General features: G+C 71.9%; 45 protein-coding genes and 5 pseudogenes (2 of these 50 running past the window's edge). 23 read left to right on the top strand and 27 right to left on the bottom strand.

Features of this window, described 5'->3' with window-relative positions; all coding sequences use genetic code 11:
- On the bottom strand, positions 1–398 hold the beginning of the coding sequence (locus tag JNO44_RS33925; RefSeq protein WP_205367749.1) for an alpha/beta fold hydrolase. Its footprint begins 484 nt before the window's first position; 398 of the gene's 882 nt are visible here — the first part of the coding sequence; the start codon lies at positions 396–398; its stop codon lies beyond the left edge, outside the window.
- A 62-nt stretch (positions 399–460) separates the two neighbouring features.
- Positions 461–1,540: an alpha/beta hydrolase gene (locus JNO44_RS33920; protein WP_205367748.1), complete on the bottom strand. Its 1,080-nt coding sequence runs from the start codon at positions 1,538–1,540 to the stop codon at positions 461–463.
- Between the two features lie 103 nt (positions 1,541–1,643).
- On the opposite strand from JNO44_RS33920, the gene JNO44_RS33915 reads away from it, so the two are divergent.
- Entirely contained in the window at positions 1,644–2,408 is a 765-nt protein-coding gene (locus tag JNO44_RS33915; RefSeq protein ID WP_205367747.1) for a TetR/AcrR family transcriptional regulator, read from the top strand.
- A 117-nt stretch (positions 2,409–2,525) separates the two neighbouring features.
- On the opposite strand, the gene JNO44_RS33910 is transcribed toward JNO44_RS33915, so the two are convergent.
- From JNO44_RS33910 to JNO44_RS33900, 3 genes and pseudogenes are all read right to left on the bottom strand, one after another.
- A complete protein-coding gene (locus tag JNO44_RS33910) occupies positions 2,526–4,268 on the bottom strand; it encodes an IclR family transcriptional regulator domain-containing protein (protein ID WP_205367745.1) in 1,743 nt (580 codons plus the stop codon).
- 5 nt (positions 4,269–4,273) lie between these two features.
- Positions 4,274–4,873 carry an RNA polymerase sigma factor gene (locus JNO44_RS33905; RefSeq protein ID WP_205367744.1) on the bottom strand — a complete coding sequence of 200 codons (600 nt, stop codon included), beginning with the start codon at positions 4,871–4,873 and terminating at the stop codon, positions 4,274–4,276.
- 500 nt (positions 4,874–5,373) lie between these two features.
- Positions 5,374–5,723, bottom strand: a pseudogene (locus tag JNO44_RS33900) (alkene reductase); the annotation flags it as partial.
- A gap of 7 nt (positions 5,724–5,730) precedes the next feature.
- On the opposite strand from JNO44_RS33900, the gene JNO44_RS33895 reads away from it, so the two are divergent.
- Entirely contained in the window at positions 5,731–6,030 is a 300-nt protein-coding gene (locus tag JNO44_RS33895) for a MarR family winged helix-turn-helix transcriptional regulator (protein WP_205367743.1), read from the top strand.
- A gap of 61 nt (positions 6,031–6,091) precedes the next feature.
- On the opposite strand, the gene JNO44_RS33890 is transcribed toward JNO44_RS33895, so the two are convergent.
- From JNO44_RS33890 to JNO44_RS33855, 8 genes are all read right to left on the bottom strand, one after another.
- Positions 6,092–7,261 carry an anhydro-N-acetylmuramic acid kinase gene (locus JNO44_RS33890; protein ID WP_205371013.1) on the bottom strand — a complete coding sequence of 390 codons (1,170 nt, stop codon included), beginning with the start codon at positions 7,259–7,261 and terminating at the stop codon, positions 6,092–6,094.
- A gap of 177 nt (positions 7,262–7,438) precedes the next feature.
- On the bottom strand, positions 7,439–7,714 hold the full coding sequence (locus JNO44_RS33885) for a hypothetical protein (protein ID WP_205367742.1): 276 nt from the start codon (positions 7,712–7,714) through the stop codon (positions 7,439–7,441).
- A gap of 93 nt (positions 7,715–7,807) precedes the next feature.
- A complete protein-coding gene (locus JNO44_RS33880) occupies positions 7,808–8,287 on the bottom strand; it encodes a hypothetical protein (RefSeq protein WP_240168048.1) in 480 nt (159 codons plus the stop codon).
- A gap of 335 nt (positions 8,288–8,622) precedes the next feature.
- The gene (locus JNO44_RS33875) at positions 8,623–9,696 is read right to left on the bottom strand and encodes an LCP family protein (RefSeq protein ID WP_205367741.1); all 1,074 of its coding nucleotides are present in this window, start codon (positions 9,694–9,696) and stop codon (positions 8,623–8,625) included.
- Between the two features lie 17 nt (positions 9,697–9,713).
- Positions 9,714–11,810 carry a bifunctional polysaccharide deacetylase/glycosyltransferase family 2 protein gene (locus tag JNO44_RS33870; protein ID WP_205367740.1) on the bottom strand — a complete coding sequence of 699 codons (2,097 nt, stop codon included), beginning with the start codon at positions 11,808–11,810 and terminating at the stop codon, positions 9,714–9,716.
- Positions 11,811–12,769: 959 nt separating this feature from the next.
- Positions 12,770–14,113 (bottom strand): MFS transporter, encoded by a 1,344-nt coding sequence (locus JNO44_RS33865; protein WP_240167778.1) that lies wholly within the window; start codon positions 14,111–14,113, stop codon positions 12,770–12,772.
- The gene (locus tag JNO44_RS33860; protein ID WP_205367739.1) at positions 14,110–16,131 is read right to left on the bottom strand and encodes a PEP/pyruvate-binding domain-containing protein; all 2,022 of its coding nucleotides are present in this window, start codon (positions 16,129–16,131) and stop codon (positions 14,110–14,112) included. Before JNO44_RS33860 ends, JNO44_RS33865 begins: the two co-directional genes overlap by 4 nt.
- Positions 16,128–17,513: an ATP-grasp domain-containing protein gene (locus JNO44_RS33855; RefSeq protein WP_205367738.1), complete on the bottom strand. Its 1,386-nt coding sequence runs from the start codon at positions 17,511–17,513 to the stop codon at positions 16,128–16,130. The genes JNO44_RS33860 and JNO44_RS33855 overlap by 4 nt, the downstream gene beginning before the upstream one ends.
- A 338-nt stretch (positions 17,514–17,851) precedes the next feature.
- On the opposite strand from JNO44_RS33855, the gene JNO44_RS33850 reads away from it, so the two are divergent.
- Positions 17,852–19,135: a helix-turn-helix transcriptional regulator gene (locus tag JNO44_RS33850; protein ID WP_205367736.1), complete on the top strand. Its 1,284-nt coding sequence runs from the start codon at positions 17,852–17,854 to the stop codon at positions 19,133–19,135.
- 165 nt (positions 19,136–19,300) lie between these two features.
- Here JNO44_RS33850 and JNO44_RS33845 read toward each other — a convergent pair whose 3' ends face one another.
- The 3 genes and pseudogenes from JNO44_RS33845 to JNO44_RS43915 form a co-directional block, all read right to left on the bottom strand.
- Positions 19,301–21,259 carry a collagenase gene (locus tag JNO44_RS33845; RefSeq protein WP_205367734.1) on the bottom strand — a complete coding sequence of 653 codons (1,959 nt, stop codon included), beginning with the start codon at positions 21,257–21,259 and terminating at the stop codon, positions 19,301–19,303.
- A gap of 219 nt (positions 21,260–21,478) precedes the next feature.
- A complete protein-coding gene (locus tag JNO44_RS33840; protein WP_205367732.1) occupies positions 21,479–22,438 on the bottom strand; it encodes a LysR family transcriptional regulator in 960 nt (319 codons plus the stop codon).
- A gap of 203 nt (positions 22,439–22,641) precedes the next feature.
- Positions 22,642–22,809: pseudogene (locus tag JNO44_RS43915) on the bottom strand (FluC/FEX family fluoride channel); the annotation flags it as partial.
- A gap of 168 nt (positions 22,810–22,977) precedes the next feature.
- Between JNO44_RS43915 and JNO44_RS33835 the strand changes: the two are divergent.
- From JNO44_RS33835 to JNO44_RS33810, 6 genes are all read left to right on the top strand, one after another.
- Positions 22,978–23,292 (top strand): putative quinol monooxygenase, encoded by a 315-nt coding sequence (locus JNO44_RS33835; protein ID WP_205367730.1) that lies wholly within the window; start codon positions 22,978–22,980, stop codon positions 23,290–23,292.
- 364 nt (positions 23,293–23,656) lie between these two features.
- Positions 23,657–25,468, top strand: coding sequence for a TIGR03767 family metallophosphoesterase (locus JNO44_RS33830; protein WP_205367729.1), 1,812 nt, complete (start codon positions 23,657–23,659; stop codon positions 25,466–25,468).
- Positions 25,469–25,757: 289 nt separating this feature from the next.
- Entirely contained in the window at positions 25,758–26,099 is a 342-nt protein-coding gene (locus JNO44_RS33825) for a hypothetical protein (protein ID WP_205367728.1), read from the top strand.
- Between the two features lie 195 nt (positions 26,100–26,294).
- Positions 26,295–27,245 (top strand): hypothetical protein, encoded by a 951-nt coding sequence (locus tag JNO44_RS33820; RefSeq protein WP_229921791.1) that lies wholly within the window; start codon positions 26,295–26,297, stop codon positions 27,243–27,245.
- Between the two features lie 19 nt (positions 27,246–27,264).
- Positions 27,265–27,924 carry a hypothetical protein gene (locus JNO44_RS33815; protein WP_205367727.1) on the top strand — a complete coding sequence of 220 codons (660 nt, stop codon included), beginning with the start codon at positions 27,265–27,267 and terminating at the stop codon, positions 27,922–27,924.
- A complete protein-coding gene (locus tag JNO44_RS33810) occupies positions 27,905–28,747 on the top strand; it encodes an inositol monophosphatase family protein (protein WP_205367726.1) in 843 nt (280 codons plus the stop codon). The genes JNO44_RS33815 and JNO44_RS33810 overlap by 20 nt, the downstream gene beginning before the upstream one ends.
- A 14-nt stretch (positions 28,748–28,761) precedes the next feature.
- Here the strand turns inward: JNO44_RS33810 and JNO44_RS33805 are convergent, their stop codons facing one another.
- Positions 28,762–29,949: an ArsB/NhaD family transporter gene (locus tag JNO44_RS33805; RefSeq protein ID WP_235095672.1), complete on the bottom strand. Its 1,188-nt coding sequence runs from the start codon at positions 29,947–29,949 to the stop codon at positions 28,762–28,764.
- A gap of 193 nt (positions 29,950–30,142) precedes the next feature.
- Between JNO44_RS33805 and JNO44_RS33800 the strand changes: the two genes are divergently transcribed.
- The 3 genes from JNO44_RS33800 to JNO44_RS33790 all read left to right on the top strand — a co-directional run bounded on the left by JNO44_RS33800 (position 30,143) and on the right by JNO44_RS33790 (position 38,639).
- Positions 30,143–35,959 (top strand): WD40 domain-containing protein, encoded by a 5,817-nt coding sequence (locus tag JNO44_RS33800; protein WP_205367725.1) that lies wholly within the window; start codon positions 30,143–30,145, stop codon positions 35,957–35,959.
- Positions 35,960–36,347: 388 nt separating this feature from the next.
- Complete coding sequence (locus JNO44_RS33795; RefSeq protein ID WP_205367724.1) at positions 36,348–37,712, top strand: rhodanese-like domain-containing protein; 1,365 nt, start codon at positions 36,348–36,350, stop codon at positions 37,710–37,712.
- A 156-nt stretch (positions 37,713–37,868) separates the two neighbouring features.
- Positions 37,869–38,639, top strand: coding sequence for a sulfite exporter TauE/SafE family protein (locus tag JNO44_RS33790; protein WP_205367722.1), 771 nt, complete (start codon positions 37,869–37,871; stop codon positions 38,637–38,639).
- A 78-nt stretch (positions 38,640–38,717) separates the two neighbouring features.
- On the opposite strand, the gene JNO44_RS33785 is transcribed toward JNO44_RS33790, so the two are convergent.
- Positions 38,718–38,996 (bottom strand): metal-sensitive transcriptional regulator, encoded by a 279-nt coding sequence (locus tag JNO44_RS33785; RefSeq protein ID WP_189861589.1) that lies wholly within the window; start codon positions 38,994–38,996, stop codon positions 38,718–38,720.
- A gap of 85 nt (positions 38,997–39,081) precedes the next feature.
- Between JNO44_RS33785 and JNO44_RS33780 the strand changes: the two genes are divergently transcribed.
- The gene (locus tag JNO44_RS33780) at positions 39,082–39,681 is read left to right on the top strand and encodes a rhodanese-like domain-containing protein (RefSeq protein WP_205367720.1); all 600 of its coding nucleotides are present in this window, start codon (positions 39,082–39,084) and stop codon (positions 39,679–39,681) included.
- Positions 39,682–39,729: 48 nt separating this feature from the next.
- Here JNO44_RS33780 and JNO44_RS44605 read toward each other — a convergent pair.
- The 5 genes and pseudogenes from JNO44_RS44605 to JNO44_RS33755 form a co-directional block, all read right to left on the bottom strand.
- Positions 39,730–39,993, bottom strand: a pseudogene (locus JNO44_RS44605) (agmatine deiminase family protein); the annotation flags it as partial.
- A 156-nt stretch (positions 39,994–40,149) separates the two neighbouring features.
- Positions 40,150–40,587, bottom strand: a pseudogene (locus tag JNO44_RS33770) (ATP-binding cassette domain-containing protein); the annotation flags it as partial.
- Positions 40,588–40,710: 123 nt separating this feature from the next.
- Positions 40,711–40,884 (bottom strand): oligopeptide/dipeptide ABC transporter ATP-binding protein, encoded by a 174-nt coding sequence (locus tag JNO44_RS33765; RefSeq protein ID WP_205367718.1) that lies wholly within the window; start codon positions 40,882–40,884, stop codon positions 40,711–40,713.
- A 435-nt stretch (positions 40,885–41,319) separates the two neighbouring features.
- Positions 41,320–41,562, bottom strand: coding sequence for a hypothetical protein (locus tag JNO44_RS33760; protein WP_205367716.1), 243 nt, complete (start codon positions 41,560–41,562; stop codon positions 41,320–41,322).
- A gap of 98 nt (positions 41,563–41,660) precedes the next feature.
- Positions 41,661–42,125 (bottom strand): protein kinase family protein, encoded by a 465-nt coding sequence (locus JNO44_RS33755; protein ID WP_205367714.1) that lies wholly within the window; start codon positions 42,123–42,125, stop codon positions 41,661–41,663.
- Between the two features lie 195 nt (positions 42,126–42,320).
- Here JNO44_RS33755 and JNO44_RS33750 point away from each other — a divergent pair, with 195 nt between their 5' ends.
- The 4 genes from JNO44_RS33750 to JNO44_RS33735 all read left to right on the top strand — a co-directional run bounded on the left by JNO44_RS33750 (position 42,321) and on the right by JNO44_RS33735 (position 46,221).
- The gene (locus tag JNO44_RS33750; RefSeq protein WP_205371010.1) at positions 42,321–42,878 is read left to right on the top strand and encodes a TetR/AcrR family transcriptional regulator; all 558 of its coding nucleotides are present in this window, start codon (positions 42,321–42,323) and stop codon (positions 42,876–42,878) included.
- Positions 42,879–42,941: 63 nt separating this feature from the next.
- Complete coding sequence (locus tag JNO44_RS33745; RefSeq protein ID WP_205367711.1) at positions 42,942–43,523, top strand: TetR/AcrR family transcriptional regulator; 582 nt, start codon at positions 42,942–42,944, stop codon at positions 43,521–43,523.
- 308 nt (positions 43,524–43,831) lie between these two features.
- Entirely contained in the window at positions 43,832–44,926 is a 1,095-nt protein-coding gene (locus tag JNO44_RS33740; protein ID WP_205367709.1) for an agmatine deiminase family protein, read from the top strand.
- Between the two features lie 158 nt (positions 44,927–45,084).
- A complete protein-coding gene (locus tag JNO44_RS33735) occupies positions 45,085–46,221 on the top strand; it encodes an agmatine deiminase family protein (protein ID WP_205367707.1) in 1,137 nt (378 codons plus the stop codon).
- Positions 46,222–46,358: 137 nt separating this feature from the next.
- Here JNO44_RS33735 and JNO44_RS33730 read toward each other — a convergent pair whose 3' ends face one another.
- On the bottom strand, positions 46,359–47,351 hold the full coding sequence (locus tag JNO44_RS33730) for a phospholipase D-like domain-containing protein (RefSeq protein ID WP_240167777.1): 993 nt from the start codon (positions 47,349–47,351) through the stop codon (positions 46,359–46,361).
- 330 nt (positions 47,352–47,681) lie between these two features.
- On the opposite strand from JNO44_RS33730, the gene JNO44_RS33725 reads away from it, so the two are divergent.
- Positions 47,682–48,461, top strand: a complete 780-nt coding sequence (locus tag JNO44_RS33725) for a class I SAM-dependent methyltransferase (protein ID WP_205367705.1) — start codon at positions 47,682–47,684, stop codon at positions 48,459–48,461.
- Positions 48,462–48,617: 156 nt separating this feature from the next.
- Here JNO44_RS33725 and JNO44_RS33720 read toward each other — a convergent pair whose 3' ends face one another.
- Entirely contained in the window at positions 48,618–50,585 is a 1,968-nt protein-coding gene (locus JNO44_RS33720) for an ABC transporter ATP-binding protein (protein WP_240167776.1), read from the bottom strand.
- A 557-nt stretch (positions 50,586–51,142) separates the two neighbouring features.
- Entirely contained in the window at positions 51,143–51,727 is a 585-nt protein-coding gene (locus JNO44_RS33715) for a TetR/AcrR family transcriptional regulator (protein ID WP_205367703.1), read from the bottom strand.
- 172 nt (positions 51,728–51,899) lie between these two features.
- Here JNO44_RS33715 and JNO44_RS43905 point away from each other — a divergent pair.
- Positions 51,900–52,040, top strand: a pseudogene (locus tag JNO44_RS43905) (tautomerase family protein); the annotation flags it as partial.
- A 113-nt stretch (positions 52,041–52,153) separates the two neighbouring features.
- Complete coding sequence (locus JNO44_RS33710; protein ID WP_205367701.1) at positions 52,154–53,362, top strand: FAD-dependent oxidoreductase; 1,209 nt, start codon at positions 52,154–52,156, stop codon at positions 53,360–53,362.
- Positions 53,363–53,406: 44 nt separating this feature from the next.
- On the opposite strand, the gene JNO44_RS33705 is transcribed toward JNO44_RS33710, so the two are convergent.
- Positions 53,407–54,456 (bottom strand): HD domain-containing protein, encoded by a 1,050-nt coding sequence (locus tag JNO44_RS33705; protein ID WP_240167775.1) that lies wholly within the window; start codon positions 54,454–54,456, stop codon positions 53,407–53,409.
- A gap of 334 nt (positions 54,457–54,790) precedes the next feature.
- On the opposite strand from JNO44_RS33705, the gene JNO44_RS33700 reads away from it, so the two are divergent.
- The 3 genes from JNO44_RS33700 to JNO44_RS33690 form a co-directional block, all read left to right on the top strand.
- Positions 54,791–55,552, top strand: coding sequence for an ABC transporter ATP-binding protein (locus JNO44_RS33700; protein ID WP_235095686.1), 762 nt, complete (start codon positions 54,791–54,793; stop codon positions 55,550–55,552).
- 11 nt (positions 55,553–55,563) lie between these two features.
- Entirely contained in the window at positions 55,564–56,940 is a 1,377-nt protein-coding gene (locus tag JNO44_RS33695) for an FtsX-like permease family protein (protein ID WP_240167774.1), read from the top strand.
- Between the two features lie 146 nt (positions 56,941–57,086).
- Positions 57,087–57,671, top strand: the beginning of a protein-coding gene (locus tag JNO44_RS33690; protein ID WP_205367698.1) for a sensor histidine kinase. It continues 639 nt past the right edge of the window; 585 of the gene's 1,224 nt are visible here — the first part of the coding sequence; its start codon is at positions 57,087–57,089; the stop codon falls past the right edge of the window.

Genomic DNA, 57,671 nt, shown 5'->3' with positions numbered 1-57,671 from the left:
ATGGCCATCGTCTGGGCGATCATCCCGCCCATCGAGGACCCGACCACATGGGCGCGTTCGATACCGAGCGCGGTGAGCAGGCCCAGGCCGTCGTCGGCCATGTCCTGGAGCGTGTAGGGAACCATCGCCAGGGCGGAACGCAGGTCTCCCGAGCTCACGGCCGCGATGAACCGACCCATGTCGACGGGGTGATCGTCGAACGTGGTGGACAGCCCGCAGTCGCGGTTGTCGTACCGGATCACATAGCGGCCACGCTCTGCCAGCGCACGGCAGAGGTCCTCGTGCCAGGCGATCATCTGGGCGCCGAAACCCATCACGAGCAGAACGGGGGCATCACAGGGATCGCCGAAGGTCTCACAGGCGAGGGACACTCCGGGCGACACATCAACGATCGGCATACGGGGAGCCTGCCAGGACCGGCTACCGTCGCGCATCCGTATTCCCGGTGTCGCCCGCGGAGTCAGCGACGGGCCGGCTCGTGGACGATCGCCGGGCGGACCTTGGTGAGCATCAGGGCCAGGAACCGGTCGGGGTGGCGGAACCCGGCGAAGTGGCTGGCGTCGTCGATGAGTGCGAAGTCCTTCACGGGCGCGACCACGTCGTCGAAGAACCGCCGCGCCGGCCGCGGCGGGGTGAGGACGTCGCTCGCGCCCTGGAAGACGAAGAAGGGGAGGGGGAAGGAGGTGCCCTCACGCCATTCGTCGATGGTGACGGCCTCCGGTGCGAGGCGCTCGGAGAAGGTCATCCCCTTCAGGTAGGCGCGCAGTCCACCGAGGGTGTGCTGCGGTGAGAACCACAGGGAGCGGATCACCACGGTCTTCATGGTGTCGTAGGACAGCGGATCGGAGGTGATGACGAGCTTGTTGTAGGCCGACCACTGCTCCACGGTCCAGGCGGACTTGTCGGGGCCCATCGCGGTGACGGCGGCCAGTTCCTTGCGCTTGCCCGCCTTCTCCAGGCGTTCCAGCAGCGCGTGGTAGGCGGAGGTCTCGCGTCCGCCGGCGTTGATGTTCTGGTCGGTGCCGACGTAGGCGGAGTACAGCTCGGGGTGGCTGCGGGCCAGGCGGAGTCCGAGCACGGTGCCGAAGGAGTTGGCGACCAGCAGCACCTTGTCGACGCCGAGCCGGGTGCGGACGTGGTGGGTGAGCTCAAGGGCGTCACGGTGGAGTCGGGCGAGGGTGAACTCGCCCTGACCGTCGGGCCCGTTGTGGGCGAAGGTCCGGTCCGCCCCGCGCATGTCCCATCGGACGATGGTGAAGTGCCGCTCCCAGGCGCGGGTGCGGGGGACGTAGATGTGGTTGGAGGCGCCGGGGCCGCCGTGCAGCTCCAGGATCACGGGGTTGCGGCGGTCGTCGCCACGGACCGAGACCCACTGGTCGATTCCGCCGATCCGGACGAATCCCGACTCGTCGATACCGTGCGGGGCGGTGATGCGCAGCAGGTTGGCATACGAGGTGCGCTTGAGCTGTCGATAGCCCAGCAGGCCGGCGGCGGGGCCCGCGAGGGCGGCGGCGGAGGCGGTGACGATGGTGCCGAGCATGTGTTATCCCCCTAAACTGTTTATGGCGTAAGCGCCGATGTTTAAGGTATACACAGTTGTGGGGGTGGGCGTCAACCGCTCCGTCGGAACAGGGAGGACCGTCATGACCAAGGCCGCCAGGCCCAGATCCGCCGGCGACGACAAGAGGCAGCGCGACCTGCAGGCCGGCGTCGCGCTGCTGTGGGGTGAACAGGACCGGCCCGCCCGCGGTCCCAAGCCCAGCCTCACTCCGCAGCGGATCGCCGGGTCCGCCGTCGCCCTCGCCGACGCGGAGGGACTGGAAGCGGTCTCGATGAGCAAGGTCGCCGCCGCCTTCGACGTCTCGGCGATGGCCCTGTACCGCTACATCCCCGGCAAGACCGAACTCGTCGAGCTCATGGTCGAGTCCGTCCTCGCCGACGTCCCCGACCTCACGACCGCGGGCCCCGACTGGCGCCCCCGGCTCATCGCATGGGCACAGCGCTCATGGCAGGTGTACCAGGCCCACCCCTGGCTCATCGCCGCCACCGCGATGCGCCGCCAGGTCATGGGGCCCAACCAACTCGGCTGGCTGGACGCCGCCCTCGCGGCCATGGAACCCACCGGATTGACCGCCCCCCAGCGCCACCAGGTCTTCCTCCTCCTCGCCGGGCACGTGCGCAGCCTCGCCCAGCAGCTCGTCGACTTCGACGAGGACCACAGCCGCGAGTGGACCCGCCTGACCAACGAACTCCTCACCCGCCAGGCGGACCGCTTCCCGGCGCTGACCCGGGCCGTCGCCGACGGCGCCTTCGCGCCCGACGACATCGACCCGCTCGCATTCGGTCTCGAACGCATCCTGGACGGCGTCCAGACGCTCATCGACCGGACCGGGCCCGCCTCGACCTGAGGGGGCGTCCGGCCCGCGGGCGCTGTGACGGGAAAGGCGGCCGCTGCCGGAGCGCGGGCCGACGATCCGCAGCGCACTCCGCTCCCCGCGGACACGATCCGGGAGCGGAGGCGCTGGTCACCGGTGGCTGACGTGGAGCCGTGGCAGGGCGTGGCCGGTGCCGGCGGCCACTGCGGGTGGCGTGCCTCCTGTGGTGGTCGAGGGGGGTGGCCGTCGGATGGTGGTGGTGTCGTCGGTCAGCATCAAGGCCATGAGCAGGCCCGCGGAGCGTTCGCTGAGCGCCTGGGCCGCGGGTAGCAGCCGGTGGCGCTGTTCGGCGGGCAGGGACAGCGCCACACAGGTGGCGCGTCCGGGGATGCCGAGGGGGAAGGCGGCGCAGACCTCGCGGTCGGAGTACTCCAACAAGTCGAACTGGGCGGCGTGCGGGCCGTGGCCGTCCAACGCTTCGAAGAGTGCACGGGGGTTGGTGATGGTGCGGCTGGTGAGCTTGATCGGCCGGTGGCGGGCGAGGTGGTTCATGCGGTCGTCGAAGTCGAGTTGGGCGAGCAGGCTCTTGCCGACGGCGCTGGCGTGGGCGGTGTCGCGGAAGGCGACCCACTCCGTCACCGGGGGAGCCTGCGGCCCGTGCGCGGTGTGGAGGACGTTGACGTCTCCGTCGGCGTAGTCGCTGACGTAGACGGCGGCGCCGAGCCGGTCCCGCAGGCCCGTGAGAGTCTGCTGAAGCAGTTGCCCGCGGCGCTCGGGGTGTCGGGTCATCTCCATCAGGGGGCCGGGCACATGGACTCCGGCGACCGTGCTGATCAGTTGTTGGCCGCGCAGCCAGTGCAGCAACCAGGCCACAGGGCCCAGCGCAAGTCCACTTCGGCGCGCGAGGTCTCGGGTGGTGATGCCGTCCGCCGCATCGACGAGGTAGAGGATGTCCAGGGCCCGGGCGGCGGCCTTCCACTGCTGCGGGGTGTCCGCGTAGGCCACCGTCCTGCGGGCCATTTCGGTGAGGACGGCAGGCCGCAGCGCGTTGGCGGACCACCATGGATCGCGCCCACCGGCCTCGTCGGCTCCGGTGTTGGGGACGGGGCCCGGTTGGCGGGGCGGCAGCGGTAGCAGCAGTCCCTCGCCCCGGGGCGCGGCGTCGGCGGGGCCGGCACAGTCGCGGCGCGCATGCTGCGGCGGTGGGGACGAAGGGGGTTCGGCTTCCAGCCGTGGCGGGGGCTGGTGCCTGCGTCCGGAGCGGGGCAGGTTGCCCAGTCGGGGTGCCGGCACCGGAACGAGCCGGCCGGCGGCCATCGCCGCGTTCCCACCGGGTCCCGCCTCCAACGGCGGCGCGCAGTCGCCGGCCCGTGCGATGTCGTGCGGGGCGTCCGGCGCCGAGGATTTCCCCATGCCGTCGCGGACTTCGTCGATGAACTGCGGGTCCTCGATGCGCGGGGCTTCCGCGGCGCCGTCCGCGCGGCCCGTCATGCTCTTCAGCAGTGCGCGGGCATCGCCGTGTCCGTGCCGTGCGGCTTCGGCCACCAGGAACCGTACGCCTGCCCCCCCTCCTTTCCCCGTACGACCGGCCAGGGCGGCCAGGCGGAACAGGGCTCCCGGATGTCCGGCTTCGGCGGCCACTCCCAGCCATTGGGCCGCCGAGGCCAGCTCATGACGTGCCAGCGCCTTGGAGCCCAGCCGATAAAGGGAGTTGGCGTAGGCCCGGTCCTCGGTCGTCATCGGGTAGTGGGAAGTCAGGGGACCGAAGTCTCCGCACGGTCGATCCCAGAAGTCGGGCGGACCGGCGAGTTGGGCCAGCAGCGTTGCGAGCCCGGCCGGGACCACCGGCTCCGGGCGACCTGCCCCGCCGCCGTGGCCGTCGTACCTGCTCACATCCCTCACCTGTCCCTCACCCCGTGCTGCTTCTGCTTGCGGTGCCCAGCCCGAATATGCCCGGCGAGCTTGCCCCTTAGCTGCGAAACGGCCTTATTCCGCATTCTGTGGAGCTGATGCGCGGAAATGCCGAGCGCGCGTGCGATTTGCGCGTCGGAGAGCCCCCGGCTCTGCAGGTCCACCACCTTCTGCTGCATGCTTTCGGGCATGTCTTCGATTGCCGGCTTCACCAGGTCCTGGAGCACCCGGTCCGCACCCACCACCGGCTGCTCCGGCACCGAGTCCAAACCGTCGTTGGCCAGCAACACCAGCTTCTTCCGCAGCAGTTCCGTACGGAAGCGGTCGAACGCCAAGTTGCGGGCCGCCCGTTGCAGATACGCCTGCACGTTCGTCTTGGGTGCCAGACCCCCACGCGTGGCCTTCGACCCCACCCGCAAGAACGCTTCCTGCGCGATGTCCTGACACGCGGCCAAGGACAGCCACTCGAACTCCCGCCGCAGCGCATACGGCTGTCTGTCCATGAAGTCCGGGTAGTACTCCAGCAGCCGCTGGGCCACCTCCCCCTCCACGATCACCGCCTCTTTGGGCGGGCCGTCGCCTACCACGGACCCCGCTCCTCGCCCGCCGTGCCACCACCTGGGACGCTGTCGGTGGTGATCACGACATGCAGAGCCACCGCAGTCGGCGGCACCGTGACATCCACCCGCACCCTCGAGGGACCGGCGACGCACCGGTGTTCCTCATGCCCCCGTCGACCCGCGGCACCGTGGGATCGACGGGGCCCTCCTCCGTCGGGGACGCGCTCCCGGCGCAGGCGCAGTAGGACGCCCAGTGCGTGTACCGCGCTCACGGCGGCCGGGAGGTATCCGGTCCATTCCAGGGGCGGTGTCATGTAGTGGTTCTCCCTCGATCGGGCAGGGACGCGGTGTACGCCCTCGCCCCTTCCGACGAAGCGCGAGGTCCACTTCTCCCCCGACCGCACCGCCAATCAGCCGAACGGGTGACGGGTCCCGCCGGGCCGCGACCGGAATGCCTGAACGAGCAGGGGCCGGCGGGCGGAAGCCACGCCGGCCCGGTCGCCGTGCCGGTGTCGCCGAGCTGTCGCTCAGGCGGTGAGGGCGGGGTAGTCGGTGTAGCCGCGGTGGTCGCCGCCGTAGAACGTGGTCGTGTCGGGGGTGTTGAACGGGCCGCCGGCGGCGAGGCGGCGCGGCAGGTCGGGGTTGGCCAGGAACAGCGCCCCGTAGGCCACGTGTCCGCGGTCTCGTCCTCGATCAGCTTGAGGGCGTCGGGGCCGGTGGGGGCGGGGTGGGTGAAGGGGTTGAGGACGAACGTGCCGTCCCATGCCGTGCGCAGCCGCGCGGTCAGGTCGCCGTCCGGACCCTCCAGCAGGTGCAGATATGCCAGGCCCAGGTCGGAGAGCCGGGCCAGCAGGGCGGGGTAGGTCGCGCCGGGGTCGTCCTCGGTGCGACTGCTGGACTCCGACGCCGCCACCATGACCCGCACCGTCCAACGCCTGGAACAGGCCGGCTTCGTCCGCCGCCGCCCCTCACCCACCGACAAGCGCGCCACGCTCGTCGAACCGACGGCCGCCAGTCATGCCCTGCGCCGCGAGGTCGAGCAGGTGTGGACCCACCTCGAAGACCTCTCGACGGCCGGCTTCTCCGCCGAGGAGCGGACCGCCGCCCTGCACACCCTGGAACGGCTGGAGCGCAACCTCGCACAGGCCGCCGCCGATTCCGCTCACGCGGACACGGAGCGATAGCGCGCCGGCACCCCGCCCGGGACGGGGTGTGGCCGGACGCACCGTTGGCGGGCGGGTCTGGTCACACCGTGATGCGCAGTATGCGTGGGGGACGGGGCGCCGGTTCGGGTAGCCGAAGCGGCCGGCGGCCCGGTGTGATGCTCCCCAGGAGGGTGGCGTGACGGGCGCCCGTACTGGAGGGAAGGGTGCCGGGCAGCCCGTGGAAGGTGAGGAATCCCAGGACGGTGAACGCCAGGGCTTCCTTGGCCTCGGAGGGGAGGCCGAGGTCGTCGCTCGGACGCAGCGGTACGCCGGGGAGTTCCTCGGAGATCATCCGCATGAGCGTGGGATTGCGGGTGCCTCCGCCGGAGGCGATGAGCTCGGTGACCTGGTGGGCACGGCAGGCGTCGGCGACGATCACTGCGGTCAGACGGGTCAGGGTGGCCAATACGTTGTCCGTGTCGAGCCCCGGCACCTCTCCCAACGCCTGTTGCAGGTAGGGCAGATGGAAGTGTTCCTTGCCGGTGCTCTTGGGGGCGGGCCTGCGGTAGTACGGGTCGGACAGGAGAAGGCGGAGCAGGTCGGGATCGGCCCGGCCGGCGGCGGCCCGGCGCCCGTCCTCGTCGCAGTGCAGCGCGCCGCCGGTGAAGTGACCGATGGCAGCGTCCAGGAGGGCATTGGCGGGGCCGGCGTCGAAGGCCAGCGGTTCGGTGCCGGGGGCGACCACGGTGATGTTGGCGATGCCCCCGAGGTTGAGCGCCGCCGGCGTGCCGGGAAGCGCGCGCAGCAGCAGGGCGTCGGTCATGCTGACCAACGGGGCACCCTGTCCGCCGGCCGCGACGTCCTTGCTGCGCAGGTCGGAGACGACGGGGAGCCCGGTGTGCTGGGCGATCCAGGCGGGCTGGCCGAGTTGGAGGGTGCCGCGGACGGCGCCGCTGTCGACCCAGTGGTAGAGCGTCTGGCCGTGGGAGACCACGAGGTCGGCGACATCGGCGCACAGCTCGTGGAGGGCGCGTTCGGCGACGGTGGCGAAGGCGCGTCCGATGCCGGTGTCCAGGGCGCAGACGGTCTGCGCGGTCGTGGCAGCCGGGGGCAGCGTGGCGGCGATGAGGCTGCGCAGATCGTCCGGGTAGGGCACGGAGAGGTGTCCGAGCGGGCGCAGGCGCAGGGTGTCGTCGTCGAGGGTGAGGTCTGCGGCGGCGGCCTCGATGGCGTCATAGGAGGTGCCGGACATCAGACCGATCACGCGCAGGGCGCCGTCCGGTACATCCGCCGCGCGGCCGGGGCGGGACGGAGACATGGTTCCCTCCTGAGGCTGCCGACGCCGACGGGGGCGGACGGCTCCCGCGATGTGGTGGGAATCGAGTGTGACAGGGTTTCCCGGTTTCCCTCACCACACCGACCCACCACTGGAAGGTGTCGGTCAAGGTCAGTCCAGAGCCTGGTACTCGGCTGGTGGCGCGATGAGTTCGGGGTGCTCCACCGTGTAGCGATTCCCGTAGAGCGCCAGCATGGCCCAGTGCCAGGCTTCGTCGTGGAAGACGAGACCGCGATAGGGGGCATCGCTCGGCTCGTACGGGTAGTGCGCCACGGCGGCCTCCCGGGCCCGGACCGGTGGCAGGTCGCCGTAGCGACGCATCACCCAGGCATAGCGACGCCGCTCACCTCGCAGGCATGCGAGGTACTCCTCCTCGCTCCACATCATGTGACAACCCTAGTTGCCGGGCTCGGGGCGTCCGGGCTCCTCTCATGGGCGGCGGTGTCTGCGGTCGGTGCCTGTGGTGGTGATCCGGGCCGATCAGTGGGACGCCGAGGCAGCGCGCTGCGCGATCCAGCCGGCCATCGCCCGTACGCCGATGCCGATGGCGCGCTCGTCCGGGGCGAAGTCGGGGTAGTGCGGGTAGCAGGTCGTGAGGGGGGAGTTGGGGGCGCGGACGCCGAGGAAGGGGTAGGTGCCGGGGACGCGGTCCAGGTAGAGGGCGAAGTCCTCGCCGTTGAAAGGGAAGGCGGTGTCACCGTGGCGAGCGCACCGATCGCGGAGGCCAGCCGCCGTGCGGTATCCGGCGCGTCCGGCCCCGCGATCGTCACCTGGGCGTGGTCCTGGCCCGGCGGTGCGCCGCTCCTGACCCGGCGCCTCCGGGTGCCGGTGGAGGTCCTGCCGGAGCGCGATCAGACCGCGCCGCAGGCGCTCCGCCTCGGCGTCCACCGCCGGTTGCGTCACCGTGCGCGGCCGGCCCGCGGCGAGGGCATCCCCGGCCGCGCCACCCGCGACCCCCACACCCGCTGCCGCGGCGCCGGCGAGCAGCGAACGGCGCGCGAGAGCCTGCCCCAGGGGACGGTTCGCCGTTCCGGCGGTTTCTACCGGCCCGTCAGCTCCGGCCGCCCCTACGGCTCTTGCTCTTCCTGCCCTTCCTGCTGCTGTAGCTGTTGTTCTCACTGGTCACCCTCGTGATGCTTGGAGCTCTGGCACGGTTCCGCGGGGTGCGGTCGTCGCCGTTCGGTGAGCGGAGCTTCCGTGCGGACATGGACACGATCGCCCGCGGCGGCGGTCGTTGCCCATCCGGCGAGCCACCGCTGAGGGGTGGGGGTGGCACCAGCGCGGCAGGGGCGGGTTCACCGGCTCTTGCCGCCCTTGACGTCCACCGGGCGGTCGTCGCGCAGCTCGCGGAACAGCCGCTGTGCCCGGGACTGGTCCCAGAGCACGGCGCTGCCCTCGGCGGTGGGGATGCCGATGGCGGACACCGGAGCGTTGAGCTGGGTGCCGTGGCCGCCGTTGACTCCCCGAACCGCCTGGAACATCGAGGTGAGGTCCAGCAGATCGGTGTTCCGGTCGACGATGAGGGTGTCCAGTCCGGCGTTGAGGGCGGAGTAGACGGCGAACGGGTTCAGTACCGTGCCCGGCTCCGCCGCCCGGTGGGCGAGGGCGGTGAGGAACTTCTGCTGGTTGCGGGTGCGGCCCAGATCGCCCTGGGCCTCCTGGTGGCGCTGGCGGACGAAGGCGAGCGCCGCGGTGCCGTCGAGGGTGTGGCAGCCCTTGGTGAAGTCGGCGCCGGACTTCTCGTCCTTGAGGTTCCGGTCGAGGCAGATCGGGACGCCACCGACGGCGTCGACCAGGTTGACGAAGCCCGCGAAGCCCACCTCCACGTAGTGGTCGATCGTCAGGCCGGTGTTGTGCTCGATGGTGTTGACCAGCATTTTCGGACCGCCGATCGCGAACGAGGCGTTCAGCTTGTGCTTCGCCGGGCCGTGCCGCTTGCCGGTCATCGGACTGGTGTAGGCCGGGACGGTCAGCCACGAGTCGCGCGGCAGGCTCACCATCGTGGTGCCGGCCGGACCGGTGTGCAGCAGGATCATCGAGTCCGTGCGCCGGCCGCCGGCCGAACCGGTGTGCAGCTGCTGCTTCTCGCGGTCGGTGAGGCCCTCGCGGCTGTCGGACCCGACGAGGAGGTAGGTGGTGCCGCTGCCGCTGTCCTCACCCCCGCCGGACGTGCCGAGGTCGACGGTGTCGTGGAGCTTGCCGTCCGCCCAGGCGAAGGCGCCGGCGGGCCCGACGAGGAGGGCGACCAGCAGCCCGACGGCGACGCGGACCACCGGCCGCCTACGCCGGGAGCGGTGCGCGCGGCGCCGCGGTGCGGGTGCGCCGGCCGAGGACGGGGCGCCGGCCCGGTGGCCCCCTGTGCTGCTCATGTGCTCACTCTCCTCGGTCACTTCGACGACAGGGTGCTCGGATGGGGGACCGGCTCGCCGAGCAGATGTTGGTTGGCGGTGCCGGAGCGGTGCATGCGGTGCCAGGTGAGACGGGTGCCGAGCAGCGCGGTGACCACGGACTGGATCACGACGAGGTACAGCAGCTGCCGGTAGAAGAAGAGTTGGAGCGGCAGGGCCCACAGCACACCGAGCCGTTCGTGGTCCAGTCGCAGCGCGTACGCCGCGGTGGCCATCTGGACGGCGAGGAAGCCGAGCCAGACCCCGAGGGCCTGCGGGGTGTCGCCGAAGCACAGCCCGTAGAGGGCGAAGACGTCGACGACCGGTGCGAACAGCGGCAGCACGATCTGGAACAGGGCCAGATAGGTCAGTCCGCGACGGCCGAAGCGGCCGGCCGGCCCGACCTCGATCAGGGCGTGGCGGTGCTTCCACATCGACTGCAGCGTTCCGTAGCACCAGCGGTAGCGCTGGCGCCACAACTGGCGGAAGCTGCTGGGTACTTCGGTCCAGGCGACGGCCCGCTCCTCGTAGACCGCGCGTCGGCCCGCGCGCCACAGTGCCATGGTGAGGTCGGTGTCCTCGGCCAGGGTGTCGTCGCTGATGCCGCCGATCGCGGTGAGCGCGTCCCGGCGGAACGCCCCGATGGCACCGGGGACCGTCGGCATGCACTCCAGCACCTCGAACATGCGCCGGTCCAGATTGAAGCCGAGGACGTACTCCAGGTGCTGCCATCTGCCCAGCAGGCCGCCCCGGTTGCCGACCTTGGTGTTGCCGCTGACCGCACCGATCGTCGGGTCGGCCAGCGGCTGGATGAGCTGGTGCAGGGCGTCCGGTTCGAAGACGGTGTCCGCGTCGACCACGACGATGATCTCGTGACGCGCGTAGCGCAAGCCGGTGCCCAGCGCGTTCGGCTTACCGGAGTTGGGCTGCTGCACCACGGTCACCCGAGGGTCGCCGAGGCCCCGGGCGATCTCCGCGGTCCGGTCCGTCGACCCGTCGTCGATGACCAGGATCTGCAGGTCCCGGTGTGTGGAGGCGAGCAGGGAGCGCACGGTGGCCTCGATGCCCGCCTCCTCGTTGTACGCCGGAACCAGCACCGTCACCGGGTCGGTCACCTTGCGCAGCCAGGGTGCGCCGGATCGGTGCCGGTGCCGGCGGCGCACATGGACGCGGGCGAGGAAGGCGACCACCACCAGGCGGAGGATACCCAGTGCGCCGGCGATCCCCAGCGCCCAGGTCATCGCGCGTGCGAAGGTGTGCCCGAGTGACTGGATCCGGATCAGCGCACTGCCCTGGACGCGCTCCAGGAGGGAGGCCGGAGTGACCAGCGAAGGCCTTTCGAGTCCGTCGGTGACCGTGGTGAAACGGCCCACTTCGGGGTCGGCCAGCAGCTTCTCCGCCTCCTGGTACCCCAGCGCGGTCTGGCTGTACTGGCGGACCACGCCCAGCGGAGGTCTGCGGGTGGACTGGGTGGCGGCGACGAGCAGGTAACCCTGGTCGGAGGCGTGTTGCGCGGCCGTCCACTCCGCGCCGCACATCGTGTCGGCGGTGGTGGTGTGCGGCAGCCGCAGCAGCCGGGTGGTGACGCCGGCGGCTCCCGCCAGGGCGGTACGGGTCAGGGAGAGTTCCCACCTGGCGCGGAGCGCTGAGGCGCTGCCCAGGTCGCCGCCGGTGTAGGTGTACGAGCCGATCTCGTGGCCGGCTTCACGGATGCGCCGGACCAGGTCCGGGTGGCGCGCCGCCTGGGTCCCGTAGAGGAAGAAGGTGGCGTGCGCGTGGTGCGCGCGCAGCAGGTCGAGCAGCCGCGGGGTCCAAACCGGGTCCGGGCCGCCGTCGAAGGTGAGCGCGGCGGTGCGGAACGGCATCTGCGCGGTCTCGGCGGTGCCGGCGCCGGTGACCCGCAGCACCGGATCCCCGTTGTCGGCGGATCTCGGTATGGGACGGGTACAGGCTTGCCGCGTGCGGGAGCCGTCGACCTCGTGGGTGGTCCAGCCTTCGAAGAGCAGGGAGGCCGCGACTATGGGGAGGATCAGCAGCAACAACAACCAGTGCCGGCGTGGGGGGTGGCGCAACGCGTGCCGCCCCTGGCCTGACATCGCCACAAGGGGCCCTTTCTGTCGGGGAGTCTGCCCGGTGGGAGGGCGGACGCCCGCGCGGGCACGCCGGGGCGGCGGGCGCGGGCGACGACGCCGAGGTGCGGTACCGGGGAGCGCCTGGACGCCCGGCGGTGGTGCCGGGGAAGGCTTGACGCCCCGTCACCGGGTACGACGGTGAACGTCGCACCCGGGGCGGCTCGCCGGTGCTGCCTCTCCTACGGGGCAGGGGCGGGGTCCGCGGGGGCGGCGGACGAGGACGCGCGCTGCCCTATGGGCACGGCGGGTCCGGGAGTGCGGGACGGCACCGCGCGCCGGGGGCGGTCGGTGCTCCGGGGTTGCTGATGTCTTGCGCGTTGCGGGAGTTGGCCGGCCTGGTCCGGCGCCGGTTGCCCGGCCGCTTGCGGAGATCCGCCGAACACGACGACGAGAAGCACGAGATATCCGGTGCACATGCACCCTACGGTCAACGCCACACTTCCCAGTAAGCGTCGACGCCTGCCTGAGGTGTCGACAAATACGGGACGATTGCGCTGTTTACCGGGGCGAATGCTGTGGGGGGTAGCGGTTCGCATGGGGGGTGAGTGTATCCAGCTGTGCGCGAAGCGGAACAGAAAGATCGGCCAGTGCGTCCGCGCCGGTGACGTCGGTGGTGAAGCCGCCGGTGACAAAAGCGCAACTCCTACCCGCCCACGGCATGTTCATTCATCGCCGCACGGCAATCCGCCGGCCGATGTCCCTTTCGTCCGGACGCTTCCGGCGGGATTTCACATCCTCTTCGCGAAATGATTCATGATGTGAAGTCACTCACGTCGCCGGCGATAGCGCCGGGCAATTGCGCCGTTCAATAGGCGTGTTGCGGTGATGTGTGGGGTGTTCACCCCTCGCGGTATATCCATGGGCGACAGCACACAAATCCGGCGCATCGTCGGCCCTTTCGTCGCGCCACGGCCCGGCGATGCTCACCCCGTCGCGGGCGAGCGCTCCAGGGCCGATGCGTTCGCCCCCGTGTCTGTCCTGCCGGGGCGCACCGTGTCGCGGGCGCCGCGGTGCCGGCGCAGCAGCAGGTGGAGCACGGCCAGCAGGACGGCGGTGGCCAGTGCGCTGTGCCAGAGAAGGGCGTCCAGGCGGCCGGCCGAGAGATAACCGCCCGCGGCGACGGCCGCCACCGCGCACACCGCCCGGTCGACGATGCTTTCGAGGGACAGCAGGGTGGCGCGGGGCGCCCCCGCGGGGATGGCGTCGTTCACCAGCTTCCGCTGCAGCGGATAACCGAAGCCGGCGACGGCGGCGAACAGGCACAGCAGGGCGACGACGGCCCAGGGCCCGCCGAGCGTGCTGCCCGCCAGGGTCGCCGCCATCGCCAGGCTGAGCAACGACACCCAGGTCACCGGGGACAGTCGGGTGGTGAGCCAGTGCGGGCGGGCCGAGGCCACCGCTTCGGCGACGGTCATCGCGGCCAGCGCCCCGCCGTGCGCACCGTCGGGGATGCCGTGGTCGAGCAGGATCGGCTGGAAGAGGTTGACCTGGCAGATGCGGGCGAGGGTGAAGAGCGCGACGCCCTGCACCATCACCAGGGCGAGCCAGGGCGTGGCGCGGACGGTGCGCAGCGCGACCGTCGCCTCGTGCCAGAAGGAGCCGGCGGTGCGGCGGCCGGAGCGCCCTGCCCGGTCCCCGCCGTCGGGAGCGTACTGGCGCGGCAGCAGCACGGCGCAGACCAGCGAGCCGGCGGCGCTCGCCGCGCTCAGGACGTACGGCGCGCAGTGCGTGAGGGCCATCAACGGGCCGACCAGCGGCCAGCACACCACCTTCGCCGCCAGACCCAGCGCCCTGGCCTGGCCCTCGGCCTTGAGGTAGTGCTCGGTTGCGCCCTCGGCCCGCAGGCCGTCGTAGAGGTAGGCGCTGGCGGCGCCAGAGGTCAGTGAGCGTCCGGCGGCGATGAGCAGGAAGTGGACCAGGAAGCCGGAGTAGTGCGGGGTCAGCACCGGGACCAGGTTCGCCGCGGTCATCACGACCGCGCCGGCCCGCAGACAGTTGCGGGTGCCGATGCGGTCGGCGACCAGCCCGGTGGGGATCTCGAAGAGGCAGAACGCCAGGTAGTAGATGCTCTGGATGCCGAAGATCTGGCCGTCGGTCAGGCCGGCCTGCCGCTGGTAGGCGTAGAACACCGGCATCCACCACAGCAGGTTGAACAGCAGTTGGAAGCCGTTGTTGAGGCGGATGATGCGGCGGGCCCCTGGCGAGGGGGGCGCGCCGACCCGGGTGCGGGGCGTGCGGGAGCGGCCGCGGCCGAGGCGGCCGGTCACCGCGCGTAGGGGCGGATCTGGACCAGGTGGAAGGCGCCCTGATCGGTCATCAGCCACTCGATGTCCAGGGGCCGGTCCACGTCCTGGTCGCTGAAGTGCGACTGGAGCAGCCGGCCGGCCAGCGCCAGTCGGCCCAGCCGCTGCCGGGTCCCGGCGGGCAGGTCGCTGCCGCACGAGCCCAGCGCCACGGTGCGGCCACCGCCCTCGACCGTGTTGTACAGGTACTGCAGCGGCAGCGCGGTGCCGTCGACGACGGTCTCGGGCGAGCCGGGGGCGCAGTTGAGGCAGACGTTGCGGAAGTCCGCGCGCCGGGTCGGGTTGCAGGTCACCAGTACGCCGCCGAGGTCCGCGGCCTGATAGCGCTGGATGATCACCCCCATGTAGGCGTCGTCGAGCGGGATGCCCGCCTGGTGGCGCAGCCGGACACTGCGGGGCGAGAACAGCGACGCCCACACCCGGCGTACCGCGTCCAGGAGTTGGGCCGTGCCGCGCACGTCGGTGACCGAGTCGTAGACGCCGGCGGCGGAGAACCCGGGCAGGTCCTCGGCGTTGGAGGAGGAGCGCACCACCAGACGGCCCGCGCCGTCCGGGCCGGCGGGCAGCGCCCCGGTGATGCGGCGGGCCAGTCCGTCGGGGATCGGGGCGTGCCGGACCAGGTCCTGCAGCGTGCGGCAGCGCCGGTCCGCCGCGTCCGCCGCGTCGCCCTCCAGCGCGGCCCTCAGCTCGTCGATGCCCGCTCGGACGGTGGGGGAGGAGGCCAGGAAACGGTGTTGCAGGGCGAACGGGAGCGCGACGCCGTCGGGTGCCTCGACCGTGGCGCGGGTGAACGCCGAGGCGGCGGCCCGCAGTTCCGCGCCGCGGGTGGTGGGCGCGACGCCCAGGCGCGCCGTGAGGTGGGCGTACAGGTCGGTCCGCGGAGGGCGGGGACGGCCGTGGAACGCGGTCAGGTCGACGAGGTGGTCGCCGAGGACGTGGTGCAGTTCCCCGAGGTTGGCCGCCTTGGTGCCGTAGCAGTCCTGGTCGGTGCGGCGCAGCCGGTGCAGGGGCAGTGCGGGCAGGTCCGTCAGCCGCGGGGGTCGGACCCGGACCGGCTGCCGTTGCCACGCCGGTGCCGTGAGCGTCGGTGGCTGGGCGAGGCGCACCAGGGTGATGTCGTCGTCGCGCACCTCGTAACGGACCCAGGCGCCGTCCAGGCCGTCCGCCGCGATCAGGTGATCCAGATCGCGGACGATCGCGTTGGGGATGCCCCAGCCGGAGGCGAGGACGTTGGTGTGCGAGAGCGGGGTGGTGGGGGTGGTGTTGATGAAGCCGGCGACCCGCGGCACGTCGTCGGGCAGCCGCGGCATGGCCACGATGTCGGACCAGCCGAGGGCAGCGGCCGCGGCGGCGTACTCACCGGCAGTCCGGAAGTGGCGCAGCCGGCCGACGGCCTCGCCGGGGTTCAGCGGGGTCCTGGTGCGGCTGCCGAACAGCTGGTGACTGTGGATCCGCGGCACCCGGACGTCGCTGATCACGGCGAGTTCGTGTTCCTGCCCGTGGTTGGCCGGCTTCAGCAGCAGCGGGAGCCGGGCGTCGAGCCGGTGGCGGACGGAGGCGTAGAACTCCTCCAGCAGCGGGCCGGACATGGTGTCGGCCTCGGTCGTCGCCAGCACGAGGAAGGGCCGCTCCGCACCGCCGGTGCCGTGGTCGGTGTGTAGGGAGAGCACGCCCAGCAGGAACCGGCGCTCGGGGTCCGTGTAGACCGAGGCGTTGACGGCGTCCAGCCGGGCGTCGAGCTCCGCCGGCCGCATGCCGAGGATGCGGGTGGCGAGGTAGTCGACGTGGAAGGGGTGCACCGCGGTGTCGAGGAGGTGCCAGGTGTTCTCGGTGCGGTCCACCACGACCTTGAGATAGGGGTGTCCGGCCAGGGTTCCGGCCAGGGCGCGGAAGAGCGGCAGGGAGAGCTGCTCGCCGACGGTCGTGCGGTCGGCGGCGGGGCGCGCCGCGGTCATGGCGGGGGTGGTCACAACGCCGTTCATGAGCGGGCCTCCAGGGGCTCGGTGTCGTCCCCGGCCGCCGGGAGGAGGCGCGGCAGGGCGTCGACCAGGTTGCGGAAGTCGTGCAGCACGGTCTCGGGGTCGGTGGCGGACAGCAGGCACAGGGCGGCCATGGTGTTCGCGCCGGCGGCCGGGTCGTAGACCGGCACCGGCGTCCCGTCCGGGAGCGAGTTCTCGGCCACCACGGACAGCGCGCTGCCGGGGCTCAACGGTGCCGCGTTCCGTACGGCCGGGAAGTCCCAGCGGCGGCGGTCCGGCCAGGCGGCGCCGTCGCCGTCCACGGCCAGCACGACGAGGGAGCCGGCCGCCCCGCGCGCCACCTGTGCCGGGCGGGCCTCGGCCGGCCAGTTCACCGTGCGTCCCAGCAGCTGGTCGACAAGCATGCCGACGAGGTCCAGGCCGAAGACCTCCTCGATCTGCGGGACGGTCATCGCCCCGCCGAACCTGGCCGCGGTCTCGATCACCCACATCCGGCCGTCGGCACCGAGCTTGATCTCGGTGTGGATACCGCAGTTCTCCAGGCCCAACGCATCGACGGCCCGCCGGGCCAGGGCCACGACACGCTGCTGGGCGTCGGACGGCAGCGCGGCCGGGGTGATGCCGGCGCGCTCGGTGAACGGCTCCACCGTCGGCATCCGGCCACTGAGGCAGACCGGGCGGAAGACACCGTCGACGACGGCGCCCTCGACGCTGACGTAGTCGCCCCAACCCGGCTGCCCGAACCATCCCTCCGCGGTGCCGGGCACGATCTCCTCCACCAGGAAGTCGGCGTCGGCGCCGGCCACATGCAGCTCGGCGTAGCCCAGCCCGGCGGATTCGGCCATCACCTCGCGCGCCCGGCGCCAGGCCGCCGGCACCTCGTCGGTGCTGCGGATGATCCGGTGTGCGGTGGACCCCGCGCTCCAGGCGGCCTTCAGCAGCAGCGGGCCGCGGAGTTCGGCGGCCGCCTCGTGCAGCTCCCGCTCGTCGGCCACCGGCCGGAACCGGGGCTGGGGGACGCCCTGCTGGGCCCAGACGCGGCGCATCAGCCGCTTGTCCCGGGCGAGCGCACAGGACGGACCGGCGCCGGCCAGGCCGAGCTTCGCGCACGCCTCCGCGACCGCGACGACCGCGTACTCGGAGAAGGTGACGACCGCATCCGCGCCCACCTCCTGGGCCCGGGCCACGATCAGGGACACCAGATCGCCCCGCTCGGGCCCCTCGGCGGTCACCACGGAGGCGCACCGGCGCCCGGCGGACGCGGCGACCGCGGGCGGCAGCGGGCTGAGCGCCAGCAGGTGCACCGCCGCACGCGCGGCGACCCGTGACAGGGCATACCCCAAGGGCGGTCCGCCCTTGGCATACACGAACAGCACCGTGCTCACTGGAATCCGACTCCTTCACAAAGGGGTGAGGCCGTCTGACGGCAATCGGCGTCCGCGATCCGATGCCCGGACGCCCTGTCTCCAGCGAACCAGTCGGACGGCCCCCGGTCGGCCGCCACGGGCCCCGACTCCTCAGGCAAATGCCAGAGTTGAAGGCTTCGTAGGGCGACTGTGAAGGTTCCGTGATGCCGTAGGGGCGTCGGCCCGTGTGGAGCCGCGGCAGATCGGCCGAGAACCGGGCATACGCCATGCGGGCCGGGGATACGGATGCCCGTGCGAGCGGCATGGACAGGGCCGCGGCGCGCACCCCTCGAACTCCTCCGCACAGAAGGGCCGTCGTGGACGAGACCGGTCTGAAGTCGCTGCTCGAACACCTCCCGGTGTCCTGGTGGGAGGCCGACCGCGAGCTACGGGTGATCGACAGCGGAGGCGGGGCCTTCGGCGACACCGGCACCGCCCAGCGCTTCCTCGACACCCTGCGCGAGGAACCGCCCGCGCCCTCCGAGGAGTCGGGCGAGCGGCACCGGCAGGCGCGGTTCGACGGCCGGCTCTTCGACGTGAACTGGCCCCTCGACGCACCCCGCCCGGACCGCACCCGCGGAGTCGCCGTGGAGGTCGGTCCGGCAGAGGCCGCCCCTCGCCGCTACGACGCCTTCGCCGACCTCGCCCCCGCCGCGGCCTTCATCCGGGACGCCGACGGCCGCTACCGCTGGGCCAACCACGCCTACGCCCACCTCTACGGCACCACGCCCGAGCACGTCATCGGCAAGTACGTCCACGACGTCGACGCCCCGGTCGACGCCGACCACGTGCTGGCACTGGACCGGGACGTGCTCGCCCGCGGCAAACCGGTCCGGCACACCCTCACCTACCACCGCGCCGACGGCACCAGCGGCCACGCGGCCGGCCACCGCTTCCCGGTCCGCGAGGGCACCGAGACCTGTGTGGCCGGCATCTACATCGACATCAGCGACTACACCCGCGCCCTGCGCCAGCGCCGGGAGGCGGAGGACAACCTCTACGCCCTGCGCGACCACAGCGGACTGCCGTGCGCCCTGCTCTCCGCGGGCGGCCGCATCCTGCAGGCCAGCGCGGCGGCCGCCGAACTGCTGGGCACCCGGCTCTCGGAGCTCGTCGGCCGCCGGGCCCACACCCTGCTCGCCCCCGCACCGGACCTGCCGGCGCTGGAACGGAGTTGGCGCGCCCTGGTCGCCCGCCGGAACCGCCGTCTGCAGACCTCCGCCGTCCTCCTCGACGGCAGCGGCCGGCAGCGCCGCGCCCGGCTGCACCTCACGACGGTGGGCCGCGGCACGTCCCGCGCCGCCGGCGTCTGGGCCGTGGTCACCCACCAGGGCCTCGCCCACGAGGCGCACCCGCCCCTCACCGCCAGCCAGGTCCGCATCCTCGCCCTGCTCGCGGCCGGCCGCAGCAACGCCGAGATCGCCACGCAGCTGCACCTGTCCCGGCAGACCGTCGACTACCACCTCAGCCGCCTCCGGGACCTCCTGGACGCGCCGACCCGATGCGCCCTGGTCGCCCGCGCCTACGTCCTGGGGATCCTCGCGCCCCAGGCATGGCCGCCCCGCTCGGCGACGGCGGGACACCCGCACAGCGCCACGTGACGGCCGCTCGTCCGCCGGGCCCGCCGTGCCGCACGACCGGGGCAGGGGCCGCCGCGCAGCAGGCTCCCGGCGCATCCCCTCCGGTTGACACCGGAGGGGATGCGCCGGGAGCCATGTGCCGTGCGCGGTGCTCAGTGCGGCTCGACGCGTCTCAGTGCGACGCCGTCACCGTGCCTTCTTGCCGGAGCAGGCGCCGGACGCGCACGCCGTCAGCCAGGCATCGAAGTCGTCGTCGTAGCGGGTGCCGATGTCGTTGTTGTAGACGGCGTAGCCGCCCGCGTAGTCGCCGGTCCTGAAGTGCCCGAGCATGTTCGCGATGTCCTCGGGGTGCTTCTCGAACATGTAGCGGACCGCGAGATAGCCCCACGGGTAGGTGCGGGTCACATCGCTGTTGGCGTAGGTGCTCTGGAACAGCGTGCTCAGCTTGTAGGTGTGCTTTCCGGCCTCGCTCACCGCCCCGTCGTCGGTGACGCCGCGGTAGCCGTACGAGACGTACTCGGCGAGCCCCTCGATCCACCAGACGTCCGGGACCGCGGTCTGCTGGGTGAAGTCGCCCTTCATGTCGTCGCGGGCGTCGAGGTAGTGCGTGTACTCGTGGTTGAGGTTCCAGATCCCGGCCGGGAAGCCGTCGTCGGGGCCCTTCTGGTACTCGATGGACATCGGCTGGTTGTCAGGCTTGGTAGGGTCCCCGACCAGGGTGATGCCGCCGTTGTTGGTGTCGACGCCGTAGATCGCCCCGGCGTAGGTCTGGTAGTCGTTGCGGCTGGCGAAGACGACGATCTGGACCGTCGACTCGTACTGGCCGGGGATCGGGCCGTTGTCCTTCACGAGCTTGTGGAAGAAGGAGTCCTGGTTCAGGAGGCTGGCACAGGCCGCGTCGAGGTCGGCCGCGGTCAGCGCCTGCGCCTTGATGGTGTGCGTCTGGTCGCAGGAGTGGTCGACCGGCAGTGCCGCCTTGGTGAGCTGATCGGCCAGGTTGCACACCCCGTAGTACGAGCAGTTGCCCTTGTCGTAGGAGTCGGCCTGGGAGGCGACCGTGACCCACAGCGGTGCGGTCGGCCCGGTGATCTTCGACGCGTCCAGCAGCCCCTTCATCAGCGGCCGGACCTTGTCCTGGAGCGGCTGGTGCTCGACGTAACGCCCCACGTTCATCCCGGCGTTGGAGTCCAGATAGGACTTGTCGGTGCCCAGCAGGTCCAGGTGGTCCCGCGCGAACGAGTCGAGCGTGTCGATGATGCTCGGGTCGGCCGTCACCGCCTTGACGTACGCGTCGTTCCAGTTGCCGCGCCAGAGCGGGGTGTAGACGTCGTTGACGGCCGCCAGCATGCTGGGGATGGCGTCGTAGGAGCCGTTGTAGCCCGTCAGCACCCGCTTGTAGACGTCCAGGTAGCGGCCCTGTTCGTTGGCGCTGTCCGAGAGGACGACGACCTCCCCGAGGACATCGCCGTTCCCCGCGGAGACGTCGTTGGAGTGGGCGTTGGCGAAGAACGCGTCCAGGCCGGCCTCGATGGCCGTGGCCAGGTCCTGGCCGTATTGGCCGACATCGGACGGGTGGTTGGACTGCACGTAGTAGCCGGCCCGCAGGAACAGCACGAGCTGCCACACGTTCGCCGAGTTGTCGCCGGAGTACGACGCCGCCCCGTCCTTGAAGGCGTTGGCCACGGTGACCATCTGCTCCTCGCGGAACACCGCGTGCGCGTCCTGACCGGTGACCGAGAAGAGGGTGTTGATGCAGTCCATGGTTGCGCTCTTGACGGCCTGGACCAGGTCGGATCCGGTCCGGCCGCCGAAGTCGCCCGGGCTGCAGGCGGCCGCGCCGGGGCGCTCGGTGCCCTTGTGCTTCGCCGCTGCAGTCGAAGAAGTGGGGGGATTCTTCGCGTTGAGCGGGCGGAGCCCGGCGGGGTCGAGCGGCCGGACCGGTTGCGCCGGATATTCGCCCGTGCCGACGGTCGAGCCGGTCGGCGGCGGTATGTGGTGCGGCACGGTGCGGGACCCGGTCGCGGACGTGGGGGTGGCCGTCGGCGAGGGCGTGGCCAGTGCGGGCGTCGCCACAAGGCTGGCGATCGTCGCGCAGGCGGCCAGGCCGCCGACCACACATCTGGGCCAGGTGAAGCGATAGCGCATCCCTGCTCCTTCGTGGACAGATGCGCCTCGGGAAACGGTGAGGCGTGATCGGCACCTTCTCAGGGCACCCTGCCCGCCGACAATGCCGTGTGACATAGCACATGGGACTGACCGGCCATAACATCCTGCGCGACGAACTCCGGTACATCGGCCGGCAGTTGCCCCGCACCGAGCGTCTCCACCCGGACCGTCCGCCCCTGATCCGTGGTTGGCGGCGGTCTACGGCCTGGCCGCGCTCCACGTCCGCGAGGCCCAGGTGCGCAGATGGGGCGACTGTGCGCTCAGCGCACGGTACGCCGCGGAGGCCGAGTCGACGAGGGTGTCGGCGATCTCGGCGGCGAAGCTCTCGCGCCGCCACGCCAGCACGTAACGGCACCACAGCGGGGTGCCGATCAGCGGTTTGACGATGACGCCGGGGATCGGCCGGAGCGTCGCCTGCACGACCGCGACCCCGAGACCCTCGGCGATCATGCTCTGCAACTGCAGCTGATCACCCAGGAATTCATGCACCGCCGCCGGGGTGAATCCGGCCGACCTGCAGGCCGCGTAGAACACCCCCGGCCACCCCGCCCCGTCGTCCGGCGTCACGAACCACGCGCTGTCGGCCAGATCCGCGAGCCCCACATCCACACTGTCCCTGAGCCGGTGGCGGGCCGGCAGCGCGACGAAGGACGGCTCGGTGACGATCCCGCGAAGCACCACCGCGGCGGAGTGCTGCAGCTCCAGCCCGGGATAGTCGGCGGCGATGGCCGCGTCCACCGCACCGTCCTCCAGCAGCCGGACGATCTCCGAGGACGGATACACGCTGCTCACCGTGAGTGCGACATCCGGCAGCCGGTTCCGCAGCCGGGCGACCATCCCCGACAGGACCGGGGAGTTGGTCGCCGCCAGCCGGAGCGCCCGGTGCGGGCCCGCGGCGCTCCCGGCCGGACGGCGCCCGATGGCATGCGCGCGGGCCAGCACGTCACGGGCCTGTGCCAGCACCTCCGCGCCGTAGGGCGTCAGCTCGACGCCCGACGTCTTCCGCTCGAACAACGGGTCGCCCAAATGCCGCTCGATGCGGCGGAGTTGAGAACTCATCGCCGGCTGCGAGTAGCCCAGCTCCGACGCGGCCCGTCCCACACTCCCGGCATCTGCGATCGCGCACAGCACCCTCAGGTGTCGAAGCTCCAGCTCCACGCTCACACCCCTCCCATCCGGCCGGCGCATGACGCACACCCGGCACGCTCGACGCGTACGTCCTACCGTGCGACTCCAGCGCGGGTCCGCACCGTTCAGGCGGAATTATTGGCGATCGCTACCGGAGGGCAAGTGCCTGCGGGCGGGGCGAGCCACCAAGCCGCCCTCGACCGCACCGCCGACCGAGGCGGGGTGAGAGTGCCTAGGGTGGTCCAGGGGAAGGCGCCAGGCCCGGTGGGCCAGATCAGGGACGCTCCGTAGCGGGCGGCGGCGCCCAGCGCCCCGCCGACGGAGACCGCACCGACCACCGGCCATTGATCCGTACGCGAAGGACGCCGCGGCCGGCCCGCGCTGCGCGGGCGTTCGCCCAGCTCAGGGGGTTGTCTGTGGCTGGACGGACTGCGTTGTGACGACGAGCGGATCGCCTTGCTCCCGGCCGCGCGGCCGAGCGAGGCCGCGGCGCAGTGCCTGGCATAAGGTGCTCTCGACCATCAAGATCGTGTCCGCGCCGTGGACGGATCCCAACTCAAGGAGTTTCCTTGCCGATCGTCGTTGCCACCCTCCGGACCAAGCCCGGCCGCCGGGAAGAGGTGCTTGAGGCGTTCCGCCGGCATGCTTCCGCCGTGCACGCCGAGCCCGGCTGCCTGCTCTACGCCGCCCACGCCGGCGAGGACCGGGTCACTGTCGTGGAGAACTGGGCCGACCAGGCGGCCCTCGACGCCCACTCGGCCGGGCCGGTGCTCGCCACGCTGGGCGGGGAGATCGCGGACGCGCTGGACGGCCCGATGGACGTCGCGGTGCTGGAGCCGGTGCCCGCCGGCGAACCGGACAAGGGGCAGCTGCCCAACACCTGAGCCGGGTCGGCCCACCGGCCGGGGCGGTCGTCGGCTGCCGCCGCCCCGGCCGACGGGGGACGACCTCGACGAGCACCTCGACGCCTGGCGGCGGGAGCGCCGACAAGGCTCCCAGGGCCCGTCCGACGGGTCAGGACCAGGTGCTCACCCGGTTGGTCGGGCCACCAAGCGGACCCCCTGGCCCCGCGTAGCGGCACCCCGCGCCGACCGGGGCGGGTCCCGTGCGATCCGACGGCGGATGGGTGTGCGGCGTTCCGGGCGCGTTCAACTCCCGGCCACGCGCACCGAGCATCCTTCGGAACGAGAGATTCCGATTGGTGACACCGCTGTGGTCGGGCGCGCCCGCCACCGCACGGAGGGCCCCATGGCCGGAATTGCATCCACCACCGACCGTCGTCGATTCCTCCTCAGCTCCGGTGCCGCCGTCGTTGCGGTCGGCGCCGCCTACGCACTCCCGGGCCAGCGCAGCAGCGCGCACCCGGTCGCCGACCCGGCACCGGCCGACACCGGCGCGGCACCCGCCCGCCCCGCCGTGAAGCGAGCCGCACCGTACGGCGCCACCACGCTCCAGACCACCGCCCGGCTCACCGGCAGCGGAGGCTACCGGCACCTCGTCTCCGGCCCCGGATGGCCCCTGGTCGTACGGGGCGAACTCGCCGCCGCCCGGCGCGGACGCGAGGACCGGCGGGCCGCGCTGGCATGCTTCGTGCAGTTCACCGACCTGCATGTGGCCGACGTCCAGAGCCCGTTGCGGACCGAGTACCTGCGCGCCGGCTCGCCCGGATCGTGGCGGGGGCAGGAGGCGCTGTCGGTCGCCGGCGCGGTCTCGCTGGTCGAGCAGGTCAACGCGCTCGGTGGCGGCCCCCACACCGGTCGACTCCCGGCCTTCGTGATGTCGACCGGCGACAACATGGACAACAACTCGATGGTGGAGCTGGAGTGGTTCCTGACGCTGATGAGCGGCGGCCGGATCACCCCCAACACCGGTGACCCGGCCGCGTACGAGGGTGTGCAGAACTGCGGCCTCCCGCTGTACTGGCACCCCGACGCCGGCCTGCGCGACCAGGACAAGCTGCGCGGGATGCCACGGATCCCCGGCTACCTGGAGGCCGCGATACGCCCCGTCACCAGCCCGGGCCTGCGCATCCCCTGGTACTCGACGCCAGGCAACCACGACGACCTGCCGGGCGGTTGCCTGGCCCCGCAGGACCCGTTCCTGAGCGACTACGTCACCGGGGCGCGCAAGCTGTTCTCCGTGCCGGATGCCGACGTGGCCGCCTTCAACAAGGTGCAGGAGTCCGGCGACGACCCCAAGAGCACCGTCCTGAAGGAGATCCTGCGGCACAACGCCCGCCGGGCGCGGACCGTCACCGCCGACCCGCGCCGGCGCCTGGCCACCCCGCACGACTACCTCAGGGCACACCTGGACCCGGCCTACGCCGGCGCGGGGCCGATCGGGCACGGGTACACCGAGAACCACCTGGACGGCGACCGGATGTACTACACCTTCCGCATCGCGGACGGCGTCGTCGGCATCAGCATGGACACCACCTACCGCAGCGGCCACTTCGAGGGCTCGCTCGGGACCGAGCAACTGCGTTGGCTGGAAAGGACCCTGGCCGCCCACAGCGCACGCCACTACGACGCCGACGGACGCCTGGTCCGCAACCCCGCCGCCGACGACGCGCACGTCCTCGTCTTCAGCCACCACCACAGCCCGAGCATGACCCGGCGCCCCGACGCGGCCCGCACCGACGAGATCCGGCACGACGGCGCGGAGGTGATCGAGCTGCTGAGCCGGTTCCCGAACGTGGTCGCGTGGATCAACGGGCACAGTCACGTCAACCGCATCACGCCGCACGCCCATCCGGTGCCGGCCCGCTCCTTCTGGGAGGTCAACACGGCCTCCCACGTGGACTACCCCCAGCATGCCCGGCTCCTCGAACTCGTCGACAACCAGGACGGCACGCTGTCGCTGTTCACGACCCTGGTGGAGTCCGCCGCCCCGCACCGGGCGGACTTCGGTGACCTCTCCGCGGTCGGCCTCGCCTCCCTCTACCGTGAGCTCGCCTACAACGCGCCCGGACTCGCCGCCGGAATGGGCAGCGGCGTGCATGAGGAGATGGCGGGTACGGCGGCGGACCGCAACACCGAGCTCCTGGTCCGGCGGGGGTAGCGGCGCCGTCGCGGTCCGCTCGGACCGGAACGCGGGTATCTCGCGGGGCCCGAATTGGGCTTATCGGATGGGTTTTTGGACAAGCCCTTGTGTGAATTAGTGTTTCTCGCGTGATATTCCCGAGATCGCCGAGACGGTGGGTTATCCGATAAGCGGGGCGGATTCTGGTCGTGGCAGTCGTGAAATTCAGCGTGTCACTGACGAGTTGGGACAAATTCCGCACTAGTTTGCATAGCCGTACGAAGTCGATCAACTTCTGATCGCTTCCGTTCGACCTACCGGAGATGAAATGCGCAAGCTTCGTAAGGCCGCCGTTGTGATCGCCGTACTGGGCAGCGTTGGCCTCCTCGGCGCCGGCACCGCAAACGCCCATGGCGGAAACCAGGGCGGGACGAGCTCCTTCTCCAGCGACGGGGAGGACGGCGGAAAGAAGGGTGGGAAGGATGGGATGTTCAACGTCTCCCAGGGCACACAGTGCCGCTCGCACGACCTGAACATCGACATCCTCGGTGCGGTCGGTGTCCTCGACGGCGCGCTGGGCAACGCGCTCAACGGCGAGGGCGCCGCGGGCGCGCAGGAGACCAAGATGGGCTCCAGCATGGGTTGTAACAACGAGGCCTTCCACAAGTAAGGGCAGAGCGCCCCGGTATCGAGCAGCGGCTCGATACCGGGGCTTCCGCTTGCCCGGCGGCGGGCTTCGATGCCACGTCAGAGGACCGGTGCGGTAACTCCCTTGCGCAGGAAGGATCTTGCAACTGCAAGGCAACCCTGGCCAGAGCTGTCCCGTTGCTCCTACGATGCCAGGGAACGGGGAGGGGGACTCGACGTGGGACAGCGTGTGGGGCGGGTGGAGTTCGTCGTCGCATGGGCGATCAGAAACCTGGACGGACTCATCGCCGTGGGGCTCGGCCTGACCATCGGCCTGATGGACGTCTTCGGTGATGTCATCAGCGACAAGGTGTCGTCCGGCGCGACGCTGCTGGTGCTCGGCACGCTCGCGGTCGGCACGATGACGGAGCGGCTGCGCCGCAAGTCCGACATCCAGGGGGCGTCCGCGGAGACCCGCCGCGCCCTGGAGGACCTCGCCATGGTCCGCTCCCTCTCGGGGGACCAGGTCGGCGACGCGTTGGAACGGGCCCGCGCACAGACCAACCGCTGGTACTTCAAGGGCGGCACCGGCACGTATCTGCGCGCCGTCACGCTGCCCCGGTGCGTCGAGGCCGCCACCCGCCAGCGCTCCCAGCTCAGCATCAAGATCGACATCATCAACCCGGCGGAGGAGCAGACCTGCGCCGCCTACGCCCGCTTCCGCCAGACCTTCGCCCGCCGCCACAACGACGACTCGGCGCACGCCTGGACCGCCGACCGCACCCGCAAGGAGGCGTACGCCACGGTCCTGGCCGCCTGCTGGTTCCGCCAGCGGCTGGACACCCTGGAGATCAGCGTCCACCTCTCCTCGGGCGTCCCCACCCTCCGCTTCGACCTCTCCGAGTCCTGCCTGGTCATCACCCAGGACGACCCGAACCGCGTCAACCTCCTGGTCGCCCGCGACCAGCCGCTCTACGACTACTACGTCACCGAACTGCACCAGAGCCGCGAACAGGCCGTCCGCCTCGACCTGCGCGGCGTCGCCCCCCTGGGCGACGAGCCCACCGTCGACGAGGTCCGCGCGGTCTTCGACGACGTCGACCTCCCCCTTCCCTCGGTGTTCAGCGACGCCGATGTCGCGGAGATCATCGAGAAAGCCCTGCACGCTGAGGACCCCTACCGGAGGTGAGACGCCTCGGGCGCGGCTCATGGACTACGACACGCTCGACCGACTGCTCCGGCCCGGCACCCCGCGGGAGGCACCCCGCGCCAGCGTCACCGGCGCCCTGGAGGACATCGCCTGCGGCAAAAGGGAGTTACGGGCGGTCCGCCACCCGCTCGGCTTCCTGTGCCTGCCGCTCGTCCGCGACGGCGCCCGCGGCGTCTGCGTCCACCTCTTCGGCACCGGCACCACCGCCGACCCCACCGCGGCCCCCATGCACGCCCACAGCTGGGAGCTGCGCAGCTATGTCCTCTACGGCCGGGTCGGCAACCTCCCGGTCACCGTGACGGACGAGGCGCGCACCCCCACCCACCGGATCTTCGAGGTCTTCAGCGCCCCCTCGGGCGTCGACGAACTGCGGCCCACCGCCCGCCTGGTGCACTGCGAACCGGGCCCCGCCGCCTCCAGCGGCAGCGGCGAGACGTACAGCCTGCCGGCCGGGGAGTTCCACGCCACCGTCGTCACCCGCGGGCAGCCCGCCGCCACCTTGGTGCTCGGCCGGTCGCTGCCCGGTCACACCGACCTCTCCCTGGGCCCCCTGCACGGCCGCGGCCACCGTACGGTGCGCCGGCTGTGCGGCGCGGAACAGACCGAACGGACCGTCCGCACAGCACTCAGGAGGATCCATGCCGAGCAGCATGAGTGACCGGGACGCCGCACCGTACGCGAGCGAGACGCGGGTGGCCGTCGCCGCAGCCGAGGAGGCCGGGGCCCTGCTGCACGGCCGGTTCGGCACGGCGCGCGCGGTGGGCGTCAAGGACGCCGCGGGCGACGTCGTCACCGACCTCGACCTGGCCGCGGAGAAGCTCATCCTCGCCCGCCTCCAGACGCACTTCCCGCGCGACCGGATCCTGTCCGAGGAGGCGGGCCTCCTCGACGCGGTGGGCAGCCGCACCTGGTTGGTGGATCCGCTCGACGGCAGCAACAACGTCGCGATCGGTCTGACCGCGTACGCCGTCGGCATCGGGCTGTGCGTGGACGGCGCGCCGGTCGTCGGCGTGGTGCACGAACCGGTCACCGGCTCCACCTGGCGGGCCGTCCGCGGCCAGGGCGCGTCCTGCGGCCTGCACCGGCTGCCGGGTCCGTCCGGCGCGGTGCCGCGCAGCGGGCCGGTGGTGGCCTGGACCCAGGGCCACGCGGTGGACCGGGCCGACCCGGTGGCCGCGGGACTGCGGGGCCAACTGGAGCGCCGCACCCGGCGGGTGCTCCAGCTGTGGGCGCCGCTGCTGGGCTGGAGCATGCTGGCGCGCGGCGCGATCGACGGCTTCGTCGGCTACTGCGCGGAGGGCATCGACTTCCCCGCGGGCGCCCTGCTGGCCGCCGAGGCGGGCGTGGAGTTCCGCACCCTGGCCGGCGGCCCCTTCACGGTGTGCTCCGCCGGCCCGGACGCCGACCGCAGCTTCGTCGCCGCCCGCGGTGACACCCTGACGTACCTGCTCGACGTGGTCGCCGCCGCGCAGGCGGCCTGAGCGGGGGCCGGCAGTCAGCCCACCGCCAGTGCCGCCGTCGCCGCCAGCGTCGCCGTCACGGCCAGCACGAACCCCGTCCCCATGAAGCGCCGCAGCGGGATGACGGTGCCCTGGCCGCGGCACCGCTCGAACCACAACAGCGTCGCCAGCGACGCCCACGGCGTGACCAGCGGTCCGACGTTGGTGCCGATGAGCAGCGCCAGCAACTGATGGTGGTTGCCGACCGGCACCGCCGCCTCGCCCGCCATGTAGACCGGCAGGTTGTTGAGGACGTTGGACAGGCCCGCGCCCACGCCCGCCGAGCGGAGCATGCCGCCGAGGCCGCCGTCCGGCCCGACCGCCGCCGTCAGCAGCGTGTCCAGCCCGTGTGCGTTCACCGTCTCGACGACCAGGAACATCCCCGGCACCAGCACCAACAGCCGCCACGGCACCAGCGACCACCGCAACTCGGCCGGGCGCCGCACCGCGAACGCGACGACCACGATCAGCATCGTGGTCAGCGACGCCGACCACAGCGGCACGTCCGCGACGAGGATCGCCACCAGGAAACCGGCACACGCCAACGCGCACACCCGGAACAACAGCGGATCGCCCGGCGCCCGCCGCTCCGGCGGTGTGTACCCGTCAGAGCCTCGCCGCCCGCGTCGCCAGTAGAAGCCCCACAGACACGCCATCGTCACGGCGACGGCGGCCAGTTGGGGCAGACCCATCGTGGCGGCCATCGCGGTGGGGGAGAGCCCGACCCGGTCCGACGCCAGCAGGTTCGTCAGGTTCGACACCGGCAGCAGCAGGCTCGCGGTGTTGGCGAGCCAGACCGTCGTCATCGCCAGCGGCACCGGCGCGATGCCCACCCGCCCGGCCAGCGCGAGCATCACCGGCGTCAGCAGCACCGCCGTGGTGTCCAGGTTCAGCGTGATGGTGGTGAGCGACGCGAAGAGCACGCACAGCCCGAACAGCCGCGGATAGCTGCCTCTCCCGGTCCGCGCCACCCAGGACGCCACCGCATCGAACACCTCGGCCCGGCCGGTCAGTTCGGCCATCACGATGACCGTCGCCAGGAAGACCAGCAGCGGCCCGATCCGGGCCATCGCGTCGCCGGCGGGCGCGGCCGGCAGCAGTCCCGTGGCCACGCACACCAGGCCGCAGGCGAGCAGCCCGGCGGCGAGCCAGTCCAGGGGATGCAGACGCTTGAGGAATCGCACGCCCGACAGCGTCGCACACACGGCCGGACGGGACGGGGGAGAGGGGAAGATCGGGGCCGGCCCGTGCCCGAGCCGCCCACCGCCGCCCGTCCGCGCCCCAACGTCCATGACCCCCACGCCGGTTGACCTAAATCCCACGTGTGATCCCTTCAACCACCTGCCCCGCCGCCCCCCGACCTCCTACGATGGGGACATGGTGACTGACGGGGAACTGCTCGGCCGGACACGTGACTTGGACTTCTTCATCAGCTACTCGCCCGCCGACGAACAATGGGCGTCCTGGATCGCGTGGACTCTGGAGGAAGCCGGGTACCGCACCGTCATCCAGGCGTGGGACTTCGTCGCGGGCACCAACTTCATCGACTTCATGGACCGCGGCGTCAGCGAATCCGTCGCCGTCATCGCCGTCCTCTCCGGCCACTACGGCCGCTCCACCTACGGCCGCATGGAATGGCAGGCCGCGCTCCGTGCCGAACCCGAGGAGCCCGAGCGCAAACTGCTCACCGTCCGCGTCGAGGACATCCCCATCGAGGGCCTCCTCGCCACCATCACCTACGTCGACCTCGTCGGCGTCGCCGACGCCGCAACCGCCCGCAGCCTGCTGCTCACCCGCGTCGGCCAGGCCGTCGAGGGCCACGCCCGCCCCGGTCGCCGCCCCGGCTACCCTGGCTCCGTCACCGCCAGCGGCTCCTTCCAGCTGCCCGGGCCCGGCACCCCCGACGACCGGCAGCGTCCGCTCGGCCGCACCGGCTGGTCCGGCCGCCGTCGCCCCGCCCGCGCGCCCCGCTACCCGCAGGCACCCGGCGCGGCCCGCGACCAGAGCGCCCTGACCGTCCTGCACCTCGCCGGCCCAGACTTCGGCCGCGGCCGCGAACCGGACGCGCTGCGCCGGGAGATCCGCGGCGACCTCGTCGAGCTGAAGGACGCCGGCGCCCCCGCGCCCGACCTCCTCGTCGTCACCGGCGACCTCACCGCGTCCGGCAGCCCCCGCGAATGCGACCAGGCCCTCAGCTTCCTCACCGGGCTGCGCTCCCAGCTCGACCTGCCGCCGCAGCGCGTCGTGGTCGTCCCCGGCAACCAGGACGTCAGCCAGGCCGCCTGCCGCGGCTACTTCCACACCTGCGAGGCCGACGAGGTCCCGCCGCAGCCCCCGTACTGGCCCAAGTGGCGCCACTACACGCGCCTGTTCCGCGGCCTCTACGAGGGCCTCGACACCGTCTTCGACAGCGACCAGCCCTGGACCCTCTTCCCGGTGCCCGAACTCCACACCGTCGTCGCCGGGTTCAACTCCTCCATCGCCGCCAGCCACCGCCCCGACGACCAGTACGGCTTCCTCGGCCGCGACCAGGCCGCCTGGTTCGCCGAGGCACTGCGCGGCTACGAGGAGGAGGGCTGGCTGCGCATCGGCGCGCTCCGCCACCCGCTCACCGGCCGCCGTCGCCCTCAGGACACCCCCGGCGGCCCCGGCACGCTCCGCGACGTCGACACCTTCACCCGCCTCGCCGCGCCCCGCCTGCACTTCGTCCTGCACGGCCCGAGCGGCGGCCCCCGCACCACCGGCGGCGAGCCGTCCCACGACCACCTCCCGCTCCAGAAAGGCAGCCTGCCGCTGTACGGTCCGGCCGCCCCCGCCGGGTTCGAGCTGCTGCGCGTCACCGCCGACGGCGTCACCCGCTGGACCGGCGCCGGCGGCACCGAACCGGCCGTCTTCCCCGTCACCTGGCACGGCGCCGGACGGATCTTCACCCCGCCCGGCGAGCCCGCGACCCCGCCCGCCGCCGCCCCGCCCTCCGACCACCGCGCCGTCGACGCACCCGTCGACTCCCTCGCCGAACGCGTCAAGGAGGTCTGCCGCGCCCGGCAGGAAGGCGTCCGCCTCCGCGACGTGCCCCGCGCGGCCCCCGACGACCTCGCCCAGATCATGGTCACCTGGAGCGACGAGGGCGTGGTGCGCCAACAGCGCATCGCCGTCCACCCCGGCACCCCCACCGACGCCGAACTCGACCGCTTCCTCGCCCAGGCCCACGCCACCGACACCGGCTCCGAGGCCGAACTGGTCCACGACGGCCCGCCGCCCGCGCAGTCCCTGCGCGAACGCGCCGGGCGCCGCGGCGTCCGGGTCCGCAGCTTCCTGGAGTTCCAGGGCCTCCTCGACCTGCGCGGTTACGTCAGTGCCCAGACCGCCCGGCTCAGCAACGACGACCGCTACGCCCCCGACCTCTACCTCCCGCAGCGCTACCGCGACGCCGAACGCTCCGAGGCCGACGAGCGCGACCACCTCGTCGAGGCCATGCTCCAACTCCTGGAGACCGACCACGGCCGCTTCATACTGCTCCTCGGCGACTTCGGACACGGCAAGACCTTCGCCCTGCGCGAGCTGGCCCGCCGCATACCCGAACGCCTGCCGCACCTCACCCCGCTGCTGATCCCGCTGCACACCCTCGACCGCGCCCACAGCCTCGAAGGGCTCGTCGCCGCCCACCTCGCCGGCCACGACGTCGACACCATCGACCTGCGCGCCCTGCGCTACATGCTCGGCCAGGGCCGCGTCGTCCTCCTCTTCGACGGCTTCGACGAACTCGTCAACCGCGTCAGCTACGACCGCGCCGCCGACCACCTCCAAGTGCTCCTCAACGCCGCCGTCGACAACGCCAAGATCGTGGTCAGCAGCCGCACCCAGCACTTCAAGTCGCAGGACCAGATCCTCACCGCCCTCGGCGAACGCGTCGGCCTGCTCCCGCAGCGCCGCATCCTCGCCGTCGAGGGCTTCGTCCCCGAACAGATCCGCGCCTACCTCGTCAACCGCTACGGCGACGAGGAGACCGCCGACCGCCGCTTCGAACTCCTCGGCAACATCCCCGACCTGCTCGCGCTGTGCGCCAACCCCCGGCTGCTCAGCTTCGTCGCCGACCTCGACCCCGACCAGCTGCGCGCCGTCGCGGGCGCCGGGCGCGCCCTGAGCCCCGCCCGGCTCTACGAGGACGTCTTCACCGCCTGGCTCGCCCACGAGGAGCGCCGCGGCCAGGGCGGCCCCGGCGCCGCCCCCGGCCTCACCCTCGACCACCTCTGGGCCGCGGTCACCGCCCTCGCCCGCCGCCTGTGGGAGACCGGCCGCAACGGTCTGCACCTCGACGAGCTGACCGACACCGTCGCCGCCGCCCTCGCGGGACTCGCCGGCACCACCCTCACCACCCAGGAGAGCGCGCAGGCGATCGGCGCCGGAAGCCTGCTGATCCGCACCGACGACGGCCTGTTCCAATTCATCCACGGCTCCGTCGTCGAATGGCTCATCGCCCGCGAGGCCGCCGACCGCCTCGCCGACGGCGACAGCACCCTGCTCGCCGCCCGCCCGCTGAGCGCCCTCGCCGTCGAGTTCTTCTGCGACCTCGCCGACCACGACCTGAGCACCGCCTGGGTCCGCACCGTCCTCAACGCCCCCGGGCCCGGTGTCAGCGACGCGGCCCGGGCCAACGCCGTCCGCGTCATCGACCGGCTCCGCGTCCCCGCCGGCGCCGACCTGCGCGCCGCCCGCCTCTCCGGCGAGGACCTCTCCGGCCGCGACTTCTCCGGCGTCGATCTCACCGGCGCCGACCTCACCGACACCCGCCTCATCGGCGCCAACCTCTCCGGCGCCGTGCTGCGCGACGCCCGTCTCAACGGTGCCCGCCTCGACCACGCCGACCTCTCCGGCGCCGATCTCTCCGGTGCCGATCTGCGCGGCGCCCGGCTCACCCGGGCCGATCTGCGCGGCGCCCGCCTGACCCGCAGCCGCTGGCACCGCGCCGCGCTCATCGACCCGCTCACCGACCCGCAGGTCCGCGCCGCCCCCGAACTGCGTACCGCCGCCCTCGCCCCCGGCATGCCCGTCGAGGTCGGCTTCCGCCCCGCCGCCGTCGGTGTCCCGTACGGCTTCGACATGCGCACCAGCCGGCTGCCCGAACCCCTCTCGTACAGCCCCGAGGGCGAACTCCTCGCGGTGGGCAGCGAGGACGGCGGCGTGCTGGTCTGCGCCGCCGACACCGGCCGCGCGATGCGCACCCTGCACGGCCACGAAGGCCGGGTCTACGCCGTGAAGTTCCGCTCCCGGGTCCTGGCCACCGGCGGCGCCGACGGCACCGTGCGGCTGTGGGACCCGGTCTCCGGGCGCCAGCTGCACCGCCTGGACGTCCACCCCGGCGGTGTCTGGCCGGTCTCCCTCGACGACGCCGGGACCGTCGTCGCCACCGGCGACGCCGACGGCCTGGTCACCCTCTGGGACACCGCGACCGGCGAACCGCTGCACCAGCTCCCCGGCCACACCGCCCCCGTCTACACGGCGGTGTTCGGCCCCGACGGACACACCCTCGTCACCGGCGACGCCGCCGCCAACCTCCGCATCTGGGACACCCGCACGGGAGAGTGCACCGGCAGCCTCGACGGCCATGAACGCGCGGTGTTCCGCGCCCGGTTCAGCCCCGACGGCACCCTCCTGGCCACCGGCGACCACGGCGCCGACGGGCACGGCACGGTCCGCGTCTGGCATCTCGCCGACCGCCGCCTGCTGCACACCTTCACCGGCCACACCGGCCGCGTCTACACCCTCGACTTCCACCCCGAGGGCAACCTCCTGGTCAGCGGCGACACCGACGGCCAGGTCCGGTTGTGGGACCCGGTCGTCGGTGCCCCCGCCGGAGCCCTGGAACGCTGCACCGGCGCCGTCTACCAGGTGATGTTCGGCAACGGCGGACGCCTCCTCGCCGCCTGCGACAGCGACGGCACGGTCCGCCTGTGGCGGGTCGCCCTCTCCGGCGGTCACCGCGCCATCAGCCTGTTGCGCCAGCAGCCCGTCGAACACCGCGGCTCCGCCTGGGCCTGCCGCTTCCGCCCGCAGGACAGTCAGCTCGTCACCGTCGGCAACGACGGCGGCGCCCAGATCTGGGACGCCGACACCGGCCAGGGCAAGCGCATCCTGCGCGGCCACGGCCGCCGGGTCAACACCGTCGCCTTCAGCGCCGACGGCACCCGCCTCGCCACCAGCGGCAACGACGGCATCGTCCGCCTGTGGGACGCCCGCACCGGCCGCCGCACCGCCGAACTCACCGGCCGCGGCGACCGGTTGATCTCCGCGGTCTTCAGCCCCGCCGGCCCGATACTCGGCACCGCCAGCAACGACGGCGACGTCTATCTGTGGAACGCCGTGACCGGTGAGTACCTCCGCGAGGTCGACGTGGAGACCGACCACACCTGGGCCGAGGCGTTCAGCGTCGACGGCACCCTGCTCGCCACCGCCAACGACGACGACTCCGTCCGCCTGTGGTGGCGCGCCACCGGCGCCCATGTCGCCACTCTCGCCGACCACCGGGGCCGGGTGCGCTCCATCGCCTTCCGCGGCGACGGCACCGCCCTCGCCACCGGCTGCGACGACGGCCGGGTCCGCCTGTGGGAGCAGGAGAGCGGCCGTCTGGCGGCCGAACTCGACGGCCACGGCGACCGCGTCTACGCCGTCGCCTTCGGCTCCGACGACGACTGGCTGGCCAGTGCCTCCTGGGACGGCACCGCCATCATCTGGCGCGACGGCGCCCCCCGCCACGTCCTGGCCGGACACTACGGACGGCTCTGGACGGCCGTCGCCCACCCCCGGCTGCCACTGCTCGCCACCGCCGGCGACGACCGCGTCATCTGTCTCTGGGACGCCCGCACCGGCACCCGCCTCGCCCGCCTCACCGGCCACACCGGGCGGGTCTTCTCCCTCGCCTTCAGCCCCGACGGCATCCGCCTGGCCAGCGGCGGCGAGGACGGCACGGTCCGGCTGTGGAACGTCCCCGCACCGGACGGCCCGCCCACCCCGCACGCCACGCTCCTCGGCGTCCCCGGTGGCTGGGCGGCACTGACCCCCGAGGGCGGCTACAAGTACGAGGGCGAGGTGGACGGCGAGTTCTGGCACGTCGTCGGCATGGCCCGCTTCACCCCCGGCGAACTGGACGAGTACCTTCCGGGCGTCCACCGCCTTCCGCTCGACGCGGAGCTGTGACACCGCGGGACGGGACGGACCGCGCCGCCGCGGCGGCGGGCCGGGCGCATGGGGCGTCCGGCCCGCTCCCGCCCCCGTGAACGGGGCCACTCATCAGGGCCCGGCCGCGTCCGCAACGGGCCGATCGCCGCTGTGTCGAGCATTGCTGTGCAGATCACTGCTGCATCGATCGCTGCTGCGCGTGTTGTTCGGCGGTATCTGCTGATATCCGCCGGCGGGCCGTGGGCCCTCCGGATCCAGCGCGGACGCCGCAGGCCGCGCTCTCCTCCCGTCCGTCGCGAGGGACGGGTGCACAGGCGATGCCGCATCCTGGAATACCCCCCTGGGTATCTCTGTTAGGGTGAAGGAGATACCCCCGGGGGTACCTGATCCGGAAGGAGCCGTCACCGTGTACTTCGTCGACACCCTGGAGATCGCGGGCCTGGGCAACCGCAGCTATCTGGCCGGCGGGCCACGGACCGCGGTCGCCGTCGACCCGCCGCGCGACATCGACCAGGTGATCGCCGCCGCCGCCCGTCGCGGAGTGCGCATCGCCTATGTGGTCGAAACGCACCTGCACAACGACTACGTCTCCGGCGGGCTGGAACTGGCCCGAGTCACCGGGGCCCACTACCTGGTCCCGGCCCGCGCGCATGTGTCGTTCGCCCGCACCGCGGTCGCCGACGGCGACACCGTCACCGTGGACGAGGGGCTGGTGCTGCGCGCGATCGCCACACCGGGCCACACCCCGCACCACACGTCCTACGCGCTGGAGGACGAGGGGCGCCCGGTGACCGTCTTCACCGGCGGGTCGCTGCTGATCGGCGCCGTAGGCCGTCCGGACCTGGTCGAACCGCGACTGACCGAGCAGCTGGCCCGCGCCCAGCATGCCTCGGCCCACCGGCTCGCGGATCAGCTCGGCGACGAGGTGTCGGTACTGCCCACCCACGGGTTCGGCAGCTTCTGCTCCGCCACCCAGTCCGAGGGGAGCCCCACCACGATCGGCCAGGAGCGCAGGACCAACGACGCACTCACCCTGGACGCCGACACCTTCGTCGCCCGACTGCTGGCCGGTCTGGACGACATACCGGCGTACTACGTGCACATGGGCCCGACCAACGCCGCCGGCGCCGCCCCGCTCGACCTCACTCCGCCCGAGCCCGCCGACGCCGCCCTGATCGCCGAGCGGCTGGCGGCGGGGGAGTGGGTGGTGGACCTCCGCAACCGGATCGCCTTCGCCGAAGGGCACGTGGCCGGCTCGCTCAACTTCGAGGGAGAGGGCCAGCTCGCCACGTATCTGGCCTGGCTGATCCCCTGGGGCAAGCCGGTCACCCTGCTCGCCGAGACGCCGGGGCAGATCGCCGAGGCGCAGCGGGAGCTGGTCCGCGTCGGCATCGAGCGACCGGTCGCGGCCGCCACCGGCACCCCGGCGCGCTGGGTCCCCGAGGGCCAGGCGCTCGCGTCGTTCCCGCGCGCCACCTTCGCCGACCTCGCCGCCGCACTGACCCGCGGCGCGCGTCCGGTGGTCCTCGACGTGCGCCGGCACTCGGAACGCACTCAAGGACATGTCGAGGGCTCGACGCACATACCCCTCCACCAGCTCCACCACCGCCTGGACGAGGTGCCGGACGGCACGGTGTGGGTGCACTGCGCCGGCGGCATGCGCGCGGCGATCGGGGCCTCCCTGCTCGACGCCGCGGGGCGGCAGGTCGTCGCCGTCGACGACGGTTTCGCCGCCGCGGCCGCAGCGGGACTCCCGCTCGCCCGCCCCTGAACTCCCGCACCCCGTCAAGCGAAGGCACGTCATGCTCCACTTCCGCCGCGGCCCGGACGGCCGCCACATACCCCGACCGGCGCCCGCTCCGACCGGCGTCGGCGCGCCGTCACGACGCCCGGTCCCGGAGCCCTGCGGGCGGAGCGGACCGCTCTCGTGACCGCCCTGATCCTGGCCCTGCTCGCCGGGGCCCTGGTCGGCCTGGCGCTCGGCGCCCTCGGGGGCGGCGGCAGCGTGCTGGCCGTTCCCGCGCTGGTCTACCTGCTCGGGTTCACCCCCGCGGCGGCCACCACCGCCAGCCTGTTGATCGTCACCGCGACCTCGCTGACCGCGCTCTACGCCCATGCGCGCGCGGGCCATGTCCGGTGGCGGACCGGCGTCGCCTTCGCGGTCGCCGGGATCCTGCCCGCCGCCCTCGCCGGAGCCGCCGCCGCGCACCTGCCCCAGGCCGTTCTCACCCTGGCCTTCGCCGTCATCGCCACGCTGGCCGCGGTCCGGATGCTCCGGCCGGCCCGCCCGTCGGAGTCGACCGGGGACCGTCGACCGCGGCCGGCGAAAGCGGCGGGGGTCGGAGCGGGACTGGGGGCCCTGACCGGGCTGCTGGGTGTGGGCGGAGGGTTCCTCGCAGCCCCGGCCCTGGTCACCGTTCTGGCCTTCGACATGCAGGCCGCCGTCGGCACCAGCCTGCTGGTGATAAGCGTGAACTCCCTGGCCTCGCTGGCCACCCGCGCAGCCTCGACGGTCACCCTCGATTGGGCGGTCATCGGCCCGTTCGCCGCCGCGGCGATCCTGGGCGCCTGGGACGGCAAACGCCTCGCGGCGAAGGTCTCCGGCCGCGGCCTGCAGCGGCTCTTCGCACTCGTGCTGCTGACGGTGGCGGCGTTCATGCTCGTCGACGCGCTGACCCGACTGGTCCGGCCGACATGACCGGGACCAGGGTCGGTCCGATGGGTCAGAGCCGGCCCGGGGCCTGTCCGACCCTGACCCATCGGACAGAGGCCCCAGCTAGGCCAGCGACAGGAACAGCTTCTCCAGGCGGGCCCGCATCTGGTCGCGATCCCCCGCGGCCTGCGCCCCGTCGGCCATACAGTGCTGCAGACCCGTCGCGATGATCGCGAAACCGGCCCGGTCCAGTGCCCGTGAGACCGCCGCGAGCTGCGTGATCACGTCCTCGCAGTCCCGGCCGTCTTCGATCATCTTGATGATCCCGGCGATCTGCCCCTGCGCCCGACGCAACCGGTTGAGCACGCTCTTCAGCTCGTCGGCCGCCATCGCCATCTCCATGACATCCTCCTGAAATACCCCCCAGGGTATACTACTCCGTGTGGTCCCCCCACCGGACGAAGCGCAAGGAAAGGGAAACCCGCACATGAGCGCCTCCGCCTCCGCCTCCGCCTCCGCCTCCGCCTCCGTCACGACCGTCGACATCGCCCGTGCCGCCGAGCACCTGCACCATTACACCGTCATCGACGTGCGCACCCCCGGCGAGTACGCCGCCGGGCACCTCCCCGGTGCCCACAACATCCCCCTGGACCACCTCGACGCCGCCCTGCCCGCGCTCAAGATCGCGGCGGCACGCGCCGGACTCCTGATCGTCTGCGCCTCCGGCAACCGCTCCGGCACCGCCTGCGCGCAACTCGCCGCCGCCGACATCCCTGCCGCCTCGCTCACCGGCGGCACCGCCGCCTGGGCCCAGCAGGGCCACCCGGTCGACCGGGACGATCGCGCCGCAACCACCTGGCCCATGGAGCGCCAGGTACGCCTCGCCGCCGGCTCCCTCGTCGTCGCCGGCCTCGCCCTGGGCACCCGCTACCGACGCGCCCGCTGGCTGTCCGCCGCCGTCGGCGGCGGCCTGGTCTTCTCGGCCGTCACCGACACCTGCGGCATGGCGGCCCTGCTCGCCAAGCTCCCCCACAACCAACCCCGCACCGCCGACCTCGACGCCACCCTGGCGGCCCTCGGCCGCTGACCCCCACCACCGGCCGCCCGACCGGGCCGGGTCAGGGGCGGGGTTGGCACACAGGGTGACGGGTTCGCACTGCGCGACGGTGCGTGCGATCAGGGCGATGTTCGCCTGGACGCCCGGTAGCTTCGGCCCCCAGACGTCGGTGCTGTCGGGCCAGGCCATCCAGGTCCTGGTGTGGGCGACGGTGTCGATCGGGACGGCGAGGCCGGACGCCGCCCAGCCGACTCCGGCCGCGGCGAGTCCCGCGGCGGCCAGGAAGCTCCTCCTGCCGAGCGGGCGGTGGGAAGGGGTGCGGGGTGCGGAGCGGTCGGTCATCTCGGGACTCCGATCAGTCGTGCGCACGGCGGTCGTGTGCGGGCCGGTCGTGCGCAGGCCGGTGGCGTACGGGGTGGTGGTGCATGGGCCGGTGGTGTACGGATCGTTCGTACGGATCGGCGGTGTGTACGGGACTCGCGTGCGGTGCCGGTGCGGCTACCGGGTACGGCGGGCCGTGGCGATGGCCCGGGGATCCCACCCGGGGCGGGGGACCGAGTCCAGCAACAGCCGGGTGTAGGGGTGTTGGGGTGAGCCGAGGACGTCGGCGGTGCCGCCGGATTCGACGATCCGCCCCTGGTGCATGACGACGATGTCGTCGGTGATGCAGCGGACCACGCCGAGGTCGTGCGTGACGAACAGATAGCTGGTGCCGGTCTGCACGCGGATGTCGGCGAGCAGGTTGAGGATCTGCGCCTGTACCGAGACGTCGAGTGCGGCGACGGCCTCGTCCAGGACGAGGACGGCGGGCTCCACCGCCAGGGCCCGGGCGATGGCGACCCGCTGCCGCTGGCCGCCCGAGAGCTGCCGGGGCAGTGCGCCCGCGGCTCGGGTGCCCAGACCGACCTGGTCGAACAGCTCGGCCACCCGACGAGAGGGATCGACCCGGGGGATGTGGAGGCAGGTCACGAGGTGGCCGGGTTCGTCCGGCACCGTGCGCTCGCCGGGTGCCTGCTCCGCGCAGACGGCGGTCGCGGAAGCGCAGCGCGGCGCGAACGGTCAGCCGGTCAACTCCGTGCGCAGGTCCGGAGGTTGGCCTTCGAGGGCCGTCAGTCGTCCGCTGGGTGCGTGGAGCCGCGGGGTGGCGGCGAGCGGCGCGCTCGTGTACGGGTGCCGCGGCCGGGCGAACAGCGCCTCGGCGGAGCCGGACTCGACGATCCGCCCGGCGTACATGACGCACACCCGGTCGCTGATGGCCGCCGCCAGGCCGAGGTCATGGGTGACAAAGAGCAGTCCGGTGCCGCCCCGTTGGCAGGGTCCGTCTGCCGGCCCAGGCTGAACACCACGTCGTCGGCGCTCAGTACGCCGCCGTCGTGGAAGCGCACCCCCGGCCGAAGGAGGCCGGCGACGGAGCCCGCGTGGCCGGGCGGCGCGACCATGGTCACCGGCTCGAACTCCGCGATGGCACGGGCCACGTCCGCGTACTCCTGTCGTGCCGTCTCCAGCACGGTGCCCCACAGGTCGTGCCGGAGGTAGCCACAGGCGACAGCCCGCCGCAGCGCTTCCATTGACTGAAAGTTCAGTCAATGGAGAAGGCGTGACTTTCGAAGGCCGGCTGCGCTTGTCGATCGGTTGCCGGCGCCTTGGCGTGGCGGGGAGGGGGACGGGTCAGGCGTCCTTGGCGGAACGATTGAGGGAGACCGTCACCGAACCGTCTCCGGGTACGGCCTCCACCAGTCGCACGATCACGATCTCCCGGCCGTTGGCACTCCGGACGCAGAAGGGGTGCTGGTCATCGAGTTCGCTGAACTTCAGCGAGGTCGCCGGGTTGCGGTCGATGCCCTGGAGACAGTCGGCAGGGGTCAGACTGTCGCCGGGAGCGATGAAGGCGTCGCTGTCCTCGGGGATCACGAATGCGGTGGCCGTGCGCGACAGGTACCAGTCGACGTTGGACTCCGGTACGACCTTGCCGTTCCGCAGGTCGAACTCGCAACTCGGGTCAGGGGAGGTCAGCCCAGCGCCCGCGTACCCCGGGCGGAACCCGTCACCGGGCGTCCTGCGCCTGCTCTGTCCCCGAGGGCGGCGCGGAATCCTCCGGGGGGTAGTCGAAGTAGCAGCAGCACCGTCTCCACCGGCAGCCCACCGTGCCGACGGAGCACCGCGTGCAGCGAGGGAGCGGGTACGTAGGCCGTCGCCGGCCACGGTGTCACCGCGTCGACACCCGCATCGACGACCTGGGCGGTGTACAGGCCGTGGATGCGTCGGGCGTTGGCCACCTCCTGTACGAACCGACGGCGGAACTCGGGGTCCCCGGCAAACTCCGGCCCTACCACCTTGAGGGCCACCACCGGCCGGCCGCCCGGCGTGTACGCGAGGTACACGTGCCCCATGCCGCCCGGGCCGAGCCGGGCGTGCAACCGATATCCGCCGATCTCCTGCGGGTCGTCGGCGGTCAGGGCCGCGAAGGCGGCCAACGCGCCGGGGTGTTCGGTGGTCCGATGGCCCTTTCAGGCGGAAGTGGCGGACGAGGGCTGACGGAGGTGCGGGGCTCGTGGACAAGGTGCGGCGACTCTAACTGAAATTTTAGTCAATCCATGGCCACCCCGGCGGAGAGGGCGTGCGAGGGCTGGTTAAGCTGGATAACTGTGAGCGACCGGAGAACAGCGATCATGGAGGCGGCGGCGCGGGTCATCGCCCGGCGCGGGGTCCGCGGACTGCGGGTCGAGGAGCTGGCCGCCGAGGCCGGCGTGTCCACCGCGCTCATCTACTACCACTTCAAGGACCGGGCCGGAATCCTGCGCCGGACCCTGGAGTTCATCAACGACCGCGCCGGGAGCTACACCACGGAGCGCGCCCCGGACGCCGCCCCCCTCGATCCCCGGCAAGAGCTGGAGCAGGCCCTGCTGTTGGAGCTCCAGGACGACGACACCATCCGGGAGAACAGCACCGCTTGGGGGGAACTCCGCGCCAGCGCCATCTTCGAGCCTCATCTGCGCGAGGACCTGGCCAAGGCCACACTGGTCTGGGTCCAGGAGATCGCCGACCTGCTCGGCCGGGTGCGTCCCATGGCGACCGCCGCCGCCCTGGCCGTCGCCGCCGAGCGGCTGACGGCGTTGGTGGAAGGGCTCAGCATGCGCTGGCTCAGCGGCATCCTGCCCTTGGACCACGCCCGTGAGCTGGTGCTGGACGCCGTCGAGGCGGAGTTGGAGCGGCTGGGACGCCGGTAGGACCAGCCGTTTCCGGCATCCTGCGCGAGTCCCCCGCCGTACCCCAGTGGTTACGGTACGAACGTGACTACCCGACGAGCCGAACTGCTGGCAGCGACCTGCCGAGTGATAGCCCTGCGGGGGGTCCGGGGGCTGCGCGTGGAAGACGTGGCCACCGAGGCGGGCGTCTCCAAAACGCTGATCTCCTACCACTTCCGCGATCGTGCCGGCCTGGTCGCCAGCGCCCTTGAGTACGTGAACGCCCGGGCCGAAGGCTATGTGGCCGGCGCGGACGATGACGAGACCCCCGTCCGGGAACTGCTGCTCGACCTCCTGTCGGCGGAGTTCCAGGACGACACCGCCGTGCGTGAGAACTCCGCCGTGTGGGGCGAGGTGCGGGCGGCCGCGACCTTCGACGAAGGGCTGCGGCCGACGCTGGCGTCACTGACCGAGCGTTGGCTCGTCGACATCGCCGAGCTCGTCGCGGACGGCCAGGACGAGGGGAGCGTCCCCGCGTCGGTCGACTCCCGGGCCGCGGTCCGGCTGACCTCCCTGGTGGAGGGGCTGAGCGGGCGCTGGCTGGCCGGTCTGCTCACCACTGCCGAAGCCTGGGCGCATGTGGCCGCCGCGCTGGAACGCGAGCTGGCCGAGGGTCCGCAGGGCTGACGCCGGACGGTTGCCGTACGGATACGGGGGACACGTCTGCGTCTCGCATTGACTGAAAATCCAGTCAGTGTCATAGTCTGAGAGAGCGCGGCGCCGCGCCCCGACCCTCCTCGGGTGCATGCACCACGCCTGCCCCGACGGCACGGAGCGGCACGGGCCGTCGCCGCCGCAGGTCCCGCAGCACGCCTCGTCGGCGTGAACACCGCTGGACGCCACTGGACGCCGGTGAGCGGGACGTCCCGTCCCCGGTCCGGCCAGGACCCGGCGGCCGATGCCGTCCGACATCACGGATTCGATGTGGAGCCCCCATGAACGACCTCCCCGCGGGCAGGTGGCTGCTCGACGCCTTCCTCGGCCCGCGCCCGTCGCGAGGAGCCTCGCCCGATGGCACGGACGGCGCCAGGTGGCGTGTGCCGGCCGACGACGTTCCGCACACCCGAACCTGGATGTCCTGGCCCTCCAGGAGGTCCATCTGGGGACGGCAACTGGCAGGCGTGCAGCAGGACATCGCGCTCATCGCCCGCACGGTCGCGGCGTTCGAGCCCGTCGTCCTGTGTGCGCCGGACGAATCCGCCGTAGGTGAGGCCCGTGCCGCCTGCGGCCCGGGGGTCACCGTGATCGGCTCGATCCCCACGGACGATCTCTGGATGCGCGACACCTGTGCCGTCTTCCGGCGCGACGGACGCGGAAATCTCGACGCCGTGAGCCTCAACTTCAACGGGTGGGGCGGAAAGCAGAAACACCGCGACGACGCCGAGGTGGCCTGGTGCGTCGCCGAATTCAACGGAATTCCCCTCACCGAGGCGGAATTCGTCGGAGAAGGCGGGGCGATCGAGACCGACGGCGACGGCACGGTGCTGGCCACCGAGAGCAGCCTGGTCAACAAGAACCGCAATCGCGGGATGAGCCGCGACGAGATCGAGGAGGAGGTCCTCGCGGCCTACGGCGCCGAGAAAATGATCTGGGTTCCCGGCGTCCGCGGCCGGGACATCACCGACAACCACATCGATGTCACATCCCGCTTCGTCCGGCCCGGCGTGGTCATGGTGCAGCTTCCCCCGGACGACCGGAACGACGTCTGGGCCCGGGACGCGCGTGAGCAGTTCGCCATCCTGTCCGCCGCAACCGACGCGAAGGGGCGGCGCCTGCAGGTCATCCGCGTGGACGGGCCGGACACCGTCCGTGCGCGGAGCTCGACGTTCGTGGATTCGTACCTCAACTTCCATCTCGTCAACGGCGCCGTCGTCACCGCGCAGTTCGGCGACCCGAGGACGGACGCCGCGGCCCGCCGCGCCCTGGCCGAGGCGTTTCCCGGGCGTCAGGTCGTACAGCTGGATGTCGACCGGCTCATGGGCGGCGGCGGTGGAATCCACTGCGCCACCATGCACGAACCCATTCCGTAGTCCATCAACACGTACACCTCTTTCGGCAGGCGCCGTCCCGAAATGGCGCTGGCCATCGGATATCCCTCGCCCTCAGGGCTCGAAATTCAGGATGATTCCCCTTTCCTGAAACCAGGCTCGTCAGCTGAATGCCGGAGTTCTCTGTGCCGCTTTCCCCCATGTCCCGCCGCAACGTGCTGCGCTCCTTCGCGGGTGTCGGTGCCCTCGCCCTCGGAGCCGCGGCCTGCGGTCCGCGCAACACCCCGGCTGCGGCGCCCTCCGGATCGCCCGCTCGGAAACGGAACGGCCGCTGGTTCGGCGCCGAGTGGGAGAGCCACGCCCGCACCTTCATGTCCTGGCCCGCCCTGGAGTCGGTCTGGGGCGAGCAACTGCCGTCCGTACAAGAGGACATCGCCCGGGTCGCCCGTGCCGTCGCGGAGTACGAGCCCGTGGTGCTGATGGCCCGCCCCGAGCAGCGGGACGCGGCCCAGCGGGCCTGCGGCTCCCAGGTCGAGGTGATCCCGCTCATGGTCGACGACCTGTGGGCGCGCGACACCGTTCCGCTGTTCGTCGAGGAATCCGGGGGCATCCTGGGCGTCGACCTCAACTTCAGCGGCTGGGGGAACAAGCAGGAGCACCGCAACGACGCCCAGGTCGGCCGCCGCCTGCTGAGCAAGTACGACATCCCGCGCGCTGAGGCCCCGTTGGTCGCCGAGGGCGGTTCCTTCGAGACCGACGGCGAGGGCACCTTGTTGATCACCGAGAGTTCGGTGGTCAACAAGAACCGCAACCCGGGGAAGAGCCGCGACCGGATCGAGGACGAGATCAAGACCAGTCTGGGCATCGAGAAGGTGATCTGGCTGGCCGGCGTACGGGGCAAGGACATCACCGACGCGCACGTCGACAGCATCGCCCGGTTCACCGCGCCGGGTGTCGTCCTCGTGGACCGTGCCTTCCCCGACAGCCCCCCGGACGTCTGGTCCCGCGCGGCCGACCAGGCCAGGGCAGTGCTCAAGGACGCCACGGATGCTCGTGGCAAGTCCGTGCAGGTCATCGACCTGCCGCAGCCCGATCTCGACAAGATCACCGGTCGGGGCGACGCCTTCGTCTCCACCTACGCGAACTTCTACGTGGCCAACGGCGCGGTGTTCGTGCCCCGCTTCGGCGACGCCAAGGCCGACGACCGCGCGAAGGGCATCCTGCAGGAGCAGTTCCCCCAACGCGACATCGTTCAGGTGAAGATCGACACCATCGCCTCGGGCGGCGGCGGCATCCACTGCTCGACCCACGACCAGCCCGGCAAGCCGGCCAAGTAGAGGCGACGAGGACGGCTCGGCCTTTCGGCGGGGACCGCTGGCCTGGACCCGTGAGGCCCGGAGTCACCGAAGTCGACTCCGGGCCTCACGCGGGCAGCAGGGCCCGGCGCGGCCGGTCGAGCGGCTTACGGGCCGGGTCAGGCGGCGTTCGACTTCTTCTGGAAGTCGGCGTTGAATGCCTTCTCGATGCCGCTGATGACTGCGGAGTCGCTGACGATGAGGCCGAGTTCGCGGTTGTGGTTGAGTGAATTGCTGGAGAAGTTCTCCGAGCCGGCGAACACCTTTGCGGAGGACGTGCCGTAGTCGGTGACGATTACTTTGGCGTGGATGTAGTAGCCCGTCGAGCTCGTGTAGGTGGTGACCTTGCCACCCGCAGCAGTGACCTTTTTCAGCTGCTTGCTGTACTTGGCGGACTGGTTTTCCGCGACGACGCGGACCTTGACACCGCGCTTCGCGTCCGCGACGACCGCATTCACCAAGGCGGTGTCGCCGAACTCCTCCTGCTGCACATCGAGGGACCGCTTTGCCCCCTTGATGAGAGCCAGTAGATGACTTTGCGAATCCGTGGGCGACCAGACCAGATCGGTGCCGTCGGACGGCGTCACGGACGTCTTTGCGTAGTCGGCGTCGAAGACCTTCTCGATCGCCGCGACATCGGCCTTGTTGGTGTCGAAGACGCCGTAGTCGCGTGACGTTGCGTAGTACTTCGTGTCGAAGTTGCCGGTGCTGATGTACGACTTGGCCCCATCGACCGTGATCGTCTTCTGGTGCGTGTAGACGTACGACGAGGACGAGTACGTCACTCCGGCACCGGCCGCGGACAGTGCCTTGTAGGCGGCGCCGTCGATGGCCGAGTGTTGGGAGTCGAACACCACGCGGACCTTCACGCCCGCCTTCGCCTTCTTCACCAGGGCGTTGACGAGAGTGGTGTCGCGCAGCTCGTAGATCGTCACGTCGATCGACTTCTTCGCCGAGTTGACGAAGTCGTAGATGGCGCCCTCTTTCTGGTCCGGAAGTATCACCAGGGAGAACGGGCTTGTGGCGTGCGCGGTCGCGGGTACGACGGCGACCGCCGCGGCCAAGGCGCCTGCGCTCAGGGCCGGTATGAGAAGACGGCGGGTGGGGCTCACCGGAACTCTCCTGACGTAGGGGGGAAAGCGCGCAACGCGCGTAGCGAACCCCAGTAAGACACAGGGGCGAGGCTCGCTGAAGCCCAGTTCGGTGAAGAGAAGGGCAGCGTTGTGTAAAAGTCCGCCGCGTTTGATGTCGAATCAACTGTCAGGAAAGTCAAGGTGTTTAAAGTGCGATTCAGGGCGGCAATGGTCAGCGTCCGGCCGGCGTTTGCGCGGCGTCTATCCGGCGTCTATCCGGCGTCTATCCGGCGTTTCTCGGCGCGTTGGCGCAGGTCGCCGGAGTGGTGAGGGGTAGCTGGCCGCCGGCGGCACCGCTAGCGTGACCGTGTGGATCAGAACGAACGGCTCCTTCACGCCTCGTCGTTCGGCGCGGCGGCGGTCGCCTATGCCGAGCACCGTCCGGACTACGCGCAGGCGGCGGTGCGTTGGGCGCTTGACCCCGCGCCCGGCCCTCGCGTGCTCGACCTCGGCGCCGGAACCGGCAAGCTGACCGCCACACTGGTCGCGCTGGGTGCCGAAGTCATTGCGGTCGAGCCCGACCAGGAGATGCTGGCCGAGCTGCGCCGCTCGCTGCCGGCTGTCCGTGCCCTGTCGGGTGGCGCCGAGGCGATACCGCTGCCGGACGCATCCGTCGATGCCGTGCTGGCCGGCAATGCCATGCATTGGTTCGACATGGCCGTCGCGGGGCCCGAGATCGCCAGGGTCCTCGCACCCGGCGGCGTCCTGGCCGGCCTGTGGAACCTCATGGACGACGAGGTCGAGTGGGTTGCCGGGCTCGCGCGGGTCAGCGAGAGCGCGGCCGTCGGCCCGCGCGACACGCCCGCCAGCTGGCGCGTCGCGACGGCAGACATGCACCTTCCCAAGACCGGCGTCGCCGCCCGGTTCGACTCGCCGGAGCAGGCCGAGTTCCCGCACGGGCAGCGCCGCACCGCCGACTCGCTCGTTGCGACAATCGCGACGCGCGCAGGGATGCTCGTCATGCCGGAACAGGAACAAGAGGCCACGCTGGGCCGCATCCGCGCATTCCTCACCAGCAGGCCGGAGACCGCCCGCGGTGAGTTCACTCTCCCGATGCTGACCGGAGTGCTGCGCGTCCGGCGCCTGTGAAGCATCACGTCGACACCGGAGCCGGACGCACGGCCCGCGAGCGCGGGGTTGAGCAGATCGTGCCCGGGGCGTGGACCGTCCGCCGGCTTACGCCCCGGCCTTCGGGATCACGGTTCGGCCGTCACCTGACCTCCGCGCGCCCGGACCCCCTGGTGCTCAGCTGGACGGGGTGGGGTGGGGCAGCGCGGTGCGAGCGGTCTGTGCGTACTGGGCGGCCTGCAATTCGTAGAGTGTGCGATAGTGCCCGCCTGGCAGGGTCATCAGGTCGGCGTGGGAGCCGCGTTCCACGACGCGGCCGCGGTCGAGCACGTAGATCAGGTCGGCGCTCGCGGTCGCGGCCAAGCGGTGAGTGATCAGCACCACCGTCGTCCCGTCGTCGGTCAGCGAGCGCAGTGCCTGGAACGCCTCGACCTCGGCCCGCGGGTCCAGAGCCGAGGTCGGTTCGTCGACGATCACCAGCGGTGCCTGGCGATACCGGGTCCGGGCGCTGCCGATGCGCTGCCACTGGCCGCCGGAGAGCTGGGTGCTGCGCTCGAAGCCGCTGACGATGATGCTGTCCCACCGGTCCGGCAGCGATTCCACCACACCCAGGGCATCGGCCTCCCGCGCGGCCCGCTCGATCCGCTCCTGGTCCACGTCGATCTCGGGCCGGCCGATGTGGACGTTGGCACGGGCGGTCATCGCCCAGTGGGGGAAGTCCTGGCAGAGCAGGGCCACCTTGTCGAAGACGGCGTCCCGGTCCGCCTCCCGTACGTCGACGCCGTTGACGAACACCCGGCCCTGTGTGGGCAGGTACAGGCCGGCGAGGAGCTTGGACAGCGTCGTCTTGCCGGATCCGTTCTCCCCGACCAGCGCCACCACCTTCCCCGGAGGGATCGTCAACGACACTCCCTCCAGGGCAAGTTGATCGGCCCCGGGGTAGGAGAACGACACGTGTTCGCAGCGGACTTCGACCGGCCCTTGGGGAATCGGGAGGCCGCCGGTGGGGATGGCGTTGCGCTCGGCCAGATCGTAGGCGATCTCCAGATCGGCCAGATACATCGACTCCTCGTACAGCCGGTTCATGCTCATCACCAAACTGCCCAGGCCCTGACTGGAGTTCCGCACCGCGATCACCGCGGTGCCGGCCGCCGCCAGCGGGATGCCGCCGAACCACAGCAGCGCCCATAATGCACCGTAGGAGACGAGCGAAGCCGCCCCGGACATCGCCGAAGCCGCCAGGTCCGTGCCGGCCTCGGCATAGGCCAGGCGCTGCTTCTCCCGGGCCGAGGTTGCGGCCATGTCCTCGTAGGCGCCCGCCAGGAGTTCGCCGGCGCGGTGCGCCTTGACCTCCGGGCCCGCATCCGGCCGTGACAACTGATAGGTGATCATGTCGGTGGCCCGCACGTGATCGAGCCAGGCGCTGCGGGAGGCGTAGTTGCGGCGGACGACGGCGACCGCTCCCCACGCCCTGGGGGCCGCGATCAGCAGCAGCGCCAGCACGAGGGCGGGATGCAGCAGGAACAACACCCCGGCGGCCGCGACCAAGCCGATGAAGACGTTGATGACCTGGATCGACGAGCCCAGCATCGTGCGGATGGAACGGATGCCGTACCGTCCGGCGTCCAGCGCCCGTTGGGACCTCTTGTCGACGAGCGTCGCCAGCTCGACCCGGGCCAGCCCGCGGTAGTACCGCGCTGTGCAGGCCCGCTCGATCTTCGGTTCCAGACGACCGGACGCCGCCACGCTCACCGCGGACAGCGTTGAGGACAGCGCGGTCACCGCGGCCGCCGCGACCAGAGCCGGGGCCGCCTCCAGCAGGCGCTCCGTAGTGGGACCGGCCGAGAAGATCGCGATGAGGATCTGGTTGGTGGCCACGAGCGTGAAGGCCCGCATGAGACCGATCCCCAACTCCGCGGCAAGGAGGACCAGCAGGGCCCGTCGATCTTCGCGCCATGCGGCTCGCGTGACCGTGCCCATCATCGCTGGGAACTGCCGGGCCATCTGCCAGAACGACAGCCTGAGCAGCGGGTTCTCGTACTGGGCCCATGCCTTGTCATGTCGTAGAACGCCGCTGAACAGCAGCTTTTCGCTCTCGGAGAGCGATGGTTGCAGGGACTTCTTGGGCCGGTGGAACGCCATCATGCCTCCCAGATCGGGTCCGGACGTGCTGAGCGGAGCGTGCCGGTGGTGGGTCGGGCGTGCGGAGCGGCGCGGACCGGGGCCCAGGCGGGAGCGGTCCGGCCCAGGGCGTCAGCAAGTGGCGGGGGAGTGGTCGGGCGCGCGGGACAGGGACGGATGGCGACCTCCAGCGAGCGGGCGTTGGGTTGTCGGGGCGTTCAACGAGAGGACCCGGCGTCTCGAACTCATGTGTTTCGGACGTGATGTGACCGCACGGGAGAGGGAGTGCATGTCCGTTCCGTGCGCACCGGCCCTTGCCGGAAGCGGGTCGTGCTCTGTGCTGACGTGGCCGAAACGCCGGGGGCGAGACCTGGGTGGCCGAAGGGATTTGGAGCGCGCAGCGGGGGTGGTGTGTTCGGCCGGCGACCAAAAGGCCGTGTTCGTGTCCGCGTCCCCGGCGGTTTGAGCGGTGCGGCGGGCGGTTGGCGATGCCGCACAGCGTGATCGGCTTTCCGCCCGAACGGATCGGCTTCCCGCCCGAACGTGAGTGGCTTCCCGACCACAGGCGAATGCCCTGGCGCTCAACCCTCGATGGCGCCGGCGATCAGCATCTGGAGTTGCTGTGCGGTGCGGTCGAGGGGCTGGACGCTGCGTTTGGCGCGGCACAGGGCGACGGTCCCCTCGACGGCCGCGACGACGAGGGTGGCGAGCTGCGCCGCCTGCTCCGTTTCGGCGCCGTGCTCGCGGAGGGAAGCGGCCAGCAGGCTCTCCCACTCGTGGAAGACCTCGGCCGCCGCAGTCAGGGCTGCGGGGAGCTCGTCGGTGGGAGGCTCTTCGACGGCGACAGCCAGGACCGGGCAACCGGCGCGGAAATCGGTGTCGACGACGATCTTGCGCCACAGCGCGAGGAACGCGTGGAGCCCGGCTACCGGACCAGCCTCCAGCTCCCTGCGCAGGCACTGGGCGACCCGTGTGCCGGTGTAACGGACCGCCTCGGTGGCCAACTGCTGCTTGCCCTCGGGGAAGTAGTGGTACGTGGAGCCGAGCGGCGCCTCGGCGTGTTTGGCCATCTCGCGGATGCTCGTTGCGCTCAGGCCGCGCCGGCTGATCATGTCCGCGGCGCCGGCCACGATCCGCTCGCGCGCTTCCGAGTTGCCCCTCGTCACGTGCGGAACCCCCTCTGAACACCCCTGGTTATAACGACCGACATAGTCTAGCGTGGCGCCTGGCTATAACGACCGTCATAATCCGCTGCTGGCTGCTGGCTGCTGGCTGCTGGCTGCTGGCTGCTGGCTGCTGGCTGCTGGCTGCTGACCGAGGAGTTGCCATGCCGGCGATACCGTTCCGCAGGGCGCGCTGTCCGAGCGGCGCAAGGCGGGACTGGTCGAGGAGGCGATCGCAACCGTGCTCCTGGCCGCCGGACTCACCCAAGGCGACGAGCTGCGGGTATGGGTGCTGGTGCGCGAGCAGGCGGACGGCATCGCTCCGTGGCATGCGCACTGCCGCTGGGCGAGGTTGCGGCAGACGCCCCGGACCGGGTGCATCATGGGTGTGGACATTGATGGGATATGCGTAGAAGAGTGGAGTGGGGCGTGACACGGATACTGGTCATCGGTGGCGGGATCGCCGGTACGGCGACCGCACTGGCCCTGCACAAGGCAGGGTTCGAGGTCACCGTGCACGAGGCGCACCCCGACACGGCGGGGGACATCGGGGCGTTCCTGACCTTGGCGAGCAACGGTATGCGCGCCGTGGCGCAGCTCGACGCCTCGGATGTGGTCACCGGGATCGGCTATCCGCTGCGCTCGATGCGCGTTCTCGACGGTCAGGGCGCGGAGATGGCCCATGTGCCGTTGGGAGAGGCCGACGACGCTCTCCTGCGGTACCGGTGCCTGCGTCGTGGCGAGTTGAACGCCGTGTTGCAGGCCGAGGCCATCCGCCGGGGCATCGGGCTCTCGCACGGATCGCGGTTGGTGTCTGTCGAGGACGGCTCGGATCAGGTGACCGCACGGTTCGCCGACGGCAGCGTCGCGACCGCTGATCTGCTCGTTGGCGCAGACGGCCTGAATTCGACCGTTCGGCGCGCGATCGCCCCCGGTGCGGAGCCCGTCTACGCGGGGCAGTCCGTCTTCTACGGATACACCCGCAGCGCCTCGGTGGCGGAGGAGACGGGCCACATCACCATGGTGCGTGGCAGCACCGCGGCCTTCGGCTATGCCGTCTCGCCGGACGGGGAGACGTACTGGTTCGCCCGCGTCGCCGGTGAAGCGATCCCCGTCGAGGAACTCGCCCACCCTTCGCCCTCCCGTTGGCGTGAGCGACTCGTCGAGTTGCTGAGCAAGGACGCCACCCCCGCGGCGAGCATCGTGGCGGCCTCCACGGACAGCCTGATGGCCACCAACGCCACCGAGATCCCGCCAGGCACGCCGTGGCGCTCGGGCCGGAGGCTGATCGTCGGCGATGCCGCACACGCGGCGTCACCGGCGACCGGTCAAGGGGCCTCGATGGCCTTGGAAGACGCTGTCATCCTCGCCAAATCCTTGCGGGACATGCCCGATCTGGACAGCGCGCTCGCCCTCTACGAGGCGTGCCGCCGCCCCCGCGTCGAGTACAACATCACCGTCAGCGGGGAGTTGTCCCGCGGCACCCGTAACCCGTCGAGCACCGGCCGGGCACCGTCCGCCCCGCGTCCCGGTGACGACACGCTCGCCGCCCTGCTGGACTGGGACCTCGATATGCGCACCGTCGCCGGCGACACGGACCAGGGCCCGTCCGATGGGCCAGGGGCGGACGGACGCTGACGGCTCGTTTCAGGTGGAGTTGAGTGTCGGCCTCGGCCCGACACTCAACTCCACCAGACACGGAAGTCGGTGGCGAGCGAGCCCAGCGCGGCCAACTCGGCGGCCAGCTCCGGCGCGGCCACCTCGACCCGCTGCCCTTCCACCAGCGGCGCGGAGCTGTAGATCTTGCGCAGCGAGAAGTCCCAGCCGGGACGACCCCCGGGTGCGGGTTGAGCCGTGACCTGCAACCGGTGCAGCTCGTATCGGACCATGGCGCTCTCCGCTCGGGTGACGTCGCACGATTCGAGCGCGGACCACAGTTGCGGATCGGTCATCCGGGCGAGTTGCGCAGGGGTGAGGGTCGAGCTGTCGAGCAGTTGGCGGGCCAGGCGCCGGACCACCGAGACCGGACCCACGTTGTCCCACGAGGTGTGCAGCCGCGCTTCCGCGCAGACCAGGTCGACGAGCGCGGCGGCGGTCTCGGGGTCGGTCGACACCGCCGAATCCTTGAGGTCGAGCCGGTCCAGCATGACGGTCGGATCGATGGCCAGACGCCCGGCGGCACGACCACTGCGGACGTAGGAATCGAGATGGTCCAGATTCAGCAAGCCGGTGCGGCTGGCGAGCGGCGACGGCGGCTGCCCGCCGAGTGCGGCGACGACGGCCCCGGTGCGCACCCGATGCTTCTCCAGTACGGACCGGATCGGCTCGGTCCGCAGCAACTCCAGGCCGATGGCGTGGTGGTCGAGGCCGCAAACGCCTTCGAAGGTGTGACTCAACGGTAGATGGCCGATGTCGTGCAACAGCGCCGCGATCCGCAGAAGTTCGTCCTCCGGGCGGAAGTGCGCGACCAGCGAGAGGACACCGAGGGAATGCTCCAGCCGTGAGTATGACTGCAGGGTGCTGATGGTCGAGGCACCTCCGTGTGCGACGAAGTGCAGGCGCCGTAGGGGCTCGGCGCGCAGCAGGTCGATCTCCACGGGGCTCAGGCGGACGGATATGCGCCACAGCGGGTCCGTGAAAGCTGAGGTCAGGCCCAGGGTATGGGTGGGGACGGGCCGTGCGGGGGCATCTGTGGAGCCCTGCTGCGGGCTCTGATCGTTTTGGCTGTCCACCAGGTCACCCTAGGGCGGACATCGACCTTCGCGAGTTCCGCGTCGTCCAGACCAGGTCCGGGCATGACATCGCCGGACTGGACTGGACTGGACTGGACTGGACTGGACTGGACAAGGCACGACTGGCCACTGGGGCCGGGCCGGGGCGGGTGCAGTGCGGGGCTGTCCGGCCGGCGGCTCCGCCGCGGGGTGAGGGGAGGCACCCGCTGCCGGCGGCCGGGGTGTGGTTTTCCGAACCCCCGATTCGGGGGCGGGCGGGATCGATCGCCGTGCCCCGCGCGCCGAGGATGAGGGCATGGCTCAGACAGCAACGGCTACGGCACCGGCTACGGCAATGACAACGGATGCGGGAACAGACATCGAGGTGGGGATCGCTGCGCGGGCGGTGGATCTGCATCGGGAGTATGGGCGCGGCAGTGCCGCCGTGCGCGCGTTGCGCGGGGTGTCGGTGGCGTTCGCGCCCGGGACGTTCACGGCGGTGATGGGGCCGTCGGGTTCGGGCAAGACCACCTTGCTGCACTGCCTTGCGGGGATGGACCGGCCCACTCGGGGTTCTGTCTGGTGGGGTGGTACGGAGGTGTCCCGGCTGTCGGAGCGGCGGCTTGCGGCACTGCGGCGCAGCCGGGTGGGGTTTGTGTTCCAGGCGTTCAACCTGATGCCGGCGATGACGGTCGCGCAGAACGTCGAACTGCCCGGCCGGCTGGCCGGCGAACGGCCCGACCGGGACCGCGTACTGGAGGCGCTCGCCCGGGTGGGACTGGCCGGGCGCGAGCGGCACCGGCCCGGGCAGCTCTCCGGTGGACAGCAGCAGCGGGTGGCGATCGCCCGGGCGCTGGTCACCCGCCCCCAGGTGCTCTTCGCCGACGAGCCGACCGGCGCGCTCGACCGGGCCACCGGCCACGAGATCCTCGCCCTGCTGCGCGCCGGCGTGGACCGGGACGGCGGGACGTGTGTGATGGTCACCCACGATCCGGTGGCCGCCGGGTACGCGGACCGGGTGTTGCTGCTGGCCGACGGCGTGGTGGTGGACGAGCTCGATCGGCCCACCGCCGCCCAGGTCGGCGAGCGCCTGAGCCGGCTGGGGGAGTGCGCGTGATGGTCGTCCCGATGTCTCTCGGGCAGATGCGCCGGCGTCCGGCTGCCTTCGCCGGATTGGCGATCGCGCTCTTCCTCGCCATCGCCACCGTGACGCTCTTCGGTTTGCTGTTCGCCGCCGGTGCCACCGCGCCCGCGGCGGCCCGGCAGGCGACGGCCGGCCCGGGGCTGATGGTGATCGCCGGTGCCTTCGGCGAGATCGCCGTGCTGGTGGCGTTTTTCGTCGTGGTCAACGCGTTGGGTTTTGCCCTTCGCCAGCAGCATCGCGAGCTGGCTCTGCTGCGTACGATCGCGGCGACGCCCCGTCAGGCGCGGCGGCTGGTCCGTGGCCAGGTCCTTGCGCTGACGTTGTTGGTGGCTGTGCCGGGCTGGGTGGCCGGCGCGGCGGGGGCCCGCGGCTTCCTGGCCGAGTTGCAGCGGCGGGGGATGGCGGCGCCGGGCGTGCGGGTGCCGGGGACACCGCTGCCGATGGTGGTCGCGTTGGCCGTCGCGCTCGCCGTCGGCCTGGCGGCCTCGGCCGTCGCGGCCCGGCGGATCTCCCGGATCGCGCCCGCGGCCGCCCTCACCGCGAGCGCGACCGAGCACGGACGGACGGGCGCACCGCGCCTGCTCGCCGGAATCGGCGCGCTGGCGGGCGGCGGTCTGCTGCTGGGACTGGCCGCGACCCGGCCGATGGCGCAGCTGGACAAGGCGGGGCAGGCGGCGCTGTTCGGTGCGCTGGTGCTGCTGGTCGCCCTCGCCCTGGTGGGGCCGCTCGCGGCGCGTGTGCTGGCTGCCGCGTTGGGTGCGCCGGCACGGATGCTGGCTCCGGGTGCGGGGTGGCTGGCCGACGCCAACCTGCGGGGGTACGCGCGCCGGCTGTCCTCCGCCGTGGTGCCGGTCGCGCTGCTCGTGGGTCTGTCGGGCACCATGGTGATCATGACATGCACTGCCGAGCACGCCGCGAGCGCGAGCCCGACCAGCGTCACCACCGCCGGCTCCGTCACCTCCGCCAGCGATGTCTGGTTGCGTCAGACCGAGTTGGCGCTGCTGGTCTGCTTCGCCGCCGTCTCCACCGTCAACACCCTGGTCGCCGTGACCGCCGACCGGCGGCGCGAGTTCGCGCTGTTGCGGTTGGTCGGCGCGACCCGGTCGCAGCTGATGCGCATGTTGACCGCGGAGGCGGTGCTGACCACGGCGGTGGGTGTGCTGCTCGGCGCGGCGGTCGCGGGTGCCGCGTCGGCGGCGTTCAGTACGGCGGTGACCGGCTCGGCGGTGCCGTCCGTCCCGATGGCCCTCTGGTGGATTGTCGGGGGCGCGGCGGCGCTGACCGTCCCGGGCATCCTGGCCACCGGCCTGCGGGCAGTTCACGGCCCGGCCGCGGAACTGGTGGGCGGCGGCCGTGACTGAGCACGAGGCCGGGACGGCCGCCGAGGGTGCGGCCTGCGCACCGACGCCCACCCCCACCGGGCCGCGGACCCGCGCGAGCGTGCCGCCCGCCGGCTCGGCGCCCTCGCCCGCCCCGTGCGGGCCGACTGAAACGCCCGAGGACGGACGTGGCTGAGCAGCGGCGATACCTTGCCCTCCGAGGCGGCGAATGGGCCTTCGCCGTCGTCGGACTGCCGCTCGCGCTGCTCGGCGGTGTCTACGCACTCGCCGTCCTGTACGCGGGCGCGCTGCTCTCCCTCACCGTGCTCGGCCTGCCGTTCGTGGTCGCCGCGCTGCTGGGCGCGCGGGGTCTCGGCGCGCTGCACCGGCGGCTGGTCGGCCGACTGCTCGGCGCACGCGTCGAAGCGCCGGCCGGGCTGCCCCGCCCGGTGGGCGCGATCGCCCGCGGCCGTGCCGTGCTGACCGACCCGGTCGCCTGGCGGACGCTGCTCTATCTGGTGCTGCGGCTGCCGCTCGGCGTGCTCGGGTTCGCCGCCGCCGTGCTGCTGCCCCTCGGTTGCGGCTGGCTGATCGGCTTTCCGCTCTGGGCCCGCCTCCTGCAGCCGGGCCAGCCGCCGGCCTTGTGGCTGGACGCCGTCGCGATCCCGCTGGGCCTATTTCTCCTGTGCGCGGTACCCGGCGCAATGCGGGCGCTGAGCGGAGCGAACCGGCGGCTGGCTCGCCTGCTGCTCGGCCCGGCCCGTGCCCAACAG

The organism is Streptomyces noursei, from assembly GCF_016917755.1.
In the GTDB taxonomy this organism is placed as follows: domain Bacteria; phylum Actinomycetota; class Actinomycetes; order Streptomycetales; family Streptomycetaceae; genus Streptomyces; species Streptomyces yunnanensis.
The sequence above is the reverse complement of the archived record's forward strand: the minus strand, read 5'-3'. Positions and strand labels throughout refer to the sequence as shown.

What these genes read in the sequence shown, in the direction of transcription:
- JNO44_RS33780 (WP_205367720.1), top strand. Translation starts at nt 39,082, where the DNA reads ATGAGCGCCTCCGCCTCCGCCTCCGCCTCCGCCTCCGCCTCCGTCACG.
- JNO44_RS33785 (WP_189861589.1), bottom strand. Translation starts at nt 38,996, where the DNA reads ATGGAGATGGCGATGGCGGCCGACGAGCTGAAGAGCGTGCTCAACCGG.
- JNO44_RS33740 (WP_205367709.1), top strand. Translation starts at nt 43,832, where the DNA reads ATGAACGACCTCCCCGCGGGCAGGTGGCTGCTCGACGCCTTCCTCGGC.
- JNO44_RS33815 (WP_205367727.1), top strand. Translation starts at nt 27,265, where the DNA reads ATGGACTACGACACGCTCGACCGACTGCTCCGGCCCGGCACCCCGCGG.
- JNO44_RS33720 (WP_240167776.1), bottom strand. Translation starts at nt 50,585, where the DNA reads ATGATGGCGTTCCACCGGCCCAAGAAGTCCCTGCAACCATCGCTCTCC.
- JNO44_RS33845 (WP_205367734.1), bottom strand. Translation starts at nt 21,259, where the DNA reads ATGCGCTATCGCTTCACCTGGCCCAGATGTGTGGTCGGCGGCCTGGCC.
- JNO44_RS33825 (WP_205367728.1), top strand. Translation starts at nt 25,758, where the DNA reads ATGCGCAAGCTTCGTAAGGCCGCCGTTGTGATCGCCGTACTGGGCAGC.
- JNO44_RS33800 (WP_205367725.1), top strand. Translation starts at nt 30,143, where the DNA reads ATGGTGACTGACGGGGAACTGCTCGGCCGGACACGTGACTTGGACTTC.
- JNO44_RS33765 (WP_205367718.1), bottom strand. Translation starts at nt 40,884, where the DNA reads ATGTACGCCGGGCGGATCGTCGAGTCCGGCTCCGCCGAGGCGCTGTTC.
- JNO44_RS33875 (WP_205367741.1), bottom strand. Translation starts at nt 9,696, where the DNA reads ATGAGCAGCACAGGGGGCCACCGGGCCGGCGCCCCGTCCTCGGCCGGC.
- JNO44_RS33750 (WP_205371010.1), top strand. Translation starts at nt 42,321, where the DNA reads ATGGAGGCGGCGGCGCGGGTCATCGCCCGGCGCGGGGTCCGCGGACTG.
- JNO44_RS33735 (WP_205367707.1), top strand. Translation starts at nt 45,085, where the DNA reads ATGTCCCGCCGCAACGTGCTGCGCTCCTTCGCGGGTGTCGGTGCCCTC.
- JNO44_RS33885 (WP_205367742.1), bottom strand. Translation starts at nt 7,714, where the DNA reads ATGATGTGGAGCGAGGAGGAGTACCTCGCATGCCTGCGAGGTGAGCGG.
- JNO44_RS33860 (WP_205367739.1), bottom strand. Translation starts at nt 16,131, where the DNA reads ATGAACGGCGTTGTGACCACCCCCGCCATGACCGCGGCGCGCCCCGCC.
- JNO44_RS33920 (WP_205367748.1), bottom strand. Translation starts at nt 1,540, where the DNA reads ATGCTCGGCACCATCGTCACCGCCTCCGCCGCCGCCCTCGCGGGCCCC.
- JNO44_RS33700 (WP_235095686.1), top strand. Translation starts at nt 54,791, where the DNA reads ATGACAACGGATGCGGGAACAGACATCGAGGTGGGGATCGCTGCGCGG.
- JNO44_RS33870 (WP_205367740.1), bottom strand. Translation starts at nt 11,810, where the DNA reads ATGTCAGGCCAGGGGCGGCACGCGTTGCGCCACCCCCCACGCCGGCAC.
- JNO44_RS33810 (WP_205367726.1), top strand. Translation starts at nt 27,905, where the DNA reads ATGCCGAGCAGCATGAGTGACCGGGACGCCGCACCGTACGCGAGCGAG.
- JNO44_RS33830 (WP_205367729.1), top strand. Translation starts at nt 23,657, where the DNA reads ATGGCCGGAATTGCATCCACCACCGACCGTCGTCGATTCCTCCTCAGC.
- JNO44_RS33695 (WP_240167774.1), top strand. Translation starts at nt 55,564, where the DNA reads ATGTCTCTCGGGCAGATGCGCCGGCGTCCGGCTGCCTTCGCCGGATTG.
- JNO44_RS33915 (WP_205367747.1), top strand. Translation starts at nt 1,644, where the DNA reads ATGACCAAGGCCGCCAGGCCCAGATCCGCCGGCGACGACAAGAGGCAG.